Here is a 57,671-nt window from a genome sequence, read left to right on the forward strand (position 1 = left end):
GGTTCCGGAAAGCTTTCAGCTTTGGGCCAGTTATTAAAACCCCTTTTGATTTGTTAAAACACCTTGCGGTCTGGCAACTGCAAGGGTTAAACAAGAAATCAAAAGGGGGTCCCAATGGGGGACGAAAAGAGCTTAGCGCACACCCGATGGAACTGTAAATATCACATAGTTTTTGCGCCCAAATACCGAAGACAAGCATTCTACGGGGAGAAACGTAGGGCGATAGGCAGCATCTTAAGAAAGCTGTGTGAGTGGAAAAACGTGCGGATCCTGGAAGCGGAATGCTGTGCAGATCATATCCATATGCTTGTGGAAATCCCGCCCAAAATGAGCGTATCCGGTTTTATGGGTTATCTGAAAGGTAAAAGCAGTCTGATGTTGTATGAGCAGTTTGGTGATATGAAGTTTAAATACAGGAACAGGGAGTTCTGGTGTCGTGGGTATTACGTAGATACGGTGGGTAAGAACACAGCAAGGATACAGGAATACATAAAGCACCAGCTTGCAGAGGATAAAATGGGCGAGCAGTTATCGATCCCTTATCCGGGTAGCCCGTTTACGGGCCGTAAGTAACGAAGTCTGATGCAAATGTCAGATCGTATGCGCCTGTTAGGGCGCGGCTGGTAACAGAGCCTTATAGGCGCATCAGAAAAACCTCCGGCTATGCCGGAGGATATTTATTTTGTCACAAATCGCGTTCTTCGGCGTGGATTCCTGAAATATTGCAACGGCCTGTAACGCGCTAAATATTCCCCATAGCTCGCCGTAGAAACCGAATTTCCCGCTCGTTATTCATTTTCCTCACGCCATACTGGCGATATGAAAAAACAACAAGGTTACACGCTTCTCGAAACCCTGATTGCGATGCTGATTGTCGCGGCGCTTGGTGCATCTGGGCTGTATGGTTGGCAGCGCTGGCAGCAGCAACAGCGGCTGTGGCAGACCGCCTGCCAGGTGCGGGACTACCTGCTGCAACTGCGTGAAGATGCTAACTGGCGTAACCGCGATCACGTGATAAGCGTGATTCGGGATGGCACATCATGGTGTTTTGTCAGCTCTGCGGCTTCGCAAACCACGTGTCGACCCGCTTCGTCTTTGGTTTTTACACCGCTCTGGGACGACGTCGAAATGGCAGAGATAACACCTTCACTGGCCTTTTTTGGACTGCGCAATACGGCATGGGCCGGACATATACGCCTGAAAAATGCGACTGGGGAATGGCGCGTGGTGGTGTCTGGCTGGGGGCGAATCAGGCTTTGCGAGCGCGATGAGGCCAGATTATGTCAGTAAACGAACGGGGATTTTCACTGCTGGAGATGCTCATTGCCATGGCGATTAGCAGTATTTTATTGCTTAGCTCAGCACGATTTTTACCGGCGCTACAGCGAGAGATTCTGCGTAACACGCGCCAGTTAATACTGGAAGATGAAATATGGCAGCGGGGCTACACCGTGGCGAAGCATCTTCAGCGGGCGGGGTATTGCCGGGGAAACTGTGTCGGAGAGGGGCTGGTGATATCGGCTAAGGGAGACTGTGTCATTGCCCGATGGGATGCCAACAGCAATGGCGTTTGGGAAAGCGGTCCCGTGAAAGAGGCTGATTCTATTGGGTTTCGTTTACAGGACAAGGTGTTGGAAACCGTGCGTGGAGCCACCGGCTGCACTGGCAAAGGATGGGACAAAATGACCGATCCGGCCACGATGCAGATTGAGGCATTCCAGGTTGAAAGGCTGAATTTCAGCGGATATTCCCCGCTTCTTACGCTGCGTTTGCGTGGAGTGAGCAATGACCAACCACAAAAAGTTGTTGAAGCGGTCTACAGCGTTACGGGATTCAACCTGTGAACCGTGAGCGAGGCGTATCTTCTCTGGCAATGGTCCTGTTGCTGCTGGTGCTCGGTAGTCTGCTGCTGCAAGGCGTTAGCAGACAGGAGGCCAGTTTTGCTGCGCGTGTGGCCACACAAAGTCAGGCGCTGCAGCGTCAGGCGGTAGTGCAATCCGCGATGGAATGGGGGCGTACGCAGCCCTGGCGCTTACAACCCCCCGTACAGTGTCGGCGCGATCCCACGCAGGATGCCGCGGTTTGTCTGCGTCGGCTTACCAATAATTTTGTTCTGCTTATTGCCCACTATGAAGGGATATCGTTATGGCGTCAGGGGGCGGTTATTGATGGCAACATAGAATTTTCGGCGCGTGGCTGGAGCGATTTTTGTCCGCTAAAGGAGCAGACGTTATGCCAGATCCCCTGAACAGACAGCGTGGCTTTAGTCTGCCGGAAGTGATGCTGGCAATGGTACTGATGATCATGATTGTGACCGCGTTGTCAGGATACCAGCGGGTACTAATGAACAGCTTTATCATCAGAAACCAATATCAGCAACTCTGGCGCCACGCCTGGCAGCAAACCCAGCTGTACCCGTTTTCATCGCCTGTGAACTGGCAGGTTAACCGAATGCAGACAACGAGAGCGGGATGTGTCAGCATCAACGTTATAATTTCTTCACCCCTCGGCAGGCAGGGTCAGATGACGCGTCTGCATTGCCCGAATCGTCAGTAGTCAGGAGTCGCTATGTTAAGGGTCTACCACTCCAACCGTCTGGATGTTCTGGAAGCGTTAATGGAATTTATCGTTGAGCGCGAGCGGCTGGACGACCCCTTTGAACCTGAGATGATCCTGGTTCAAAGTACCGGTATGGCGCAGTGGCTACAAATGACTCTTGCACAGAAGTTTAGTATTGCCGCCAATATCGACTTTCCGCTGCCCGCGAGTTTTATCTGGGATATGTTTGTGCGCGTGCTGCCGGATATCCCGAAAGAGAGTGCGTTCAGCAAACAGAGCATGAGCTGGAAGTTGATGACGCTGTTGCCACAATTGCTGGATAGCGATGACTTCGCATTGCTACGCCACTATCTGACGGATGACACTGATAAACGTAAGCTTTTTCAGCTTTCCTCGCGCGCGGCTGACCTTTTCGACCAGTATTTAGTCTACCGCCCTGACTGGTTGACCCAGTGGGAAGCGGGGCGTCTGGTTGAGGGACTCGGCGAGTCTCAGGCCTGGCAGGCACCGTTGTGGAAAGCGCTGGTGGAATACACCGCGGAATTGGGTCTGCCGCGCTGGCATCGTGCCAATTTATACCAACGATTTATTCAGACCCTGGAAAATGCGTCTGAATGTCCGCAGGGGCTGCCTTCTCGCGTCTTTATTTGCGGAATTTCGGCGCTACCGCCGGTTTACCTGCAGGCCTTGCAGGCGTTGGGTAAGCACATTGATATTCATCTGCTGTTTACCAACCCTTGTCGCTACTATTGGGGCGACATTAAAGATCCTGCCTGGCTGGCGAAGCTGATGGCTCGTCAGCGTCGGCACAGCTTTGAAGAACGGCATCTGCCGCTGTTTCGTGATAACCAGAAAGCCGAAGGATTATTTAACAGCGATGGCGAACAGGATGTGGGCAACCCGATGCTGGCCTCGTGGGGCAAGCTGGGGCGTGATTACATTTATTTGCTTTCGGAGCTGGAAAACAGTCAGGAACTGGATGCGTTTGTCGATATTACGCCTGACAACCTTTTGCATAATATTCAATCAGATATTCTGGAACTCGAAAGTCATGCCGTGGCGGGCGTTACGCTGGAAGAATACTCCCGTAGCGACAATAAACGCCGGCTTGAGCTGAACGACACCAGCGTGACTTTCCATGTCTGCCATAGCCCACAGCGCGAGGTGGAAATTCTTCATGACCGGCTTTTGGCCATGCTGGAAGCGGACCCAACGCTGACACCGCGCGATATTATCGTGATGGTGGCGGACATCGACAGCTACAGCCCATTCATTCAGTCGGTCTTTGGTAGCGCGCCAGCCGAGCGTTACTTACCTTATGCGATATCTGACCGTCGGGCACGCCAGTCTCATCCCGTCTTACAGGCCTTTATCAGCCTGCTGTCGCTGCCGGATAGCCGTTTTGTCTCAGAGGATGTCCTGGCGTTACTGGATGTTCCCGTGCTGGCGGCGCGTTTCAACATTGATGAAGAAGGGTTGCGCTATCTTCGTTTATGGGTCAATGAATCCGGGATTCGTTGGGGAATTGACGACGATAACGTGCGTGAACTGGAACTTCCACCTACAGGTCAGCATACCTGGCAATTTGGTTTAACGCGTATGCTGCTCGGCTACGCGATGGAAAGCTCGCAGGGCGAGTGGCAATCGGTATTGCCTTACGATGAGTCCAGCGGCCTGATTGCCGAGCTGGTAGGGCATCTGGCCTCGTTGCTGATGCAGCTTAATCTCTGGCGTAGAGGGTTAGCACAGGAACGACCGCTGGAAGAGTGGCTACCCGTTTGTCGGGAAATGCTTAATGATTTCTTCCTACCGGACGCGGACACCGAAGCGGCAATGACGCTGATTGAACAGCAGTGGCAGGCCATTATTACCGAAGGTTTAGGGGCCGAGTACGGCGATGCTATACCGCTCTCTCTGTTGCGTGATGAGCTAGCCCAGCGCCTTGACCAGGAACGCATCAGCCAGCGCTTCCTGGCGGGGCCCGTTAACATTTGTACGCTGATGCCGATGCGCTCCATTCCGTTCAAAGTGGTGTGCCTGCTGGGTATGAACGATGGGGTTTATCCGCGTCAGCTTGCGCCGCTGGGCTTTGATTTAATGAGCCAAAAACCGATGCGGGGTGACCGCAGTCGTCGCGATGATGACCGCTATCTGTTCCTCGAAGCATTAATCTCGGCACAGCAGACGCTCTACATCAGCTACATTGGCCGCTCTATTCAGGATAACAGCGAGCGCTTCCCGTCGGTGCTGGTGCAAGAACTGATGGACTACATTGGACAAAGCCATTATCTGCCGGGCGATGAATCGTTGACCTGTGATCAAAGCGAGGCAAGGGTAAAAGCGCATATAACCCGTTTGCATACCCGTATGCCCTTTGATGCACAAAACTATTTGCCGGGCGAACAGCAAAGCTATGCCCGGGAATGGCTGCCTGCGGCGAGTCTGTCAGGAAAAGCGCACACGGATTTTGTGCAGCCTCTGCCCTTTGAAATGCCAGAAACGCTAACGCTGGAAACGCTGCAGCGATTTTGGGCACATCCGGTACGCGCCTTTTTCCAGATGCGTTTAAGGGTCAACTTCCGCTCTGAAGAGAGTGAGATCCCGGATACGGAACCTTTCACTCTTGAAGGGTTGACCCGCTACCAGCTTAATCAGCAATTGCTTAATACGCTGGTTGAAGAGAACGATGCTGAACGACTGTTCCGCCGTTTTCGTGCGGCGGGCGCGCTACCCTATGGGCCGTTTGGCGAAATTCTGTGGGATACGCAGCGTCAGGAAATGCAGTCGCTGGCTGAACGCATTATCGCCTGTCGTCAGCCCTGTCAGAGCATGGAAATCGATCTTAACTGTCACGGCGTGCAAATCACCGGTTGGCTGCCGCAGGTGCAAGAGGATGGTTTGTTGCGCTGGCGCCCATCTTTGATAAGCATTGCGCAGGGTGTGCAACTTTGGCTGGAACATCTTGTCTATTGTGCCAGTGGCGGTAGGGGAGAGAGCCGATTGTTCCTGCGTAAAGACGGAGAATGGCGTTTTCCGCCGCTGGATGCAGAACAGGCGTTGCTGTACCTGTCGCAACTCATTGAGGGGTATCGGGAAGGCATGTCGTCACCGTTGCTGGTATTGCCCGAAAGCGGTGGTGCATGGATAAAAACCTGTTATGACGCCGCAAATGATGCCATGTTAGATGACGATGCAACGTTGCAAAAAGCGCGCAGTAAGTTTCTGCAAGCCTATGAAGGCAACATGATGGTACGTGGCGAAGGTGATGATATCTGGTATCAGCGTCTTTGGCGTCAACTGGATGCTGATACGCAGGAGGCTATTGTTTTACAGTCTCAGCGCTACCTGTTACCGATTTTTCGCTTTAATCAGTCATGATGATTGTATAAAAATTGCGCAATTCGATGGCTTCCACTATGATGCGCATTCTGTCACGGACTGATTCTTACAAAGAGAAGATGCTGGCTCGTTCAGCACATAGTCTTGCCCTGTTCAGATCACGTATTTATGCGTGGTTTGTAGTGAACAGGTGAATTCGTTAATGATGAGGTTTGTGAATGCCCCGCAGCACCTGGTTCAGCGCATTACTGTTGTTCGTCGCCCTTTGGGTTCCCGTAAGTCAGGCAGATACCGGTTGGCAGCCTTTAGCTGAAACCATCCGTAAAAGCGATAAAGACACCCGTCAGTATCAGGCCGTGCGCCTTGATAACGGCATGGTTGTGCTGCTGGTATCCGATCCTCAGGCCGTGAAATCCCTTTCTGCACTGGTAGTCCCCGTGGGCTCGCTGGAAGATCCGGACGATCATCAGGGGCTGGCGCACTATCTCGAACACATGTGTCTGATGGGCTCGAAAAAATACCCGCAGCCTGACAGCCTGGCTGAGTTCCTGAAAATGCATGGCGGCAGCCACAACGCCAGCACAGCGCCTTACCGGACCGCTTTTTATCTTGAAGTCGAAAACGACGCGCTGGTGGGGGCGGTGGATCGCCTGGCGGATGCTATTGCCGATCCATTGCTGGATAAAAAATATGCCGACCGCGAGCGTAACGCGGTTAACTCCGAGCTGACACTGGCGCGTACCCGAGACGGGATGCGTATGGCGCAGGTGAGCGCTGAGACGATCAACCCGGCGCACCCAGGTTCGCGTTTCTCTGGCGGGAATCTTGAGACATTAAGCGATAAACCGGGCAACCCGGTGCTGCAAGCATTACAAAAATTTCATGAAAAGTACTACTCTGCGAACCTGATGAAGGCGGTGATTTATAGCAATAAACCGCTGCCAGAGCTGGCGCGGATAGCGGCTGACACCTTTGGGCGCGTACCGAACAGGAATATCGCAAAGCCTGAGATTACCGTCCCGGTCGTCACTGATGCGCAAAAGGGCATCATCATCCACTATGTTCCGGCAATGCCGCGTAAAGTATTGCGCGTCGAGTTTCGTATCGATAACAACAGCGCGCAGTTCCGCAGTAAAACCGATGAACTGGTGACCTACCTGATTGGCAATCGTAGCCCGGGCACGTTGTCTGACTGGCTGCAAAAGCAGGGCCTGGTTGAAGGTATTCGCGCAGACTCCGATCCGGTGGTCAACGGGAACAGCGGCGTGTTAGCCATTTCCGCGACGTTAACCGACAAAGGGTTGGCGAACCGCGATGAAGTTGTTGCGGCCATCTTTAGCTATCTCAATCTGTTACGTGAGAAAGGCGTCGATAAACGCTACTTTAACGAACTGGCGCACGTGCTGGATCTCGATTTCCGTTATCCTTCAATCACTCGTGATATGGACTACGTGGAATGGCTGGCTGATACCATGATCCGCGTTCCCGTCGAGCATACGTTGGATGCGGTGAATATTGCCGACCAATATGATGCGCAAGCCGTTGAGCAACGTCTGGCAATGATGACGCCGCAGAATGCGCGTATCTGGTATATCAGCGCGAAAGAACCGCATAATAAAACCGCTTATTTTGTCGATGCGCCTTATCAGGTGGACAAGATCAGCGACACAACCTTTGCTGACTGGCAGCAAAAAGCGCAGGGAATTGCGCTGTCTTTGCCAGAGCTGAACCCCTACATTCCGGATGATTTCACGCTGATTAAGACGGATAAAAAATACGCTCACCCAGAGCTGATCGTTGATGAGCCGGATTTACGTGTGGTGTATGCCCCGAGCCAGTATTTTGCCAGCGAGCCGAAGGCTGACGTCAGCGTGATCCTGCGTAACCCGAAAGCCATGGACAGCGCCCGCAACCAGGTCTTATTCGCACTTAACGATTACCTGGCAGGGATTGCGCTCGATCAGTTAAGTAACCAGGCATCGGTAGGTGGAATTGGTTTCTCTACCAACGCTAACAATGGGTTGATGCTTAACGCCAACGGCTACACCCAACGTTTGCCGCAGCTTTTTCAGGCGCTGCTGAGTGGCTATTTCAGCTATACCTCAACGGACGAACAGCTGGAACAGGCGAAATCCTGGTATGCCCAGATGATGGATTCCGCAGAAAAGGGTAAAGCTTACGATCAGGCTATTATGCCGGTGCAGATGCTTTCTCAGGTGCCATACTTCTCCCGCGACGAGCGCCGTAAGCTGCTGCCTTCCATCACCCTGAAAGAGGTGATGACCTACCGCGACGCCTTAAAAACCGGTGCGCGACCTGAATTCCTGGTCATTGGCAATATGAGCGAAGCTCAGACGACGAGCATGGCGCGGGATATCCAAAAACAGCTTGGTGCGAACGGGTCACAGTGGTGTCGCAACAAAGATGTGGTTGTGGACAAGAAGCAGTCCGTCATCTTCGAAAAAGCAGGCAGCAGCACGGATTCAGCGCTGGCCGCGGTATTTGTGCCAACCGGATACGATGAATACGCCAGTTCAGCCTACAGCGCTATGTTAGGTCAGATTGTTCAGCCGTGGTTCTACAATCAGCTGCGTACTGAAGAACAGTTAGGCTACGCCGTATTTGCTTTCCCGATGAGCGTTGGCCGTCAGTGGGGAATGGGGTTCCTGCTGCAAAGCAGTGATAAGCAGCCGTCTTACCTCTGGGAGCGTTATAAAGCGTTCTTCCCGACGGCGGAAGCGAAGCTGCGGGCGATGAAACCTGAAGAGTTCGCGCAAATTCAGCAGGCGATTATTGCGCAAATGCTGCAGGCGCCGCAAACGCTGGGGGCAGAAGCCTCACAGTTAAGCAAAGATTTTGATCGCGGCAATATGCGCTTCGATTCACGTGATAAAATAGTGGCTCAGATTAAACTGCTGACGCCGCAAAAACTTGCCGACTTCTTCCATCAGGCGGTGGTTGAGCCGCAAGGCATGGCGATATTGTCACAGGTTTCCGGCAGTCAGAATGGGAAAGCAGAATATGTGCACCCGGAAGGCTGGAAAGTGTGGCAGACCGTCAGCGCGTTGCAGCAAACCTTACCCCTGATGAGTGATAAGAATGAATGATGCCGCTGAGTCCCTTGATCCACTGCGCTTGCCCCTGACGGGCGAGCGCCTGATTGAAGCCTCTGCGGGCACCGGTAAAACCTTTACCATCGCCGCCCTGTATTTACGTTTACTGCTTGGACTGGGCGGCTCTGCCGCCTTTCCTCGTCCTCTGACCGTCGAAGAACTACTGGTGGTCACCTTCACCGAGGCGGCTACCGAAGAGTTGCGTGGTCGAATTCGTAGCAATATTCATGAACTGCGAATTGCCTGCCTGCGTGAAACCACCGACAACCCGCTATATGTCCGTTTGTTAGATGAAATTGCCGATAAAAAACAGGCCGCGCAGTGGCTGCTATTGGCTGAAAGACAGATGGATGAAGCGGCGGTGTTTACCATCCACGGCTTTTGTCAGCGTATGCTCAGTCTCAATGCCTTTGAGTCAGGCATGCTGTTCGAACAGCAACTGATAGAAGATGAATCGCTGCTGCGCTATCAGGCCTGCGCGGACTTCTGGCGTCGGCACTGCTACCCGCTGCCCCGCGACATTGCGCAGGTGGTTTTTGAAACGTGGAAAGGACCGCAAGCGCTGCTGAGAGATATCGATCGCTATCTGCAGGGGGAAGCGCCGGTTATCAAGGCGCCACCGTCTGATGACGAAACGCTGGCCTCCCGGCATGAACAAATTCTCGCGCGCATTAACCAGATCAAGCAGCAATGGCGTGATTCTGTTGATGAGCTGGATGGCCTGATGGAAGCCTCCGGAATTGACCGGCGTAAATTTAATCGCGGTAATCAGGGCAAGTGGATCGAAAAGATCAGCGCGTGGGCGCAGGAAGAAACACAAAGTTACCAGCTTCCTGACGCGCTGGAGAAATTCTCACAGCGTTTTCTGGAAGAGCGAACCAAAGCGGGCGGGATAACCCCTCAGCACCCGCTGTTTGTCGCTATTGATGAACTGCTTAGCGAACCGTTAACTCTCCGCGATCTGGTGATCACCCGGGCGCTGGCGGAGATCCGCTCGGCAGTTGCCGAGGAAAAACGTCGCCGCGGCGAGCTGGGTTTTGACGATATGCTCAGCCGTCTGGATGCGGCGTTGCGCAGTGAAAGCGGCGATGCGCTGGCGACGGCTATTCGTACTCGTTTTCCGGTCGCCATGATCGATGAATTCCAGGATACCGATCCGCAGCAGTACCGTATTTTTCGTCGGATCTGGCAGCATCAGCCGGATACCGCACTGCTGCTAATTGGTGATCCGAAACAGGCAATTTACGCGTTTCGCGGCGCGGATATCTTCACCTATATGAAGGCGCGCAGCGAAGTCAGCGCACACTATACGCTTGATACCAACTGGCGTTCGGCCCCCGGCATGGTCAATAGCGTGAATACGCTTTTCAGCCAGATGGACGACGCCTTTATGTTCCGCGAAATCCCTTTCAGCCCGGTAAAATCCGCAGAAAAAAACCAGGCGTTACGGTTTGTTTTGCACGGCGAAACGCAGCCAGCTATGAGTATGTGGCTGATGGAAGGAGAAAGTTGCGGCGTAGGCGATTATCAGAGCTACATGGCCCAGGTGTGCGCCACACAAATTCGCGACTGGCTTAAAGCCGGGCATTCTGGCGCAGCGCAACTGGTCAGTGGCAAAGCATCCAGCCCGGTACGCGCGTCAGATATCAGCGTACTGGTGCGTAGCCGCCAGGAAGCGGCGCTGGTCCGTGATGCGCTGACGCAACTGGCCATTCCCTCTGTCTACCTCTCCAACCGTGACAGTGTATTTGAAACACTGGAAGCGCAGGAGTTGCTATGGGTGCTGCAGGCGGTGATGACGCCGGAACGTGAGAACACGTTGCGTAGCGCGCTGGCGACCTCAATGATGGGGCTGAATGCGCAGGATATTGAAGCGTTAAATACCGACGAGAATGCCTGGGATGCGGTGGTCGAAGAATTCGACGGCTATCGTCAGATCTGGCATAAACGCGGCGTGATGCCGATGCTACGTGCGCTGATGACGGCTCGACAGATTGCAGAGAACCTGCTGGCGACGGCGGGAGGCGAACGTCGACTGACCGACATTTTACATATCAGCGAACTGTTGCAGGAAGCGGGCTCGCAGCTGGAAAGCGAGCATGCGCTGGTGCGCTGGTTGTCCCAGCATATTCTTGAACCCGACAGCAACGCGTCCAGCCAGCAGCTCAGGCTGGAAAGCGACAAGCATCTGGTCAAAATCGTCACCATCCATAAATCGAAAGGGCTGGAGTATCCGCTGGTCTGGCTGCCGTTTATCACCAATTTCCGCGTTCAGGATCAGGCTTTCTACCACGATCGTAGCTCTTTTGAAGCCGTGCTGGATCTCAGCGATGCTGAGGAGAGCGTTGAGCTAGCCGAAGCAGAGCGTCTGGCGGAAGATCTGCGTTTGCTGTATGTCGCGCTAACCCGTTCGGTATGGCATTGCAGCCTTGGCGTTGCGCCGTTGGTACGACGTCGGGGCGATAAAAAAGGGGATACCGATGTGCATCAGAGTGCACTTGGTCGCCTGTTGCAAAAAGGTGAGCCGATGGATGCTGTGGGTCTGCGTAGCGCGATTGAAGCGCTTTGTAGCAACGATATTGCTTGCCAGACTCCCGCGCAGCCTGACGGTGAACCCTGGCAGGTTGCGCAGGCCGTTAGCAGCGAACTGAGTGCTAAAATACTGCAGCGTAAGCCCGGCGATAGCTGGCGCGTGACCAGTTATTCCGGTCTGCAACAGCGTGGACAGGGTATCGCGCAGGATCTGATCCCACGACTGGATATCGATGCCACAGGCGTCGGCGAGGTTATTGAAGAGTCAGGACTTACACCGCATCAGTTCCCGCGCGGCGCTTCGCCGGGTACGTTCTTGCATAGCCTGTTTGAAGACCTCGATTTTACGCAACCGGTGGATCCGCATTGGGTCGAGGAGCAACTGGCGTTGGGCGGTTATGACGCACACTGGACGCCGATTTTGACCGAATGGCTGGACGCCATTTTGCAGGCGCCTCTCAACGAGACGGGTGTGAGTTTGAACCAGCTATCCGCGCGTGAAAAACAGGTGGAGATGGAGTTTTATCTGCCGATTTCGCAGCCGTTGATGGCCAACCAGCTTGATGCGTTAATTCGCCAATACGATCCGCTCTCGGCGGGGTGCCCTGCGTTGGACTTTATGCAGGTTCGCGGCATGCTGAAAGGCTTTATTGACCTGGTATTTCGCCACCAGGGGCGTTATTACCTGCTCGATTACAAATCGAACTGGCTGGGTGAAGACAGCTCCGCCTATACGCAGCAGGCAATGGCCTCTGCCATGCAGGCGCATCGCTACGACCTTCAATACCAACTTTATACCCTCGCGCTGCATCGCTACTTACGCCATCGCATTGCTGATTACGATTATGAACGCCATTTTGGCGGCGTTATCTATCTCTTCCTGCGCGGCGTTGACAGTGAAAATCCGCAGCAGGGAATTTACGCGACCCGACCTGACGGAGAGTTGATTGCGTTGATGGACGAGATGTTTGCCGGTGCGGTGCAGGAGACGATGCTATGACAATCCAGAAACGATTTCTGGAGGCTGTTGAGCAAAAACAGCTCCGGCCTCTGGATGCTCAGTTCGCGCTGGCGGTTGCCGGAAGTGACAACCCTGCCGTTGCGCTGGCTGCGGCGTTGCTCAGTCGTGAAGCGGGAGAAGGGCACGTCTGCTTACCGCTTTCACGGTTATCTCTGAGCGAGGACGCGCATCCTCTGTTAAGCGCCTGGCTCGCTGAAACGGGCGAGCCAGAAGACTGGGCGGAATGTCTGCTGGCTTCCAGTGCGGTAAGCCGTGGCGAGCAACCCACGCCGCTGGTGCTGTACGGCGATCGCTTGTATCTGAACCGGATGTGGCACAACGAACGTACGGTGGCTCGCTTTTTCAGTGAAGTGAACCACGCCATTGAAGTGGATGAACAACGGCTGACCCACACGCTGGCGGCGCTGTTTCCGCCATCGGAGGGGGTTAACTGGCAAAAAGTAGCCGCTGCTGTTGCGCTCACCCGCCGGATATCGGTGATCTCAGGCGGACCGGGGACGGGAAAAACGACAACGGTCGCAAGGCTGCTGGCGGCGTTGATTCAAATGGCGGACGGTGAGCGCTGTCGTATTCGACTGGCGGCGCCAACGGGAAAAGCGGCTGCGCGCCTGACCGCCTCACTGGGAGCGGCGCTACGAGAGCTACCGCTAACCGATGAGCAAAAGAAACGCATCCCCGATGACGCCAGTACGCTGCATCGATTATTAGGCGCTCAGCCTGGCAGTCAGCGCCTGCGTCATCATGCGGGAAACCCGCTGCATTTGGATGTGCTGGTGGTGGATGAAGCCTCGATGATTGATTTACCGATGATGTCGCGCCTTATCGATGCGCTGCCGCCGCACGGACGGGTGATTTTTCTGGGCGATCGCGACCAGCTCGCTTCCGTCGAAGCGGGGGCCGTGCTGGGGGATATCTGTGCTTTCGTCGGTGACGGGTTTACCCCGGAACGCGCCCGCCAGCTCAGTCGCCTGACCGGGAGCGCTATTCCTGCCGGTTCGGGAATTCAGGCAGCAGCGTTGCGCGACAGTCTGTGCCTGCTGCAAAAGAGCTACCGTTTCGGCAGCGATTCCGGAATCGGTCAGTTGGCCGCGGCGATTAATCGCGGCGACAAAACTGCGATAAAAACGGTGTTCCAGCAGGGATTTAGCGACATCGAAAAAAGCACGCTACAAAGCAGCGAGGATTATGCCGCGATGCTGGATGAGGCGCTGTCGGGATATGGGCACTACCTGGATTTGTTGCACGAGGGTGCGGAGCCGGGGGCTGTCATTCAGGCCTTCAATGAGTATCAACTGCTATGCGCCCTGCGGGAAGGTCCGTTTGGCGTTAGTGGTTTGAATGAACGCATTGAGCAGGTGATGGCGCAAAAACGTAAAATTCATCGTTTGACCCATAGCCGCTGGTATGAGGGAAGGCCGGTGATGATCGCGCGCAATGACAGTTCGCTGGGATTATTTAACGGTGATATCGGCATTGCACTCGACCGTGGACAGGGCCTGAGGGTGTGGTTTGCGCTGCCGGATGGTTCTATCAAATCGGTGCAGCCCAGCCGCTTGCCTGAACATGAAACCACCTGGGCGATGACGGTGCACAAATCGCAGGGATCTGAGTTTGACCACGCGGCGTTGATTTTACCCAGCCAGCATTCACCCGTGGTTACCCGCGAGCTGGTCTATACCGCCGTTACCCGCGCGCGCCGCCGCCTGTCGCTGTATGCCGATGAGCGGATATTGAGCCGCGCCATTGCCACCCGCACTGAACGCCGCAGCGGACTGTCAGCATTATTTAATGACGGCATGATGTAGATGTAGGCCGGATAAGCGTCAGCGCCATCCGGCCTAAAAAGATGTGCCAGCGATGTAGGCCGGATAAGGCAGTTATGCCGCATCCGGCAACCACTCCTATGCCAAATCCGCCATCAGCACTTTTGACCGCCGCTGATAGTTGTACATCTCTTTCTTGCTTTCCGGCAGCAGGTCGATATCCACCGGCGTGAAGCCGCGCTCCTGGAACCAGTGGATGCTGCGTGTGGTTAACACAAACAGCTTGCTCAACCCCATTTGCCGGGCCTGCGCGGCGATTCGTTCCAGCAACACTTCCCCGCGTGACGAGCTACGGTAGTCCGGATGCACTGCTACACACGCCATTTCGCCAATTCTCTCTTCCGGGAAAGGGTACAGAGCGGCACAGGCGATGGTCAGGTTATCACGCTGAATAATCGTGAATTTGTCGATCTCCATTTCCAACTGCTCGCGCGAGCGGCGCACCAGAATACCTTGCTGCTCCAGCGGGCGGATAAGCTCCAGAATCCCGCCGATATCGTTAATGGTAGCGCGACGGATCTGCTCGGCGCTTTCCATTACGATCTGCGTACCGATCCCGTCGCGGGAGAACAGTTCCTGCAGCAATGCACCATCTTCCTGATAGCTGATCAGATGGCAACGGCGTACGCCACTGCGACAGGCCTTCACTGCCCCACGCAGGAAGCGCACCGTGCCGGAGCTGTAATCGCCTTTCTCTTCCTGCAACTCAACGCGAGCCTGAGCTTCGTTAGGAAACAGCTCGGAAATAATATCGCCGTCATCGTTGGTGACACCCTGAGAGGAGCAAAAGCCGATCATTTTCTCGGCCTTCAGTTTGATAGCCAACTGCGTGGCGACCTCTTCTGACGTCAGGTTAAAGCTCTCACCGGTGACGGAAACGGCGACCGGGCCCATCAGCACAATTGCGCCGCTGTCTAACTGGCGGTGAATGGCATCTTCATCAATACGACGAATACGCCCGCTATGGCAGTAATCTACGCCGTCATCAACGCCCAGCGGCTGAGAGATAATAAAATTACCGCTAACCACATTGATGTGAGCACCCTGCAATGGCGTATTATTCAGGCTCATCGACAGGCGGGCGGTAATATCAAGCTGAAGTAATCCCGCAGCCTGCTTGACCAGCTCCAGCGTTTTAGCGTCGGTAACGCGCGTATTTTTGTGGTACACCGGCTCATGATGATGCGCCGCAAGGTTGGCATCAATCTGCGGTCGTGCGCCATAGACCACGACCAGGCGGATGCCGAGGCTATGAAGAAGACCAATGTCATTGACGATACTGGAAAAGTTTTCATGCTCGATGGCTTCGCCGCCCAGCATAATGACAAACGTTTTTCCCCGATGGGTATTGATATAGGGAACAGAATGGCGGAATCCCTGTACCAGTTCGGTTCTACGCTCCTTCACCACGGCACACCCTCATTGCATGATTATTCGTAATTTGTGTATTTTTATTCTGTTTTTGCGCTGTGCGCAAGCGTAATTTTTACCCATGCCGAAGATTTTTCTCAGTAATGCCGTGAATATAAAAAGAATGTTTACCCTTTTATAGATGACAGATTATGCGTCATTCGCTAAAGTTTCCGGTCAATTCGGACGTTTTACGTATTACCTCTAAAAAAGATTTCTTTGCTCGGGAGAAGCATGTCGGGATCCAATTCAGCAATCAGTCGCCGCCGTTTATTGAAAGGTGCGGGTGCTATGTGGCTTTTGAGCGTCAGCCAGGTGGGTCTGGCGGCCGTGAGTCAGGTCGTTGCCGTACGTATCTGGCCTGCGTCCAGCTACACTCGCGTTACGGTAGAATCTAACCGTCTGCTGAAATACAAACAGTTTGCCCTGAGTAATCCTGAGCGTGTGGTTGTGGATATTGAAGATGTTAATTTGAACTCGGTGCTCAAGGGCATTGGGACGCAGATTCGTCCTGACGATCCGTATATTAAGTCGGCGCGCGTTGGCCAGTTTGATCCTAAGACCGTGCGGATGGTGTTCGAGCTGAAACAGAATGTGAAGCCGCAACTTTTTGCGCTGGCTCCGGTGGCAGGCTTTAAAGAACGTCTGGTAATGGATCTCTATCCCGCGAATGCCCAGGACGTTCAGGATCCGCTGCTGGCATTGCTGGAAGATTACAACAAGGGCGATCTGGATAAACAGGTGCCACCTGCACAAAGTGGCCCGCAGCCGGGTAAAGCGGGGCGCGATCGTCCCATTGTCATTATGCTGGATCCAGGCCACGGCGGAGAAGACTCCGGTGCGGTGGGGAAATACAAGACGCGTGAAAAGGATGTGGTGCTGCAGATTGCCCGCCGCCTGCGAGCCCTCATAGAGAAAGAGGGCAACATGAAGGTCTTTATGACACGAAATGAAGATATCTTCATTCCGCTTAAAGTCCGCGTGGCGAAAGCGCAGAAGCAGCGTGCTGACCTGTTTGTCTCTATTCACGCCGATGCCTTTACCAGTCGACAACCCAGCGGTTCGTCGGTGTTTGCGCTCTCGACCAAAGGTGCGACCAGTACCGCCGCGAAATATCTGGCGCAGACCCAGAACGCCTCGGATCTCATTGGTGGTGTCAGTAAGAGCGGTGACCGCTACGTCGACCACACCATGTTCGACATGGTGCAGTCGCTGACCATCGCCGACAGCCTGAAGTTTGGTAAAGCGGTATTGAGTAAGCTTGGCAAAATCAACAATCTGCACAAGAACCAGGTTGAACAGGCCGGGTTTGCGGTACTAAAAGCGCCGGATATCCCGTCTATTCTGGTCGAAACGGCATTTATCAGTAACGTTGAGGAAGAGCGCAAACTCAAAACGGCGACCTTCCAGCAGGAAGTTGCAGAGTCTATTCTGGCAGGGATTAAAGCCTACTTCGCCGATGGGGCGACGCTGGCGAGAAGGGGATAACAAAAAAGCGCTGAAAAGCGCTTTTTTATGGGCGGCAGAAACAAAAAAACACCCGTTAAGGTGTTTAATGTGTTGGTTGCGGGGGCCGGATTTGAACCGACGACCTTCGGGTTATGAGCCCGACGAGCTACCAGGCTGCTCCACCCCGCGTCACCGTACTGCTTATATTTTATCAAATTTGATTGGTTGCGGGGGCCGGATTTGAACCGACGACCTTCGGGTTATGAGCCCGACGAGCTACCAGGCTGCTCCACCCCGCGTCCGTCTTTTTGCTTCGTATTTCAAACCACATCAGCGTTGGCTTTCCTCGTTCACCTCAGTCACTTACTGGAGTAAGCTCCTAAGGATTCACTGCGTCGCCGCCTTGCTGTGATCCGAACTACTTTGCAAAAATCTTATATCAAATTTTAATTGGTTGCGGGGGCCAGATTTGAACTGACGACCTTCGGGTTATGAGCCCGACGAGCTACCAGGCTGCTCCACCCCGCGTCCGTGGATGCGCACTATACTCTGCTCGCATTTTCATGCAACCCTTTTTTCACCTTGATCACGTTTTTAGGGTGAAAATGAACAAAAACAACGCATTCTGGATTATTTTTTGCTCAAAATTTGCGTTCGGGTATGTATACGCATTTCATTAGGTTCGGGGGTTTGTTATCTTCGTCTCGCATTCAGGCAACATAAGACGAGAACAATGAAAGGACGTTGGGCAAAATATCTTCTGGCGGGAGCTGTAGTCGCGATGCTCGCCGCGTGTTCCTCAAAACCTACCGATCGTGGGCAGCAGTATAAAGACGGGAAATTTACCCAGCCTTTCTCACTGGTGAACCAGCCTGATGCGGTTGGCGCGCCAATCAATGCCGGTGATTTCGCCGAGCAGGTTAATCAAATTCGCAGCGCTTCGCCACGTTTGTACGGCAACCAGAGCGACGTCTACAACGCTATCCAGCAATGGTTACGTGCGGGCGGTGATACGCGCAGTATGCGCCAGTTTGGTATTGATGCCTGGCAAATGGAAGGGGCGGACAACTACGGTAACGTCCAGTTTACCGGTTACTACACACCGGTTATCCAGGCGCGCCATACGCGCCAGGGCGAGTTTCAGTATCCTATCTATCGCATGCCACCAAAACGTGGGCGCTTACCCTCTCGTGCCGAGATCTACGCGGGCGCGCTAAGCGACAATTATATTCTGGCATACAGCAACTCCCTGATGGATAACTTCATTATGGATGTTCAGGGCAGTGGTTACATCGATTTTGGCGATGGCAGCCCGCTCAACTTCTTTAGCTATGCCGGGAAAAACGGCCACGCCTATCGCAGTATCGGTAAAGTGCTTATCGACCGTGGCGAAGTGAAAAAAGAAGATATGTCGATGCAGGCTATTCGCCACTGGGGTGAAACGCACAGCGAAGCCGAAGTGCGTGAGCTGCTGGAGCAGAACCCATCGTTTGTCTTCTTTAAACCGCAATCTTTTGCTCCGGTAAAAGGGGCCAGCGCGGTGCCGCTGATTGGCCGCGCGTCCGTAGCTTCTGACCGTAGTATCATTCCTGCGGGCACAACGTTACTGGCGGAAGTCCCGTTACTGGACAATAACGGCAAGTTTACTGGCCAGTACGAACTGCGCCTGATGGTGGCGTTAGATGTGGGTGGGGCTATTAAAGGGCAACACTTCGATATCTATCAGGGTATTGGCGCTGACGCCGGACACCGTGCCGGGTGGTATAATCACTACGGTCGCGTATGGGTACTAAAAACGGCGCCGGGTGCGGGTAACGTGTTCAGCGGTTAATTGCCGGATGGCGCTTCGCTTATCAAGCCTACATTATTGAGTAGGCCTGATAAGGCGTAGCCGACATCAGGCAGTCAGACTGCTCGGTATTAATGAATTTGAGGTTCTATGTCTGTGGTTATTAGCGATGCCTGGCGCCAACGTTTTGGCGGTACGGCACGTCTGTATGGCGAAAATGCGTTGCAGCTGTTTGCCCAATCGCACGTTTGCGTGGTTGGGATTGGCGGAGTAGGGTCATGGGCGGCGGAAGCGCTGGCGCGAACCGGTATTGGCGCTATCACACTCATTGATATGGATGATGTGTGCGTCACCAATACAAACCGCCAGATCCATGCGCTGCGTGATAACGTCGGTCTGGCAAAAGCTGAAGTGATGGCGGAGCGTATCCGACAGATTAACCCGGATTGCCGGGTGAACGTGGTCGATGATTTTGTTACGCCAGATAACGTTGCTGAATATATGAATGCGGGATTTTCGTACGTCATCGATGCGATTGATAGCGTGCGCCCAAAAGCGGCACTGATCGCGTACTGTCGACGTAATAAAATTCCGCTGGTGACCACCGGTGGTGCGGGCGGACAGATCGATCCTACCCAGATTCAGGTCGTTGATTTGGCAAAAACCATCCAGGATCCGCTGGCGGCCAAGCTACGTGAGCGGCTGAAAAGCGATTTTGGCGTGGTGAAAAACAGCAAAGGCAAGCTGGGCGTGGACTGTGTGTTCTCGACCGAAGCGCTGGTTTACCCGCAGGCGGATGGCTCGGTATGTGCGATGAAAGCGACGGCGGAAGGGCCGAAGCGTATGGATTGCGCGTCCGGGTTTGGCGCGGCCACCATGGTGACAGCCACCTTTGGCTTTGTTGCTGTCTCCCATGCGCTGAAGAAGATGATGGCGAAGGCCGCGCGTCAGGCCTGATTGTGTCGGATGTCGCTACGCTTATCCGACCTACGGTTCGTGCAGTGTTGTAGGCCGGATAAGACGTATCTGCGTCGTCATCCGGCTTTCTGGGCCGCCTCGAGAATCGCTTCGTTCAGAGCATGTAGTCCCTGGCTACGCGAGGCGCTGAGCTGCGCGCGTAAACCCAGTTCGTCAAATAACGCCATCGGCGAACGCGCCAGTAACTCGGCTGCCGTTTTACCTTCGACCGCGGTGAGTAATACCGCCAACAGCCCACGTACTATTCGACCTTCGCTGTCGCCGAAGAAATGCAGAGTGCCATTCTCATGAAGAGTATGCCCCAGCCAGACGCGGTTTTCGCAGCCCGCAATTTCTTTGGCCTGCGCCTTTAGCGCATCCGGGAGCGCCGGCAACTGCTTACCCAGCAGAATCAGCTGGCGATATTTATCTTCCCACTGAGTAAGCGGGATAAAGGTATTGCGTAACGTCTCTTCGGTTACGGTTGTGCCAAACGGGTGTCCGGCGAACAGAGGGCTTGTCATTAATCCACCAATATTTCCAGCGCGCGGTCGACGGCTGCGACCAACGCTTCCACATCGCTTTGGGTATTATAAGGGGCAAATGAGGCGCGTAGTGTTCCGGATACGCCAAGTTCCGCCAGCAGCGGCTGTGCGCAGTGTTGCCCCGCGCGCAGCGCAATGCCATATTCGGCCAGCAGAGTGACCATATCGCTGTGATGAACACCCGCGAAATCAAAGGCTAACAGACTGGAGTCCTGGCAGCGGAAGGAACGAAAGCCAGGGCGTTTCGCAAGGGCATCTTCTGCCAGCGTCGCCAGACCCCGGCTCCAGTTTTCGGCCTGCGCAACGTCGACGTCCGCCAGCCATTCGAGCGCCGCGCTTAGCCCGATAACGCCTGCAACGTTAGGCGTACCGGCTTCCAGCTTCCATGGTGCGGGCTGAGTGGTGAAACCGTCAAAACTGACTTCGCTAATCATCTTACCGCCCCCAAGCCAGGGAGACATGGCTTCCAACAGTTCCGGCTTACCGTACAGCACGCCAATACCGGTGGGGCCATATAGCTTGTGGCCTGAAAACGCATAGAAATCAATATCCAACTGCTGTACATCGGCAGGGTAATGCACAATCCCCTGGGCACCATCAACCATCACCACCATGCCAGCCGCATGGGCGAGCGTAATGGCGCGGGCCAGATCCGGGCAGCCACCGGTGACGTTCGACATTTGCCCGAGCGCCAGAATGCGGCTGTGCGGGGTAATGAGCTGCGTGAGGCGCTCAACGTCTGGCAATAAATGGGGGGTGAGTGGGAGTTTGACGACCTTAGCCCCCGTTTGCTCCGCGACCATCAGCCAGGGAACGAGGTTGGCGTGATGTTCCGCTGCGCTAACGATAATCTCATCACCCGGTTGAAGGCGTGGACGCGCATAGCTTTGGGCAACCATGTTGATCGCTTCCGTTGTGCCGCGGGTCCAGACGATGGTTTTGTCATCCGACGCATTAATCAGGTGTGCGACTTTTTCCCGCGCGGCTTCATAGCGTGCGGTCAGGCGCTGGGCTTCAGCAAACTGGCTGCGATGGACGTTCCCGGCACTCAGGCTATAAAACTGATGGGTAGCCTCAATGACCGCCTGCGGCTTTAGCGCCGTAGCAGCGCTGTCGAGATAGACGCCAGCATCGTTGAGTGCGGGAAATTGTGCGCGAAAGTGCGCGGGGTTAAAAGCGTTCATGGTATTCCTCAGTTCAGTAAACCGATCGTGGCGCAAAAAGGGCATTGATACAAGGGTTGTGCTAACCATCGGAATACTCTGGATATCCTGGCAAAGCCCGTTCAGTGTCTTATGCTAAATAGCGTTAGGCGAACAATTTTGCCTGTTACGGAGTATGTTTTTAATAGCATAAATCGCTTTAAGGAGAAGAAGATGAAAAAGACTGCCGCCATTATTTCTGCCTGTATGCTGACTTTTGCCCTGAGCGCCTGTTCTGGTTCGAATTACGTGATGCACACCAATGATGGCCGCTCAATCGTAGCTGATGGTAAACCACAGACCGATAATGAGACGGGGATGATTTCGTATAAAGACGCTAACGGCAACAAACAGCAGATTAACCGCACTGACGTGAAAGAGATGGTAGAACTGGAGCAATAACAGCCGGTCGGCCATCGACGAAATGTGGACAAAAAAAAGCACCGCAATTTGGCGGTGCTACATTAATCACTATGGACAGACAGGGTAAATGTACAGGAAGTGAAAAAGGGTAGCTTTGCTACCATGGTCTGAATCGCAGACCAATTGCAAACACAACAACACAACATCACAACCGTAAGCCAAAAGCCCACCAGAACACGCATTCCGATAAAACTTTTCGTTCCGGCTTCAGGAAGTGCCGCCACTATAGGTATTTGCTGGTAGAACCTCAACGGACAATTTATAATGGCTCAGATAAAAAAAACTAATAGGTTACAGCCTGTTAGCTAATTGTTAAATTCATTTAACATCAAAGCCTAAAAGTCATGTCAAAACGATTACCACCCTTAAATGCGTTACGTGTTTTTGATGCTGCAGCGCGTCATTTAAGCTTTACTCGCGCAGCAGAAGAGCTTTTTGTGACGCAGGCCGCAGTAAGTCACCAAATCAAGTCACTTGAGGATTTTTTGGGGCTAAAACTGTTTCGTCGACGCAATCGATCTTTGCTGTTAACGGAAGAAGGTCAAAGCTACTTTCTCGACATTAAAGAGATTTTTTCGCAATTAACCGACGCGACGCGTAAACTTCAGGCACGCAGTGCAAAAGGTGCGCTTACCGTTAGTTTATTGCCCAGTTTTGCGATCCAATGGCTGGTGCCCAGACTCTCTAGCTTTAACTCAGCTTATCCGGGAATCGATGTCAGGATCCAGGCGGTGGACCGTCAGGAAGACAAACTGGCTGATGATGTTGATGTGGCGATTTTCTACGGACGCGGCAACTGGCCGGGTCTGCGCGTTGAAAAATTGTACGCAGAATATTTATTGCCGGTCTGCTCTCCGCTGTTGCTTACCGGTGATAAACCGCTAAAGACACCGGACGACCTGGCAAAACACACGTTATTGCATGATGCGTCGCGACGAGACTGGCAAGCCTATACGCGCCAGCTTGGCCTGAATCATATCAACGTACAGCAGGGACCTATCTTCAGCCATAGCGCCATGGTGCTACAGGCTGCAATCCATGGACAGGGGATCGCGCTGGCTAACAACGTCATGGCGCAGTCCGAAATTGAAGCCGGACGTCTGGTCTGTCCGTTTAACGATGTTCTGGTCAGCAAAAACGCATTTTATCTGGTTTGTCATGACAGTCAGGCAGAACTGGGTAAAATAGCCGCCTTCCGTCAGTGGATTCTGGCGAAAGCGGCCACGGAACAAGAAAAATTCCGCTTTCGTTATGAACAATAATTTACGTAGGGTATTCAAATGACCAGCCGTTTTATGCTGATTTTTGCCGCCGTAAGTGGCTTTATTTTTGTGGCGTTGGGCGCCTTTGGGGCACATGTTCTGAGCAAAACCCTCGGTGTTGTTGAAATGGGGTGGATTCAGACCGGCCTTGAGTATCAGGCGTTTCATACGCTGGCTATCTTTGGCCTGGCCGTCGCCATGCAACGGCGCATTAGTATTTGGTTTTACTGGAGTAGCGTGTTTCTGGCATTAGGTACAGTGCTGTTTAGCGGCAGCCTGTATTGTCTCGCGCTCTCTCATTTACGCCTGTGGGCGTTTGTTACCCCTGTCGGCGGCTTCAGCTTCCTCGTAGGCTGGGCGCTGATGTTAGTGGGCGCTATTCGATTGAAACGTAAGGGCGTTAGCCATGAATAAGGTTGTATTGTTGTGTCGCCCAGGTTTTGAAAAAGAGTGCGCCGCAGAAATTACGGATAAAGCAGGACGCCGGGAAATCTTCGGTTTTGCCCGCGTGAAAGACAATGCGGGTTACGTCATCTTCGAATGCTATCAGCAGGACGATGCTGAAAAGTTAGTGAAAGAGCTGCCGTTTAGTTCGCTGATTTTTGCTCGTCAAATGTTTGTGGTGGGCGAGCTTCTGCAATACTTACCGCCGGAAGATCGTATTACACCGATCGTTGGCATGTTGCAGGGTGTGGTGGAAAAGGGTGGCGATCTGCGAGTAGAAGTTGCCGACACCAATGAAAGCAAAGAGCTGGTTAAATTTTGCCGTAAATTTACCGTACCGTTGCGTGCAGCGCTGCGCGAAGCAGGCGTACTGGCAAAGTATGAAACGCCAAAACGTCCGGTGGTTCACGTCTTCTTTATCGCCCCTGGCTGTTGTTATACAGGCTATTCCTGGCCTGACAATAACTCACCGTTTTACATGGGGATTCCGCGTCTGAAGTTTCCAGCCGATGCGCCGAGCCGTTCAACGCTCAAGCTGGAAGAAGCGCTGCACGTGTTTATCCCTGCCGATGAATGGGATGAGCGTCTGGCGAACGGAATGTATGCGGTGGATTTAGGCGCCTGCCCGGGCGGATGGACCTATCAGCTGGTTAAACGCAATATGTGGGTTTACTCCGTGGATAACGGTCCGATGGCGCAAAGCCTGATGGATACCGGACAGGTCACCTGGCTACGTGAAGACGGATTTAAGTACCGTCCGAATCGCAATAACATTTCGTGGATGGTCTGTGACATGGTGGAGAAGCCGGCGAAGGTTGCCGCGCTGATGGCACAATGGCTGGTCAACGGCTGGTGTCGTGAGACGATCTTCAACCTCAAGCTGCCGATGAAAAAACGCTACGAAGAGGTATCACAGAACCTGGCTTACATTCAGGCCCAGCTTGATGAACATGGTGTAAATGCCCAGATTCAGGCGCGTCAGCTGTATCATGACCGTGAAGAAGTAACCGTTCACGTACGTCGTCTGTGGGCTGCCGTTGGCGGTCGTCGCGACGAGCGATAAGGCTACAATCCTGGCCGGATGGCGGCGTAATCGCCCTATTCGGCCTGGATTGCTTCAATCAGCTGTGTATCTGAAACAATATGCGTCACATCATCCAGATGCCCAATTCTGGCCTCTCCCGAACGATTAAATTTACTTTTATCGATCAGTAATAAAGACTGCGATGCACGCTTAAGCAGAATGGATTTGAAGTCTGCGTTGGTTGCATTTGAGTCCCAGAGCGCACCGTCGCTGTCGATCCCTTCGCAGGAAAAAATAAACAGGTCAATCTCGAGTGGTTTTAGCTGCGAGATAAGCGAGGGATTAACGTAGCAACCGTATTTGCGCTCAAGGCGACCGCCGGAGCTGATAAGCTGAATGTGTTCACGTTTAGCCAATTCCTGGCAGATGGGCTGACTGTTGGTAAAAACGTGAATGTTGATGTCCGGTAACTGTCGCGCCAGATACCAGCAGGTAGAGCTGGCGTCTAAGGCAATCACCATACCTTCTTCGATCCATGCCAACGCTTCACGGGCGATATCCGCTTTGTGCGCATAGTGGCTTTTGAGTCGAATATGAAATGGGTCACCGCTGTCCTGATTTTCCCGGTGAATAACTTTGGCCCGACCGTGGTTGCGTAACACTTTTCCCTGGGTCTGTAACTCGCTGAGATCGCGGCGGATGGTCTCTTTGCTGACGTTAAGCTGCAAAGCCAGGGCTTCGGTTGTCAGGCTTTTGTGGTTAGTAAGCAGATCTACGATTGCCTGCTGGCGCGCCGCTTTCATGTTCTGATCCTCATCTTATGATGAATGCCCGTACCTGACGGGCATTCTGACCAGAGATTACGGCGTTACCCCTTTTTTTAAAAGAATATTCCCGTACTTTGCCCGCTCTCCTGTGATAACGATCGCAAACGCCTTTTGTGCTCGTTCGTAAAAGGCATAGCGGTCAATACGCGTGATGTCCGGGCAGGGGGTCTGTAATGAAAGTGCCTGACGATAGCGAGTCTCAACGTCAGGATCGAGAGTGTCGCCTTCAACCGCAGCCATCATCACCAGCGGTGGGGCGTAGCTGTCCAGTTCAAATAGTGGAATAAGCGCCCGCAGCAGATCGCTGACCAGCAGACCGTCAGCGCGGATGACCTGTGGCCCCATGCTGTTGGCCGGGAAGTGGGCATCGGAAAAGATAATCTCATCGCCGTGTCCCATTTCGGCCAGCACTTTCAGTAAGTCGGGGGAAATTAAGGGAGATATCGTTTTAAGCATGTTACTCGACTCCTGTGAGTTCGGATTCGGTTTGCGGATAGAAGTAACGGTACTGATAGCGCACCTGTTCGCGCGCCTGCTCCGGGGAGGTAAATTCCCCGATGCCTGACCAGGAAAACATTGCGGCGCCTGCCACGGTGGTTTCGGCATCATCCAGCACTTTGACAGGGATCCCGAGAACGTTCGCTTTGATTTGGTTCCACAAGATGTTGCGGCTGCCCCCGCCAACTAATAGCAGTTCAGTGGCCTGGAAATGGCCGATTTTTTCCAGCGTTTGCAGATTCCGCTGCAGCTGTTCTGTCAGTCCTTCCAGCGCGGCGCGATAAAAGTGTCCACGGGTAGTATTGAGGGTAACCCCTTGCCAGCCCGCATTCTGACAGGCCAGCAGGTCGCAGTGCATCTTCACCCCTTCGGCACCAGCGGGAATATCCCGAGCTTCATCAATCAACGTTTGCCAGGGCGTGTCCGCGGTCCATAACAGCTTACGAACCCATTCAAGCACACCGGAGGCCAGCCACTGCATACCGGGATTGTTAAGCCCAGCCTGACTATCCAGCTCACAGGTGGAGCCCGCATAATGACTGAGCAGGGAGGTATTTACCTGCGCACTGCGTACCATCAGAATTTCCCATGTGCCGGAAGAGAGTACCGGTTCATCCTGTTGGGCTCCTGCGCCAAATAGCGCAAACTGTGTGTCGTGTCCGGCAGAGATGACTGGAATACCCTCTGGAAGTCCGAGCTGGCTGGCGGCCTCGCGTTGCAGTACCCCAATTTGTTCGCCTGCTTCAACCAGGCGCGGAAACAGGCGACGCGGTATGCCTGTTGCCTGCAAAATGTCCTGGCTGAAATCACGTTGCTGGATATCCAGCATCTGGCTGGTTCCCGCCATGGTGATGTCAGTTGTGAACTCGCCGGTTAAACGTTGGTTGATAAGCGACGAGATAAACAGCCAGGCGTGCGCCTGTTCCAGTAATTGCGGGTGGTTCTCTTTCAGCCACACCAGTTTGTACAGCGTATTGAAGCTAAACGCCCCAACGCCGGAGATTTCCTGCAGTTGCTGCGGTGACATGTAGCGATGGATATTCTCCATTACCGCTGCGGTACGTGGGCATTTCCAGCTGATCACCGGGTACAGTTGTTTGCCGTTCTTATCCACCAGCGCGCCATCCACGCCGAAGGTGGTGACGGCGATCCCGCGAATTTGGCAGGCGGCCAATTGTGAGGAAAGCCGCTGACAGCAGTCGGCAAAGCGCTGCAGAATGGCCTCCAGCGACCATTGGTGCCAGGCACTGTTTTCTGCGGCGATGTCACTGGCGTTCGGGGTCGCTGCGCGGGCGACAATCTTTCCCTGTCGGTCAACGGCAATGGCCCGTACGTTGGTCGCGCCACAGTCGAGAACCAGAATAACCTCTTGTTTCATAATTGCTCCTGGGAGATTACCTATTGCCGGATGGCGGCTTCGCCTTATCCGGCCTACAAAACCGTGTGCTTCGTAGGCCGCGCCGCCATCAGGCAATCGCTCGATGTTTAACGCTTATACAGCGGACCGTAGTTCTGACAAGCGCGGTAATCCTGACCTTCCGTATCCATACCGTGGGCGGCCCAGGAGGAAGGACGATAAATTTTCTCGTCTTCCACGTTGTGCATGCACACCGGGATACGCAGCATGGCAGCCAGAGTGATAAAGTCCGCACCTACGTGACCAATCGTCAGCACCCCGTGGTTAGCGCCCCAGTTAGCCATGACGGAATAGACGTCGCTGAACGGGCCCTTGCCGGTTAAGCGCGGAGCAAACCAGGTGGTTGGCCATGTGGAGTTGGTACGCGCATCAAGCTGGTCGTGCATATCTTTCGGCAACTCCACGCTCCAGCCTTCCGCGATTTGTAGCACCGGCCCCAACCCTTTGATGATGTTGATACGGCTCATGGTGAACGGCACACCGCCTTCAGTCAGGAAGCGAGATGAGTAACCGCCCCCGCGGAAGTATTCGTGAATAGCCGGGCACCATTCGGTTGCCGCCAGGCATTCATCCGCCTCTTTCTGCGAGATTTCCCAGTGTGGTTTCATGGTCGGTTTACCTTCGCTGTCGCGCTGTTTGCAGGAACCGTCCAGTGCCGCAGAACCGGAGTTAATCAAGTGAATGATGCCGTGCTCAGCAAGGCCGGTCAGCGGTTTACCCGTCACGCGTTCAACCGCCTCTGGCGACCAGTAGGTGCGCACATCGGCAAAGACCTGGGCCGTGCCGGTGAGTTGATGGCCGAACAGCATCGCTACGCCGTTCAGGCTGTCGTTTTCGGTTGCGACAACGAACGGTTCACGAACGCCATTCCAGTCAAAGGAGCTGTTGAGCAACGCTTCGGCGGTATCGCCATTTGGGTATTGATCGGTCCAGTGACGTTGCCCCTGGAAGCCCGCGGCGATCGCGTTATAGCCCAGGGATTCTTCGACCAGACCTTTGTCTGCCAGCTTTTTGTTACCCTGCATCATGTCGCGAATGCACATAGCCATCAGCAGGCTTTCTTTCAGCACTGCGCGGCTTTGTTCAGCGTTACGCTTATATTGCTGCGCGTTCTGATCTTCGCCGTAGCGGAAGTTTTTGTCCGCCCACGCCAGCGCCATTTCCAGCTCGGTTTCATCATAGATTTTCTGGTCAATGCGACGACGCAGCTCGGTCATATCAACCGCCTGCACTTTCATACCCAGCCAGGATTCAAAGAAGTTATGGTCGACGATAGAACCGGCGATGCCCATTGATACACCACCGACAGACAGGTAGCTTTTCCCTTTCATACTGGCGACCGCTAAGCCGGCACGGGCAAAGCGCAGCAGTTTTTCTTCAACATCGGCAGGGATAGATGTGTCGTCTGCATCCTGTACGTCATGACCATAGATGGAGAAGGCAGGAAGTCCTTTTTGGCTGTGAGCTGCCAGTGCGGCGGCCAGGTAAACCGCCCCCGGACGTTCCGTGCCGTTGAAGCCCCAGATCGCTTTCGGGCGCATCGGATCCATGTCGATGGTTTCACTGCCGTAGCACCAACATGGGGTAACGGTAATCGTCACGCCAACATTCTGGCTGCTGAATTTTTCTTCACAGGCTGCGGATTCCGCCATGCCGGCGATACAGGTATCGGCAATCACACATTCAATTTGTGCGCCGCAGGCATGACGAAGTTTTTCAGTGATAAGCGCTGCGGTAGCTTTAGCCATATTCATGGTTTGCTCTTCGAGCGACTCACGTACACCCATACGACGTCCGTCAATAACCGGGCGAATACCAATTTTTGGTAAGCTGATTTTTTTCATCACAGATTCCTCACGTTATTCGGATAAATATTCAGTTGGCTGCCGTTTGTGAACGGAAGCGGGCAAAAATAAAGATGATGGCGAAGCAAAGCGCCGGGACCAGTTCAGCGGTCGGGATATTGCCAGCGGCATCGCTGACAAAGCCCATCACCGGGGTCACAATGCCGCCGCCAATGATGGTCATGACGATAAAAGACGAGCCGTATTTGGTGTCTTGTCCCAGATTTTTGATCCCCAGAGAAAAAATGGTTGGGTACTGAATCGACATAAATGCGCTGCACAACGTCAGGGCCAGCAGGCCGATCTGGCCACCGGTGAAGGCGGAAATCAGGCACAGAATCATGGCAAGAAGGGCATATGCGGCCAGCACTTTATGCGGCGCAAAGCGACTGATAAGCCAGGTGCCGGAGAAACGACCGATAAAGAAGCACACCATGGTGCCGGTCAGGTAGTTGGCGGCGAAACCTGGCGTCATGCCTGGGATCTCTTCGATTGCGTAGCGAATCAGGTAGCTCCAGCAGGCAGTTTGTGCACCGACGTAGCAGAACTGCGCCAGTACCGCCCAACGCCAGTGGCGAATGCGCACCAGGCGGGAAAGGGACGCGGAGAATGAACTCTGAGCGTTGTCACTGTGATCGTCACTTTGCAGGGTCGGAAACTTGGTAAACATGATCAGCAGGGCGACCAGCAAAACGACCGCAACGATGATCATATAAGGGGTTTGAACCGATAACACCAGGCTGTGCTTGTAGGCGCTTAGCTGTTCTGGCGCCATCTTATCGAGTACGTCTTGAGATTGATGTGGCACATTAGACAAAATAAGACTTTGCCCAAAAACAACCGCAATAATGGCACCAAATGAGTTAAAAGTTTGCGCGAGATTTAATCGGAAGTGACCGCCGCTTTCCGGGCCCAGTACGGTTACAAAGGGGTTGGCAGCCGTTTCCAGACAACCTAAGCCCGCTGCAATAATAAATAGGCCAATCAGGAATAAGGTGTAATTCATTACCTCAGCCGCTGGCCAGAATAATGCTGCACCGATGGCATATAAGAATAATCCGGTAATGATGCCTGCTTTATAACTTAGTTTTTTCATCAGGATCCCGGCTGGGATTGGAATGACGAAATAACCAAAATAAAAAGCAGATTGAATCAGACCAGCCTGAAAGTTTGTTAATGTAAAAGCTTGCTGAAATTGTGGTAATAAAATGTCATTAAGATTATTGGCAACCGCCCAAAGAAAAAACAGTGAACAGAGTAACGCGAAGGGAATGACATAATTTTTTGTCTGCCCCCGCTCTACCGCATGAAAACTTTGTGTTTGTATTGATGTGTTTCCCATAGCATCCTCATCAGTTCATAAGCATGTTCAACAGCTTAAGAGTACGATTGGTGATTTTTACCAACCTGCTAATCCAGGTGAGTTCCGGTAACCTGCCAGATAAAATTGGCCTTCATGAATGAACTCATGAATTCATTTTCAAATAAAAACCGGCTATTAATATGATGGTGGTCACATTTATGCTCAGGGTGTGGGTTTATGTGATTATCATCACTTTAATTTCTTTAAAACAATGACCGTTTGAGAAAAATAAATTAAAAAGCCACAGGGATAATGCCCGAATTAATTAGTTAAGTGGAAAACGGGCAATGGTAACAATTTATTCGCAAATGACCGTTTTACAATGGTTTTATTAAGAACGGACATTTTGTAATTGTAATATTATGCCTGCATGTTTTTATTCAGCGTTATTAGTTGATGAACATCACAAAATCCAGTGCTAAAAATTCCCTTCTCTTTATTCAGCATGATGATAGTTAGCAAATACCCGCTTAAATCAACAGAGCGTCGAGGTATTAGCAATGTTCTGTTGTCGCATTTTGACTCACTGAGAGAGGTAAGTAATGGAACGAAATACGCTGGCACGGCAGATTATCAATACCTGCCTGGAAATGACCCGTCTGGGGTTGAATCAGGGGACTGCGGGTAATGTAAGTGTGCGTTACCAGGACGGGATGTTAATTACCCCGACGGGTATTCCGTATGACAAACTCACCGAATCCCACATTGTGTACATCAACGCTGAGGGGCAGCACGAAGAAGGGAAATTACCTTCCAGCGAGTGGCGGTTCCATATGGCCGCTTATCAGACGCGTCCCGATGCTCAGGCGGTGGTCCATAATCATGCCGTGCATTGTACTGCTGTTTCTATTCTCAATCGGCCAATCCCGGCAATCCATTACATGATTGCGGCGGCTGGCGGTAACTCAATTCCCTGTGCGCCATATGCGACGTTTGGTACGCGTGAGCTTTCCGAGCACGTTGCGGTAGCGCTGAAAAACCGAAAAGCAACGCTGTTGCAGCATCATGGGCTGATCGCCTGCGAGGAAAATCTGGAAAAAGCCCTGTGGTTAGCGCATGAAGTGGAAGTGCTGGCGCAGCTTTATCTCAGCACGCTGGCGATTACCGATCCGGTTCCGGTACTGGACGATGAGGCTATCGCTATTGTGCTGGAAAAATTCAAAACATATGGATTGCGTATTGAGGAATAGGAGATAAAACGATGGCGAACAGAATGATTCTGAACGAAACGGCATGGTTTGGCCGGGGAGCTGTTGGCGCATTAACCGATGAAGTTATTCGTCGTGGTTATCGCAAAGCGTTGATTGTGACTGATAAAAATCTGGTGCAGTGCGGCATTGTTGAAAAGGTGACTTCCCGAATGGATGCTGCAGGTCTGGCATGGGAAATCTATTCAGGCGTTATTCCTAATCCAACCATTGCGGTAGTGCAGGAAGGATTGAGTGTCTTTCAGCAAAGCAGCGCAGACTATCTGGTCGCCATTGGCGGTGGCTCCCCGCAGGATACCTGTAAAGCGATTGGCATTATTAACAATAACCCGGAGTTTGCGGATGTACGCAGCCTTGAAGGGTTATCGCCGACACGCTTCCCGAGCGTGCCAGTTATGGCTATACCAACCACTGCGGGAACGGCGGCGGAAGTGACCATTAACTACGTGATCACTGACGAAGAGAATCGGCGTAAGTTTGTTTGTGTCGATCCACATGACATCCCGCAGGTGGCGTTCATTGATGCTGACATGATGGACGGCATGCCTGCTGCATTAAAAGCGGCTACTGGCGTAGATGCACTGACTCATGCCATTGAAGGCTACATCACGCGGGCTGCGTGGGCGCTTACCGATGCGCTGCACATTAAAGCCATCGAAATTATTGCCGGGTCATTACGCGGTTCCGTTGTGGGCGACAGCCAGGCGGGGGAAGCGATGGCTCTGGGCCAGTACGTTGCCGGGATGGGTTTCTCCAACGTAGGTCTGGGATTAGTGCATGGCATGGCACACCCGTTAGGCGCGTTCTACAACACGCCGCACGGCGTCGCGAATGCCATTTTGCTGCCACACGTGATGCACTATAACGCCGAATTCACCGGGGAAAAATTCCGCGATATCGCCCGGGTAATGGGGGTTAAGGTTGAAGGACTGACGCTGGCAGAGGCACGCAAAGCGGCGGTGGATGCCGTCTTCGCCCTTAATCGCGATGTAGGTATCCCACTGCATCTACGCGATGTTGGCGTCCGTAAAGAGGATATTCCTGCGCTGGCGCAAGCCGCATTTGACGATGTTTGTACCGGGGGAAATCCGCGTGAAGCGAGCCTTGGGGATATCGTTGAGCTGTACCATACCGCCTGGTAATCACCTGGCGCTTATCCGGCCTACAGGGTTGTACAATAAGTAGGCCGGATAAGCGCAGTGCCATCAGGAAATAAGGCTACCGCGCCAGTCGTAGCTGCTGTAGGTTTCCGTCGATATGTAAGTCTGTTTGCAGCCGCGCGATATCGCGGCACAAAAATGCCATCTCCCGATGTTCTTCGAGTTTCTTGCGCCATTTCTCCGGTACGTCATCCAGGTGTTCATACAGCGCTTCCAGCGTTGGAAACTGTGCCAGCAGTTGTGTGGCACTTTTAGGACCAATACCGGCAACCCCCGGTATTTTAGAACTGCTGATCCCGGCCAGTCCCCAGTAATCTGGCAGCTGTTGCGGCAGCACGCCAAACTCTTTCTCGATAAACGGCGCATCCAGCCAGCGTTTCTGGAAATAATCGCGAATCCGCAGCGTTGGGGAGAGTAGCTGACAGTAGCCTTTATCGGTTGAGACGATAGTCGCCTGGTGTCCCGCCTGGCTAACTTTCACCGCCAGAGTGGCGGCTAAATCATCGGCTTCATTCCCGCTGGATACCCAGCAGCAGACGCCGCGCTGTTCAAAAGCGGCGCGTAAGGCGGGCATTTCCTGGTGTAAATCGTCAGGCATCGGCGGGCGACCGGCTTTGTAGTCAGGTAACCGTTGGTGACGCCAGCCGCTGTTACGCGCTTCGTCATCAAATACCGCCACGGCGTGCGTGGGCTGACTGTGCACAATCAGCTGATCGAGCGCGTGCTGGCATGTCTCCACGCAGGGGGAGCCCTGTACGGCGTGAATACGGCGGATGAGATTCAGTGCATCAACAATGAGCAGGTGGACGGCCACGGTGTTCTCCCTAACAAATTAGTCTGTAGGGTAACATTCACGACGAGTGGAGACGAGCATTGCGAAAGAGCGCTATCCGTAAGCCTGACAAGCGAAGCGCCATCAGGCAATAAAAGCCGGATGCGGCGAGCGCCTTATCCGGCCTACAGATACGAAAATGTGCTGAGAATTAATCGCAGGTGACAATCTTCATCGCCAGACCACCACGAGAGGTTTCGCGGTATTTGGCGTTCATGTCTTTACCGGTTTCGTACATGGTCTCGATAACTTTATCGAGGCACACGCGTGGTTCACTGGTACGGCGCAGCGCCATACGTGCAGCGTTCACCGCTTTAACCGAAGCAATGGCATTACGCTCAATGCACGGTACCTGAACCTGGCCGGCAACCGGGTCGCAGGTCAGACCCAGGTTGTGTTCCATACCGATTTCTGCCGCGATGCACACCTGCATTGGGCTACCACCCAGCAGTTCAGCCAGACCAGCCGCTGCCATGGAGCAGGCGACGCCAACTTCACCCTGACAGCCGACTTCGGCACCAGAGATAGAGGCGTTCATCTTGTACAGTGAACCAATGGCGCTCGCGACCAGCATGTAGCGTGCCAGCGAGTTAGCGTTCACTTCACGGATAAACTTGTCGTAATACGCCAGTACGGCAGGAACAATCCCGCATGCACCGTTGGTTGGTGCAGTCACCACGCGTCCACCGGCTGCGTTTTCTTCGTTCACGGCCAGCGCAAACATGTTAATCCAGTCAACAACCGCCATCGGGTCGGTGGTGGTTTTGTCGCTGCTGACCAGCATGCGACGCAGCGCAGCAGCACGACGCGGAACGCGCAGTTTGCCCGGCAATACACCTTCGGTGGTGATGCCGCGTTCAATCCCGCTACGCATCACTTCCCAGACGTTAGCAAAGTGCTGTTCCAGCTCTTCTTTGCTGTGCAGCGCCAGTTCGTTTTGCATCATCAGACCGGAAAGTGACAGGCCGGTTTCCTGGCAATGACGTTGCAAATCAGCTGCGGATTTATACGGATATGGCACGTTTACCGGAGAGTTGTTCGGTAAACCAAAATGTTCTTCATCAACGATGAACCCACCGCCAATGGAATAGTAAGTCTGGCTGTAAATAGCCTTTTCGCCCGCCAGTGCGGTAATGCGCATCCCGTTTTCGTGCAGGGACAGATTGTCCGCATGGAAATTCATGCACTTGTCGACCGGGAACTCGACCTCATGTTGACCATCTGCCAGCAGCAAACGCCCATGAGTATTCACATCCTGGATAAAGGACGGAATGGCATCAATGTCTACGGTATCCGGCAGATTACCCGCCAGGCCCATAATAATCGCGATGTCGGTATGGTGACCTTTCCCCGTCAGAGATAAAGAGCCATAGACATCAACCACTACGCGGGTTACGTCAGTGAGAATTCCGCGTGCAATCAGGTCATCCGTGAATTGTTTGCCTGCTTTCATCGGGCCAACAGTGTGGGAGCTGGAAGGGCCAATGCCGATTTTGAAAATATCGAATACGCTAATCATGAGGCGTCCATTGTGTATCGAGGTGCGCCGCCCCGAGGAGCGGCGCAGGGGAATTAACTGAACAGAGAGTAGAAAATAGCGGAGATAGCGATCAGGCCCATAATCACAACGAAGACGTTGCTGATATGGCCGCTGTACTTACGCATTGCCGGTACTTTCTGAATGGCATACATCGGCATCAGGAACAGAATCATCGCGATGATTGGGCCACCCAGGGTCTCAATCATGCCGAGGATGCTTGGGTTCAGCGTCGCCACAATCCAGGTGGTTACCAGCATGAACAGCGCAGTGATTTTGTTCAGTTTGTTGATTTCGATGGATTTGCCTTTGCCACGCAGAGACTTAATCACCATACCATTGAAGCCTTCACGTGCGCCCAGGTAGTGGCCCAGGAAGGATTTGGTGATAGCGATAATCGCGATGATCGGTGCCATCCAGGCAATAATCGGCGCGTTAAAGTGGTTCGCCAGGTAAGACAGAATCGAGATGTTCTGCTCTTTCGCTGCTGCCAGGTCTGCCGGAGTCAGGCTGAACACGCAGCTGAAGACGAAGAACATAACGGTCAGTACCATCATGATGTGAGCGAATGCCAGAATCTTGGAGCATTTTTTCTCTGCTTCATCACCGTACTCTTCACGCTTCGCCACGGCGAAGGAGGAGATGATCGGGGAGTGGTTGAAGGAGAACACCATTACCGGAATTGCCAGCCACAGGGTCAACAGCAGGCCGTTGCCGGTGGTTGCCGCAGAGTCAAAAGACATGGTTTCCAGAATCGCACCGCTCCACTGAGGGATCAGGTACAGCGCCAGTAGCATCAGAGCCGCAACGAACGGGAATACCAGGATGCTCATCGCCTTAACGATCATCTGCTCACCGAAGCGCACGATGGTCATCATGCCGACAATCAGGATCAGTGACAGGATTGCGCGCGGCGGCGGCGTAATCGCCAGCTGGTGGGTCAGGAAGCTTTCAACCGTGTTGGTGATTGCTACGCTGTAAACCAACAGAATCGGGTAGATAGCGAAGAAGTAGAGCAGGGTAATCAGTTTACCTGCACCAACACCAAAGTGTTCTTCTACAACTTCGGTGATGTCTTCACCCGGATTTTTACCGGACAGCACAAAGCGAGTCAGGCCGCGGTGTGCAAAGAAGGTCATTGGGAAGGCAAGGATCGCCATGATGATCAGCGGGATCATACCGCCTACGCCTGCGTTAATCGGCAGGAACAATACACCCGCCCCAATCGCCGTGCCGTAAAGGCCCAGCATCCACATGGTGTCTGTTTTGCGCCATGCGCTGCGGGTCTGGCCCGTAACGATAGTGCTGGTTTGAGTGTTTTCCATCTATTTCTCCTGGAGGAAGCTTAAAAAGTCGGGTTTGGGGTCAATCCAATGAGAAAGTACCCGACTGTAAATCGAAATTCGTTGAGCGATTTTTATATAATTTTTCGCCGTAATAATTTTCGGGCGGAAAGATACATTTTAGTAATGAATGTATCAGTGATCGGGATCCCAAATGCAATAATCCACCTTTTATGTGGATAAATTTGGGCCATTAATCTGTTAAAAAATAGTCAAAGCGAATTTACGGGCGCGAAGGCTAACATTAACGACATATCTCATGAAAGCGAAGGCGCGAAGATAGGCGTGTTCAGCTGTAAAAACTGTTGTTTTTAGATGATTTCGGCGACTAATAATAATTTTCTAAGATAAATCACGGTTGGTTTTTCAAGGTAATCGTTTGCGTAGCGCGCTGTTTTTTATGAATCATCACTGGTATTTATATGATTGTCGGAGCTATGTGACTGGTATCACTAAAAAAAGCCGGGAGGCAAGTGCGCCAAACCCGGCTTTGATATGGACAAAACTGTCACCGCTATAGCGCTGCTAGCGGGTGTTGAAGGTTAGGCGCAGATCTCGTAACAAGGGATATACGCAGTGCCCGGTAACTTCATACGATGTTGTGCAACAAAGCCCTGCAGGAGATCGTCCATGCGGCGCATCATTTCGCGGTCACCGTGGATTTTGTACGGGCCAAACTCTTCAATAGCGCGGATCCCGACTTCCTTCACGTTACCTGCCACAATACCGGAGAATGCACGCCGTAAATCGGCGGCCAATACTTCAACGGGTTGATCCGGGTACAGCTTCAGGTTGGCCATGTTTTCATGGGACGGCTCGAACGGCATCTGCAGATCGGGCGCGATACGAATCGACCAGTTAAAACTGTAAGCATCTCCTGTGTCGCGACGGTTTTCTTTCACCAGCGGCATCGCTTTTTTCATCAGACGCGCCACTTCGGCCGCATCGTCAATGATAATGCGATAGTGGCGACGCGCATCTTCCCCTAGCGTGTGCACGATAAATTCGTCCAGCACGCGGAAGTAATCCGCACTCTCTTTTGGTCCGGTCAGGATCAGCGGTAGAACCTGATCTTTGTTGGCCGGATTCATCAGGATCCCCAGCAGATACAGCAGCTCTTCTGCTGTCCCTACGCCACCCGGGAAGATGATAATACCGTGGGCGATACGCACGAACGCTTCCAGACGTTTTTCAATGTCCGGCATGATGATCAGTTCGTTTACCAGCGGGTTAGGCGGTTCAGCGGCGATGATTGACGGTTCGGTCATGCCAATAAAGCGGCTGTCTTTGTATCGCTGCTGGGCGTGGCCGACCGCAGCGCCTTTCATTGGCGCTTCCATCGCCCCCGGACCGCAGCCGGTACAGATGTTCAGTTCGCGCAGGCCCAGTTGGGTGCCGACGCGACGGGCATACAGGTACTCATTTTCGTTGATTGAGTGACCGCCCCAGCAGACGACCATGTTCGGCGCTTCACCGACGTGCAGCGCCCGGGCATTACGCAGGATCGAGAATACGAGGTTGGTAATATGCACCGAGCTTTCGAGATCCAGATGCTGAAAACGACCGGCGTTATGGATCTGGCCATTGACGAACAGAATGTCGCGCAGTACGGCAAACAGGTTAGCCTGTAGCGCACGAATAATGCGTCCATCAACAAACGCATCTTCAGGTGGATTGATCAGTTCCAGCTTCACGCCCCGTTCGCGGCGCAGTACGTTAATATCGAAACTTTCAAAGCGGGACAGCAGTTCTTTACTGTTGTCGGTCAAACTGCCGGAGTTCAGAACGGCAAGCGAACAGTTACGAAACAGTTGATACAGGTCGCTGCTGGCCGTGCGTTTAAGCATATCGACTTCCAGCTGCGACAACATGTCCATTGAGCCAAGCGGGCTAATATGTGTAATCAAGTAAACTCCTTATGGGACGCAACACGTCATTCCCTATTGATTACAATAGCCCTGGCTTATGACCTTTCACAACCTTGTGCGCGGAATCCGGCACGCAAAATTGAGAAAAAAGATTACTGACGTACCAGACGACCGGTTGCCGGAGTGAAATCGGTGTTGGTGCGCCATGGGTTAATGTCCAGGCCGCCACGTCGCGTGTAGCGTGCATAGACGCTCAGTTTCTCTGGCTGGCAGAAGCGCAGAATGTCATTGAAAATACGTTCCACGCACTGCTCATGAAATTCATTATGGTGGCGGAAGGAGACCAGATAACGCAGCAGCTTCTCTCTGTCGATTTTGCGTCCGCGATACTGAATTTGTATGGAGCCCCAGTCGGGCTGGTGGGTGATCAGACAGTTGGATTTCAGTAGATGGCTGACCAGCGTCTCTTCGACTGCCTTTTCACCGCTCACGGCATTTTCCAGATACGCAGTGCTGAACTGATAGTTGTCGATGACGATATCCTGATTGTCGATACAGGTCCCATTAAAGTGGGCTATCGGCTGCCCTTCCAGTTCGTCAAGGCGGTACAGCGCCACGCTGACATCGCCCTGAGCGCAGGCGCGCAGATCGTTTTCCAGCGTCTGGCGTACCGCGTCCCAGGAATCAAAACGCGTCTGGTTAAAACTGTTCAGGTACAGCTTAAAGCTTTTCGATTCAATCAGATTTACGCTGGTGTAATCCAGCTCCACATGACCGACCGCAACCTGCGGTAAGCCGTTGGCATTCAGCCACGACAGTTCATATAGCGTCCAGATATCCGCACCGTGAAAAGGCAAGTTATCGGCCTTTAAATCCAGCGGGTCGCGATTCAGGCTGCGCGGAACGCCCTGCAACAGACTTGCATCGTAATTGTCTCGGTAATCCGTTGATTTACCGAGTGTCAGGCCGTTAAGCGCCTGATGATTTTCATAAGAGGACATGTTTCACCGTCATAAACCAGATACACTATGCGACAAGTGTATCCTGGCTTTTGTGAAGAGAGAAATCAGTGGACGAATTGACAGCGCAGGCGTTGATAGCCTTTACGACGCGTTATTGCGACGCATGGCATGAAAAAAACAACAGTTGGCCGCTCAGCGAAGAGCTGTATGGCGTACCTTCTCCGTGTATCATTTCTTCCACAGACGATGCAGTATTTTGGCAGCCTCAACCTTTTGTCGGCGAAAATAACCTCAATGCGGTTGAACGGGCCTTTGATATTGTGGTACAACCTGCCGTTCACGCTTTTTACACCACCCAGTTTGCTGGTGATATGCACGCGCAGTTTGCGGATGAAAAGCTCACGCTGCTGCAAACCTGGAGTGAAGATGACTTCAGGCGCGTTCAGGAAAACCTGATTGGTCATCTGGTAACGCAAAAGCGCCTCAAGCTATCACCTACGCTTTTTATTGCCACACAAGATAATGAGCTTGACGTCATTTCGGTGTGCAATCTGTCCGGTGAAGTGTGCAAAGAAACGCTGGGAACCCGTAAACGAACGGTGCTGGCGGCCTCACTTGCGGAATTCCTCACTCAACTTAAGCCAGTTCTGTAATCCAGTTTGCCCTGAATCTTGTGAGAGATCTCTTACAAACCCTGTAGGACATTGCCAGGTGATAAGTAAAGACTTAATGAATTGATAAAATAATAATTTATTATTATTCAATTGGTTAGTGTTTTATTGTCAACTTTCATACGAAAATAATCGTAAGGGTAAGCCTGTAAGCATCTTGTAAGACAAAGCGAAACAGGCGATTCTATATCTGTCGACAAGGAGTCGCGCAACGAAGAGAACATCAGGATGATGGCTCTTCGCCAGGACACACCAGGACGGTGTTGCAAGGACAGGCTTCAGGACGAAGCAAAGAGGAAGACGCTGGATGCGTTAAAGGACACCTCCAGGATGGAGAATGAGAGCCGGTCAGGATGTTCGGCGGGTCTGGATGGCCAGGATACTTCAGGATGAAGTTTTCACATCGGGGTGATGTGAGCAGGATGCAAAAGTTCAGGATGAACACGGTCGCAAGACCACAGGAAAAGTTGTCAAGGATGAGCAGGGAGCACTAAAAGTAGCTGGAATGCTGCGAAACGAACCGGGAGCACTGTTTTTACAGTGCTCCCTTTTTTTATTTCCCTTCACTAGTGCTATTCTTCGCGCCAGATTTTTTCATCATTGAGGTTAATTTCATGACGACTCATGACCGTGTGCGCCAGCAGTTACACGCACTTGAAGCGCTACTGCGTGAACATCATCACTGGCGGATGGATGAGCCAGCAGAGCATCTGTTTACCAGTACGCAGCCTTTTTGTATGGATACCATGGAACCGGTCGAGTGGCTGCAGTGGGTGTTGATTCCCCGTATGCATACGTTGATTGATAACGCGCAGCCGCTTCCGCAGGCTTTTGCCGTCGCACCGTATTACGAAATGGCGCTGGCAGCCGATCACCCGCAACGCGACATTCTTCTGGCGGCATTGCAGGAGCTGGATGCGCTGTTTACAAGTGATAACGCCTGATGCTGGAAATTCTTTATCAGGACGAATGGCTGGTCGCCGTCAATAAACCTTCGGGCTGGTTGGTTCACCGCAGTTGGCTCGACCGGGATGAGAAAGTGGTGGTGATGCAAACGGTGCGCGACCAAATTGGTCAGCACGTATTTACCGCCCATCGACTCGACAGACCAACCTCCGGCGTGCTGCTGATGGGACTGTCCAGCGAAGCCGGACGTTTGCTGTCCCAGCAGTTTGAACATCATCAAATTCAGAAACGCTATCATGCGATTGTGCGTGGCTGGCTGATGGATGATGCCGTGCTGGATTACCCGCTGGTCGAAGAGCTGGATAAGATTGCCGATAAGTTTGCCCGCGATGATAAAGGCCCGCAGCCTGCTGTCACTCATTATCGTGGCCTGGCAACGGTAGAAATGCCGGTAGCGACCGGGCGTTATCCGACTACCCGTTACGGGCTGGTGGAGCTGGACCCTAAAACCGGTCGCAAGCACCAGCTCAGACGCCATCTGGCGCACTTGCGCCATCCGATTATCGGCGACAGCAAGCACGGTGATTTGCGGCAAAATCGCAGCGCCGCAGAGCATTTCGGTTGCCAGCGATTGATGCTGCATGCCAGCCAGCTTGCGCTGACCCATCCTTTCACCGGTGAACCGTTGGTTATTCGCGCCGGACTGGATGACGTCTGGATGCAGGCGTTATCACAGTTTGGCTGGCGTGGACTTCTCCCTGAGAATGAAAGGGTTGAGTTCAGCGGGCTGTCAGGTCAGGATGAGCAGATAGATTCTTAAGTCCCAGGAGATTACGGTTATGGCGGAAATTGGAATTTTTGTCGGCACGATGTACGGAAACGCGCTGCTGGTTGCCGAAGAGGCCGAAGCTATTTTGACGGCGCAGGGTCATAAAGCCACGGTGTTCGAAGATCCGGAGCTTAGCGACTGGCAGGCATATCAGGATAAATATGTGCTGGTAGTGACCTCAACGACCGGGCAGGGCGATCTGCCGGATAGCATCGTACCGCTGTTTCAAGGGATCAAAGATAATCTCGGTTTCCAGCCAAATCTGCATTACGGAGTCATTGCGCTGGGCGACAGTAGCTACGTTAATTTCTGCAATGGCGGCAAACAGTTCGATGCTTTGTTGCAGGAACAAAGCGCCCACCGCGTAGGGGAAATGCTGCTGATTGATGCCAGCGAGCATCCTGAACCGGAAAGCGAATCCAATCCCTGGGTAGAAAACTGGGGAACCTTGCTTAAATAACTCCCTCGCTCGTACGGGCATGCAACCCTCCTTTGAACCGCAAGCCGGGCCAGGCAAAGCCGCCACCCGGCAATAAAACCCCAATTACGTGAACTAACTTCCACTACTTTGGGCTTATGCCCCAAACAACTTCTCACTGTCTCCCTAATGTTGTGTTCATGCACGGTGAGGGCAAGTGGCACTCCTTCATATACTTTTCCCGTCAGTTCCCGGAATGGCAGCGAGTCAGAATAAAACGGCCCTGAGCTGTACCAACACTGCCACACACTAACCTCTCATTCTGATCACCCTACAGGTGCTGTACAGAATGAACTGGCGAAAGCCAGGATTCAGGAGTGCAACAATGAGTTCATTAAGTCAGGCGGCGAGCAGCGCGGAAAAACGCACTAACGCTCGCTACTGGATAGTGGTGATGCTGTTTATCGTCACATCCTTCAACTACGGTGATCGCGCCACCTTATCCATTGCCGGTTCGGAGATGGCCAAAGACATTGGTCTGGATGCGGTAGGGATGGGGTATGTATTCTCCGCTTTCTCATGGGCCTATGTTATCGGCCAGATCCCCGGCGGCTGGTTGCTTGACCGCTTTGGTTCAAAACGCGTTTATTTCTGGTCCATCTTTATTTGGTCCATGTTTACCCTGCTGCAGGGTTTTGTCGATATCTTCAGTGGTTTCGGCATTATCGTTGCGCTGTTTACCCTGCGTTTCCTCGTCGGTTTAGCTGAAGCGCCCTCCTTCCCCGGCAACAGTCGTATTGTGGCGGCGTGGTTCCCGGCACAGGAAAGGGGCACGGCGGTCGCTATCTTTAACTCTGCGCAATACTTTGCCACCGTTATCTTCGCGCCAATCATGGGTTGGCTGACCCACGAAGTGGGTTGGTCGCACGTGTTCTTCTTTATGGGCGGTCTTGGGATTGTTATCAGCTTCGTCTGGCTGAAGGTGATTCATGAACCGAACCAGCACCCGGGCGTAAACCAAAAAGAGCTGGATTACATTGCCGAAGGTGGGGCGCTGATCAACATGGATCAGGCGGCAGCCAAAACCAAAGTGCCGTTTAGCGTGAAGTGGGGGCAAATCAAACAGCTGCTGGGTTCACGGATGATGATCGGGATTTACATCGGCCAATACTGCATTAACGCGCTGACCTACTTCTTTATCACCTGGTTCCCGGTTTATCTGGTGCAGGCTCGCGGTATGTCGATTTTGAAAGCTGGCTTTGTTGCTTCGGTTCCGGCCATTTGCGGATTCGCCGGCGGCGTGCTCGGCGGCATTATTTCCGACTGGCTGATGCGCCGTACCGGTTCGCTGAATATCGCCCGTAAAACGCCAATCGTACTCGGTATGCTGCTGTCGATGGTGATGGTGTTCTGTAACTACGTCAATGTGGAGTGGATGATCATCGGCTTTATGGCGCTGGCCTTCTTCGGCAAAGGTATCGGTGCGCTGGGATGGGCAGTGATGGCTGATACCGCACCTAAAGAGATCAGCGGTCTGAGCGGCGGTTTGTTCAACATGTTTGGCAACATCTCCGGCATCGTCACGCCAATTGCTATCGGCTACATCGTCGGGACTACCGGCTCGTTTAACGGCGCGTTGATTTACGTCGGGGTACATGCGCTGATTGCGGTGGTGAGCTATCTGGTGCTGGTGGGCGATATTAAACGTATCGAACTGAAACCTGTCGCAGGACAATGATGATGACAACACAATCGAGTCCCGTTATTACCGATATGAAGGTCATCCCGGTGGCCGGTCATGACAGCATGCTGCTCAATATTGGCGGCGCGCATAACGCATACTTTACTCGTAATATCGTGGTGCTCACCGATAATGCCGGAAACACCGGTATCGGTGAAGCGCCAGGTGGCGAAGTGATTTATCAGACGCTGGTGGATGCGATTCCGCAGGTGCTGGGCCAGGAAGTGGCGCGCCTGAATAAGGTGGTGCAGCAGGTGCATAAGGGCAACCAGGCCGCTGATTTTGACACCTTTGGCAAAGGCGCCTGGACCTTTGAACTACGGGTCAATGCGGTAGCGGCGCTGGAAGCCGCATTGCTCGACCTGCTGGGTAAGGCGCTGAACGTGCCGGTTTGTGAACTGTTAGGGCCGGGCAAGCAGCGCGATGCGGTCACCGTACTCGGTTATCTGTTCTACGTGGGCGATCGCACAAAGACCGATTTACCGTATCTGGAAAGTACGTCGGGAAACCATGAGTGGTATCACCTGCGTCATCAGCAAGCGATGAACAGTGAGGCAGTGGTACGTCTGGCTCAGGCTTCGCAGGATCGCTACGGCTTTAAAGATTTCAAACTCAAAGGCGGTGTACTGCCTGGCGAGCAGGAAATCGACACCGCTCGTGCGCTGAAAAAATGCTTCCCGGATGCGCGTATTACGGTTGATCCCAACGGTGCCTGGCTGCTGGATGAAGCCATCTCCCTGTGTAAAGGGCTGAACGATGTTCTGACCTACGCCGAAGATCCATGCGGCGCTGAACAGGGTTTTTCTGGCCGTGAAGTGATGGCCGAGTTCCGCCGTGCAACCGGTCTGCCGGTAGCAACGAACATGATAGCTACCAACTGGCGTGAAATGGGCCATGCGGTGATGCTGAATTCAGTAGATATTCCGCTGGCCGATCCGCACTTCTGGACCCTTTCTGGCGCGGTACGCGTGGCACAGTTATGCGACGACTGGGGCCTGACCTGGGGCTGCCATTCTAACAATCATTTTGATATTTCCCTGGCGATGTTCACCCACGTTGGTGCGGCAGCACCGGGTAATCCAACGGCTATTGATACCCACTGGATCTGGCAGGAGGGCGATTGCCGCCTGACCAAAAATCCGCTGGAGATTAAAAACGGAAAAATTGCGGTACCCGATGCGCCCGGTCTGGGCGTGGAACTGGACTGGGATCAGGTACAGAAAGCACATGAAGCCTATAAGGCGCTGCCCGGTGGCGCGCGTAATGACGCAGGCCCAATGCAGTATCTGATCCCCGGATGGACTTTTGACCGTAAACGTCCCGTTTTCGGCCGCCACTAATTTTGAATAAGGACTTAATTATGAGCGCACAATTTTCTACCCCATTGGTTACCTCTATGCAGGTTATTCCGGTTGCGGGTCATGACAGCATGTTGATGAACCTGAGCGGCGCACATGCTCCGTTCTTCACGCGCAATATTGTGATTATTAAAGATAACTCCGGTCATACCGGCGTGGGTGAAATTCCCGGCGGCGAAAAAATCCGCAAAACGCTGGAAGATGCGATCCCACTGGTGGTAGGCAAAACGTTAGGTGAATACAAAAATGTGCTGAATGCAGTACGCAATACTTTTGCCGATCGTGATGCGGGCGGTCGCGGTTTGCAGACCTTCGATTTACGTACCACTATTCATGTGGTTACAGGGATCGAAGCGGCCATGTTGGATCTGTTAGGTCAGCATCTGGGCGTAAACGTCGCCTCTTTGCTGGGGGATGGCCAGCAGCGTAGCGAAGTTGAAATGTTGGGTTATCTGTTCTTCGTGGGTAACCGTAAGGCAACGCCGCTGCCGTACCAGAGTCAGCCGGATGATAAATGCGACTGGTATCGTCTGCGTCATGAAGAAGCGATGACCCCGGATGCGGTAGTGCGCCTGGCGGAAGCCGCGTATGAGAAGTATGGTTTCAACGACTTTAAACTGAAAGGCGGCGTACTGGCCGGGGAAGAAGAAGCGGAATCTATTGTCGCGCTAGCGAAACGCTTTCCGCAGGCCCGCGTCACGCTGGATCCGAACGGCGCGTGGTCGCTAAATGAAGCGATTAAGATCGGCAAATATCTGAAGGGTTCTCTGGCCTATGCGGAAGATCCGTGCGGTGCCGAGCAGGGCTTCTCTGGTCGTGAAGTGATGGCGGAGTTCCGCCGCGCCACCGGTCTGCCGACCGCCACCAACATGATCGCCACCGACTGGCGTCAGATGGGGCATACACTGTCGTTGCAGTCTGTGGATATCCCACTGGCGGACCCGCACTTCTGGACTATGCAGGGTTCTGTCCGTGTGGCGCAGATGTGCCATGAGTTCGGGCTGACCTGGGGATCGCACTCTAACAACCACTTTGATATTTCGCTGGCGATGTTTACGCATGTTGCGGCGGCGGCTCCAGGAAAAATTACCGCTATCGACACCCACTGGATCTGGCAGGAAGGCAACCAGCGCTTGACCAAAGAGCCGTTTGAAATCAAAGGCGGCATGGTGCAGGTTCCGGCAAAACCGGGTCTGGGCGTGGAGCTGGATATGGATCAGGTCATGAAAGCGCATGAGCTGTACCAGCAACATGGACTGGGTGCGCGTGATGATGCGATGGGTATGCAGTATCTTATCCCGAACTGGACGTTTGATAATAAGCGTCCGTGCATGGTTCGCTAAGTGATCCAGGACCGCTCCTATAGAGTGAGCGGTTTTGCTCCTGGTGTATGCTTAACATAATCAACATGCGTAAGGATGCTTTATGAAAATAGTAATCGCACCCGATTCCTATAAGGAAAGTTTGAGTGCGCTTGAGGTGGCAACGGCTATAGAGCTGGGGTTTCGTGAGATCTGGCCCGATGCGGATTACGTGAAGATTCCGGTTGCAGATGGCGGTGAAGGAACGGTCGAAGCGATGGTTGCCGCAACGCAAGGTCACCTTGTGCATGTTGATGTTACCGGCCCTTTGGGCAACACAATTCAGGCATTTTATGGTTTATCTGGTGATGAGCGCTCGGCGTTTATCGAAATGGCGGCCGCCAGCGGACTGGAACAGGTTCCTGTGGGTTTACGCGATCCGCTGAAAACGACATCCTGGGGAACCGGGGAGTTAATCCGTCATGCGCTGGACGCTGGCGTTGAGCATATCATTATTGGGATTGGCGGTAGCGCCACCAATGATGGCGGTGCCGGGATGGTGCAAGCGCTGGGAGCAAAACTGCTGGATGCGCAAAATAACGAAATTGCGCAAGGCGGAATCGGTCTGGAATCTCTGTCCCGGATTGATATTTCTCAGTTAGACAGCCGTCTTACCGGGTGCCGTATAGAAGTTGCTTGCGATGTGACCAACCCGTTGACAGGAAAAGAGGGCGCATCTGCGGTTTTTGGTCCGCAAAAAGGGGCTACGCCGGAGATGATTACCCGCCTGGATCGGGCGCTCACGCACTATGCGCGACTTATTGCCCGCGATCTGGACGTCAACGTGCTGGATCTGGCCGGTGGTGGTGCGGCGGGTGGTATGGGGGCGGCGCTGTATGCGTTTTGCGGCGCACAGTTACGCTGCGGTATTGAGATAGTGACCGATGCGTTACACCTTGATGCCTGCGTTGCGGATGCGGATTTAGTGGTCACAGGTGAAGGGCGCATTGATAGTCAGACCATTCACGGTAAGGTTCCGGTTGGCGTGGCGAAGGTCGCAAAGCGTTACAACAAGCCGGTTATCGGTATCGCAGGTAGCCTGACGGCGGATGTCGGTGTGGTCCATGAGCATGGGCTGGATGCGGTTTTCAGCGTCATCTACTCCATTTGTACCCTGGATGAGGCGCTGAAGAACGCGAGCGACAACGTACGAATGACGGCGCGAAACGTAGCCGCAACGCTCAAAGCAGGGCAGCAATTACGCTGAATTGTTAGCCGCATTCGTCGATGTGCCCGATGCGCGACGCTTATCGGGCCTACGGCAAACAGCGAAACCTGTAGGCCGGATAAGGCGTTTACTGCCCGATGCGCGACGCTTATCGGGCCTACGGCAAACAGCGAAGCCTGTAGGCTGGATAAGGCGTTTACGCCGCATCCGGCGATGTGCCCGATGCACGACGCTTATCGGCTCTACGGTAAACAGCGAAACCTGTAGGCCGGATAAGGCGTTTACGCCGCATCCGGCGATGTGCCCGATGCGCGACGCTTATCGGCTCTACGGTAAACAGTGAAACCTGTAGGCCGGATAAGGCGTTTACGCCGCATCCGGCGAATATCACCCCAATATCCGTTTCGCTTCGCGCGCAACGTTGTCCATTTCATCCAGAAGCTCTAAAAATTCAGGTTCCAGCTCTTCTTCTTTGGTTCCACTGCGTAGCTGTTGTTCAATGAGCTGACACAGGTTTTTCATGCGGGGGACACCACTATAGCCGCAACTGCCGTGCAGCTTGTGAATCATATCCACCAGCCCTTCGGGGTTCTCTCCGACCAGTTGCTCTTCGATTTTGTTACGCACCTCAGGCAGAAAATCGATCAGCATTTGCAGCATATCCCGTGCCAAATCGTTCTTACCCGCGGCTTGCCTTAATGCCAGTTGCCAGTCGAGCGTCGTGTTCGGATTGACGACCGGCTCAAGAGGTTCTGCGGTGAGCGCCCGCATCGATGTGCTTGCGCCCGGTTTGTAACGTAACAGCAGATTATGCAGCTTATCTTCCTCGATAGGCTTCGCCAGGTAATCGTTCATCCCGGCGCTGAGCAGCTTCTCTTTCTGCCCGGCCATGGCGTGTGCGGTGACCGCAATGACCGGTGTCTGCTGTTGATGAGGAAGCTGGTGGATCAGTTCGCAGGCACGAATGCCGTCCATGTCTGGCATCTGAATATCCATCAGGATCAGGTCAAACGGCATTTGTCTGGCGCGATCCACCGCCTGATGCCCGCTGTCACAGAGCACGACGTGCTGGACCTTGTCTTCCAGCAGTGCGCCAATCAGCTTGAGGTTCGCCGGGTTGTCGTCTACCGCCATGACGGTCATTGCGATTTTGCTCTCGTCTAACAGCAGCGGATCCGCGCTGTGGTTTAGCTGACAATACTCTGTCAGCGCAGGCAGTAAGCGGGTTGAGGTGAGAGGTTTCAACAGACACGCCGCCGCGCCGCCCTGTTTCAATTTCTCAGCGTTAATTTGTGCATGACAAGGCAAGGCTAGCAACAGGAAGTCGGTCATCGCTGCTGCGCTTGCCAGCCGCTCATGCTGCATGGTGAGTGGTTCGCGCAAAGTGACCGGAATGCCCAGCAACAGAATGTCGTAGTGCTCCGCTGGCAACCCGGAGAACGAAGGGCTGTAAATCACCTCCAGCGGTGTTTCACTCAAGATATCTAACGTGCATTGCGCGGCGGTGGCGTTAGGTTCGACGTAGGCCAGTCGTTTACCGGCAAGGCATCGGGTTGTCGAACGATCAATAAGCACGTTAGGGTTGAGATCGAGGCTGATATGGAACCAGAACGTGGAACCCCGATTAGGTTGGCTGTGGAAGGAGATATCCCCACCCATTTCGTTGACCAGTTTTTGCGTAATGACCAGACCTAGCCCGGTTCCGCCATGACGCCGGGAAATACTGGCATCCGCCTGACGGAAAGCCTGGAACAGACGGGATTGATCGCGCTCAGGAATACCGATCCCGGTATCGCGGATTTGTACTTCAATTTGCACTTTCGTGTTACTAAGGGCTCGCTTCTCGACCAGAATGTCGATGTTACCGCCTTCGGTAAATTTGATGGCATTGCCGACCAGATTGGTGATCACCTGCTGTAAACGCAGCGGGTCACCGATGACGTTGTCCGGTACGTCATTCTTAATATTCAGCGTCAGCTCAAGCCCTTTATCATGGGATGAATGCGCTAACAGCGTAACAACGTCATCCAGCGTGCTGCGCAGCGGGAACGGAATGCTTTCCAGAATCAGCTTGCCCGCCTCAAGTTTGGAGAAGTCGAGTACATCATTGATGATGGCCAGCAGATTGTTAGCCGAGCGTTCAATGGTATTCAGGTGATCGCGCTGTGTGGTGTTGAGCTCGGTTTTTAGCGTCAGACGGGTGAAGCCAATCACGCCATTCAGCGGTGTTCGCAGCTCGTGGGACATGTTTGCCAGAAACTCAGACTTAATACGTGCCGCTTCCTGGGCGCGTTTCTTCGCCAGATCCAGCTCGACGTTCTGGATTTCCATCTGCTCCAGCGTTTCGCGCAGGTCAGAGGTGGCCTGATCGATGTTGTGCTGCATCTCTTCATGGTAGGCCGCGAGAGACATCGCCATCGAGTTGATACCATTTTTGAGCATATCCAGCTCGCCCAGCATGAAACCTTCCACGCGGCTGTCGAGCTGTCCCCTACGTATTCGGTCAACGGTATTCACCATATTGCGAATCGGGCCGGTCACGTCGCGCATCAGACGCCAGCCGAAAATTAACGCAATACCAATACAAAACAGCATCATTACGCTGGAGATAAAGATCTCTTTGTACTGCTGCAATCGTACGGACTTAAGGTCCAGCTCAAGCGCCACATACCCCAGCATATTTTTGGTGTTTTTGGCGTCGCTTACGGCGGATTCATCCGGTGAATAGCTTTCCGATATAATAGGGGTTCGTAGGATCATGATATCCCCGTGCCGGGTGACGCTCAGCTTCCGGGGAAACGGTGAACCTGTCGCCAACTGCATTTCAGACGGATCGAGATGAAAATTAGAGGTGACGAATAGTCGGTTATTTTCGTCATAAACAGAAATTGCCCGCACGATATCGGAATGGCGACGATGCAGTACGCTGATAAGCTGGCCGATGGATTCCCTGTTTTGCAGGTTCATGCCATATTCGCTGGAGACCGCGAGTGGTTCAATGATGCTGGCACCAGCATCTTCCAGTTGACGCTGCAAGTCGTTATAGCGATGCACAACAAAAAAGATACTGAGCAACAAACCTATCAGGACGGTCGGGGCCAGGATCAGAATCATCATGCGTGCGCGCAGGCTGTAGTTGGTCATGGAGTTCCGTTATGGGACAATTAAGGTCACACTGTTAAATAGAGAAATATCTCGTCGATGGCGCAATTCTACTCTGCAAAACGACGCGTGACGACGCGTCAGATCATAACCGTTACCGTCAATGACCTTGATCCTTTTGGTCAGGGCGTCGCTCGCCATAACGGAAAGGCGTTGTTTATACCGGAATTGCTACCCCAGGAAAGCGCCGAGGTGGTGATTACCGAAGATAAAAAACAGTTTGCCCGCGCGCAAGTAAAACGACGTTTAAACGACAGCCCACAGCGTGAAGTGCCACGTTGCCCGCATTTTGGCGTGTGCGGCGGTTGCCAGCAGCAGCATGCCAGCATCTCATTGCAGCAGCGTAGCAAAAGCGCGGCGTTGTCGCGTTTAATGAAATGTGAGGTGTCGGATGTTATAGCTGATGCCCCGTGGGGCTATCGTCGTCGCGCACGTTTGAGTCTGAACTATCGGCCAAAAGAACAAAAATTGCAGATGGGGTTTCGCAAATCCGGTTCCAGCGACATTATCGATGTCAAACAATGCCCTATTTTGGTGCCCCAGATTGAGGCGTTATTGCCCCATCTCAGAGCGTGTCTGGAAAGTCTGCAAGGGTTACGCCATCTTGGCCATGTCGAACTGGTGCAGGCGGGAAGCGGAACCCTGATGATTTTGCGCCACACGGCGCCATTGAGTGCTGCGGAAAAAGAAAAACTGGAATGCTTTTCGCATTCTCAGGGGCTGTCTTTGTTTCTGGCCCCGCAAAGCGAGATACTGGAATCAATATCAGAAGAATCGCCTTGGTATGATTCAAATGGACTACGGTTAACCTTCAGCCCGCGCGATTTTATTCAGGTCAATGAAGGGGTAAACCAACAAATGGTCGCCCGTGCGCTGGAATGGCTCGATGTGCAACCTGAAGATCGTGTACTCGATCTGTTCTGTGGAATGGGAAATTTTACCCTACCGCTGGCAACTCGGGCAGCAAGCGTGGTTGGCGTGGAAGGTGTTCCTGCGTTGGTGGAAAAAGGCCGAGAAAACGCGCTGAATAACGGATTACACAATGTGACATTCTTTCATGAAAACCTTGAGGAAGATGTTACCCGACAGCCGTGGGCGAAAAACGGATTCGACAAAGTATTGCTTGATCCTGCGCGTGCGGGGGCTGCAGGTGTGATGCAACATATTATAAAATTAGAACCTATACGCGTTGTTTATGTATCCTGTAACCCAGCAACGCTGGCTCGTGACAGCGATGCTTTGCTCAACGCTGGATACGCCATACGGCGACTGGCGATGCTCGATATGTTTCCGCACACTGGACACCTGGAATCAATGGTCCTGTTTGAGCGTTTGTGATGAATTTTGTACCCATTGGATTTCGGGTTGTAATGCAGCATGAAAGACAATGGGTAGGGCTTGTCGACTTCGACAGGCCTGGCCCCTTAAGGAGAGGACAATGGTTGCGGTAAGAAGTGCACATATAAATAAAGCTGGTGAGTTTGATCCAAAGAAATGGATCGCGAGTCTGGGGATCTCCAGCCAGCAGTCGTGTGAACGCTTAGCCGAAACCTGGGCGTACTGCCTCCAGCAGACACAGGGGCATCCGGATGCGGATCTGCTGCTGTGGCGTGGCGTGGAGATGGTAGAAATTCTCTCTATGTTGAGCATGGATATCGACACGCTGCGTGCAGCAATGCTGTTCCCTCTGGCTGATGCCAACGTGGTCAGTGAAGACATCCTGCGCGAGAGCGTGGGCAAATCCATTGTTCATCTTATCCACGGTGTGCGTGATATGGCGGCGATACGCCAGCTTAAAGCCACGCATACCGATTCAGTTTCTTCCGAGCAGGTCGATAACGTCCGTCGCATGCTGCTGGCAATGGTGGATGACTTCCGCTGTGTGGTCATCAAGCTGGCAGAGCGGATTGCCCATCTGCGTGAAGTGAAAGATGCGCCGGAAGATGAACGTGTTCTGGCGGCGAAAGAGTGCACCAATATCTATGCACCGCTGGCCAACCGTTTGGGAATCGGGCAATTAAAATGGGAGCTGGAAGATTATTGCTTCCGTTATCTGCACCCGGCTGAATACAAACGCATTGCCAAGCTGCTGCATGAACGTCGTATCGACAGGGAACATTACATTGATGAGTTCGTCGGTCATTTGCGCTCAGAGATGAAAACGGAAGGCGTCAAAGCCGAAGTGTATGGACGTCCGAAGCATATCTACAGCATCTGGCGCAAAATGCAGAAAAAGCAGTTGGCCTTCGATGAACTGTTCGATGTACGCGCAGTGCGTATCGTGGCAGAGCGTTTACAGGACTGCTATGCCGCACTCGGGATAGTACATACTCACTATCGCCATCTGCCGGATGAGTTCGATGATTACGTTGCTAATCCGAAACCCAATGGCTACCAGTCAATCCATACGGTTGTACTGGGGCCGGGCGGGAAAACCATCGAAATTCAGATCCGTACAAAACAGATGCACGAAGATGCCGAACTGGGCGTCGCGGCGCACTGGAAGTACAAAGAGGGCACCGCTTCAGGCGCGGCGCGTTCTGGTCATGAAGATCGCATTGCGTGGCTGCGTAAGCTGATCGCCTGGCAGGAAGAGATGGCGGATTCCGGTGAAATGCTGGATGAAGTCCGTAGCCAGGTCTTTGATGACCGCGTGTACGTCTTTACGCCAAAAGGCGACGTTGTGGACTTACCTGCGGGCTCCACGCCGCTCGATTTTGCTTACCACATTCATAGCGATGTGGGGCATCGATGCATTGGCGCGAAAATTGGCGGGCGCATCGTACCGTTTACCTACCAGCTGCAGATGGGCGATCAAATTGAAATTATCACCCAGAAACAGCCAAACCCAAGCCGCGACTGGCTGAATCCTAACCTTGGCTACGTAACCACCAGTCGTGGGCGTTCGAAGATCCACGCCTGGTTCCGTAAACAGGACCGCGACAAAAACATCCTTGCTGGTCGCCAGATCCTCGACGATGAGCTGGCGCATTTAGGTATCAGCCTGAAAGAGGCGGAAAAACACCTGCTGCCGCGCTACAGCTTCAATGAGCTGGACGAGTTGCTGGCGGCGATTGGTGGGGGAGACATCCGCCTCAACCAAATGGTGAACTTCCTGCAGGCACAGTTTAATAAGCCCAGTGCTGCCGAACAGGATGCCGCCGCGCTGAAACAGCTTCAGCAGAAAACGCAGGCACCGCAGAGTCGTCGTAAAGACGACGGTCGTGTGGTGGTGGAAGGGGTAGGTAACCTGATGCACCACATCGCCCGCTGCTGCCAGCCGATTCCAGGCGATGAGATTGTCGGATTTATTACCCAGGGACGCGGTATTTCCGTGCACCGGGCGGATTGTGAACAGCTGGCTGAGCTGCGCTCCCATGCGCCGGAACGTATTGTTGATGCGGTCTGGGGCGAAAGCTACTCGGCAGGATATTCGCTGGTGGTTCGCGTCCAGGCCAACGATCGCAGCGGCTTGTTACGTGATATCACCACGATTCTCGCCAACGAGAAGGTGAACGTGCTGGGAGTTGCCAGCCGAAGTGATACCAAACAACAGCTGGCCACCATCGATATGACCATCGAAATTTATAACCTGCAGGTGCTCGGGCGCGTGCTCGGCAAGCTGAACCAGGTACCGGATGTGATCGACGCACGTCGCTTGCACGGTAATTAATGATTTTGTAGGCCGGATAACCTTGTAGGCCTGATAAGACGCGTTAGCGTTGCCATCAGGCATTGCTATGTTGCCGGATGTCGGCTATCGCCTTATCCGGTCTACTGTATTGAAATTTCAGGATATCCCAATGAATCAAATCGACCGACTGCTCGGTATTATGCAGCGCCTGCGCGACCCGGAAAACGGCTGTCCGTGGGACAAAGAGCAGACATTCTCCACTATTGCCCCATACACCCTCGAAGAAACCTATGAAGTGCTGGACGCGATTGCGCGTGAAGATTTTGACGACCTGCGCGGAGAGCTGGGCGACCTGCTGTTCCAGGTGGTGTTTTACGCCCAGATGGCGCAGGAAGAAGGGCGCTTCAACTTCGATGATATTTGTGCTGCGATAAGCGATAAACTTGAACGCCGTCATCCACATGTTTTTGCTGATGTTTCTGCCAGTAACAGTACTGAGGTTTTGACCCGTTGGGAAAAAATCAAAAGTGAAGAACGCGCCCAGAAGGCACAGCATTCCGCACTCGACGATATTCCCCGCAGTTTACCGGCATTAATGCGCGCCCAAAAAATCCAGAAACGCTGCTCAAATGTTGGCTTCGACTGGAAAACGTTAGGACCGGTTGTCGACAAGGTTTACGAAGAGATCGACGAAGTCATGTTTGAGGCTAAGCAGGCTGTTGTTGACCAGGCTAAACTGGAGGAGGAAATGGGCGATCTGCTATTTGCTACGGTTAATATGGCCCGGCATTTAGGCACCAAAGCAGAGACCGCATTGCAGAAAGCGAACGAGAAGTTTGAGCGGCGTTTTCGTGAAGTTGAGCGAATTGTGGCTTCGCGCGGTCTGGAAATGACTGGTGTTGATCTGGAAACTATGGAAGAAGTCTGGCAACAGGTAAAACGGCAGGAAATTGATCTCTAAGGGATTTCATCGGTCAAGGGCGATTTGTGTGATTTTTTAAATAACAAGCGCTTGATTTACGTCAAAAACATTTACCCAAAAGAGGCTATTTTCTCTTCCCGTTATGTTGATGAAACACCTTGTATACTGCCTCTTCGAGTTATTCGAGTCGCAACAAGGCGGCGACTGAAAGAATCCCCAGGAACATAGAAATGCTATGTGACTGGGGTGAGTGAAGGAAGCCAACACCGGTGCGGCTTGAAGAACGAAGGAGAGGGGATAATGAAAGTTTGTGGCGCTCGTCATGTTCGGGTATACTACTTTCCCGTCTTGGTAATTCCATCGTTTCACCCTAACTTCTCAGGTCCAGCATGACAACGAACTATATTTTTGTGACCGGCGGGGTCGTATCCTCTCTGGGAAAAGGCATTGCCGCAGCCTCCCTGGCAGCCATTCTTGAAGCCCGTGGCCTCAATGTAACCATGATGAAACTGGATCCGTACATCAACGTCGATCCAGGTACTATGAGCCCAATCCAACACGGGGAAGTGTTCGTTACCGAAGACGGCGCTGAAACCGACCTGGACCTGGGTCACTATGAGCGTTTCATTCGTACCAAAATGAGCCGCCGCAACAACTTCACTACGGGTCGTATCTACTCCGACGTTCTGCGTAAAGAGCGCCGTGGCGACTACCTGGGCGCAACAGTTCAGGTTATCCCGCACATCACGAATGCCATTAAAGAGCGCGTTCTGGAAGGCGGTGAAGGTCATGATGTTGTTCTGGTCGAAATCGGCGGAACCGTTGGGGATATCGAATCTCTGCCGTTCCTTGAAGCGATTCGCCAGATGGCCGTAGAAATTGGCCGTGAGCACACGCTGTTTATGCATCTGACGCTGGTTCCGTACATGGCGGCGGCTGGTGAAGTCAAAACTAAACCGACTCAGCACTCTGTAAAAGAGCTGCTTTCTATCGGTATTCAGCCAGATATCCTGATTTGCCGCTCCGATCGCGCAGTTCCGGCTAATGAACGTGCAAAAATTGCATTGTTCTGTAACGTTCCGGAAAAAGCGGTGATTTCTCTGAAAGATGTCGATTCCATCTATAAAATCCCGGGCCTGTTGAAATCTCAGGGCCTTGACGATTATATTTGTAAACGATTCAGCTTGAACTGTCCGGAAGCTAATCTGTCAGAATGGGAACAGGTTATTTACGAAGAAGCGAATCCGGCAGGCGAAGTGACTATCGGTATGGTCGGCAAGTACATTGAACTGCCGGATGCCTATAAGTCAGTTATCGAAGCGCTGAAGCACGGTGGTCTGAAGAATCGTGTCACCGTCAACATCAAGCTGATCGATTCGCAAGATGTCGAAACGCGTGGCGTTGAGATCCTGAAAGGTCTTGATGCAATCCTGATCCCAGGCGGCTTCGGCTACCGTGGTGTTGAAGGTAAAATCGCGACGGCGCGCTTTGCGCGTGAGAACAATATTCCTTATCTGGGCATTTGCCTGGGTATGCAGGTTGCGTTGATTGAGTTTGCACGTAACGTAGTGGGTATGGATAACGCCAACTCCACGGAATTTGTGCCAGACTGTAAGTACCCGGTGGTGGCCCTGATTACCGAATGGCGCGATGAAGACGGCAACGTCGAAATCCGTACCGAGAAGAGCGATCTGGGCGGCACAATGCGCCTTGGCGCGCAGCAGTGTCAGTTGAGCGACGATAGCCTGGT

Annotated in this window: 44 protein-coding genes and 3 tRNA genes (1 of these 47 running past the window's edge); 30 read left to right on the forward strand and 17 right to left on the reverse strand. The window is 53.1% G+C overall.

Going from position 1 to position 57,671, the window contains the following annotated elements:
• Positions 1-114: 114 nt before the first annotated feature.
• The 9 genes from tnpA to recD all read left to right on the forward strand — a co-directional run bounded on the left by tnpA (position 115) and on the right by recD (position 14,369).
• The gene (gene tnpA / locus OGY08_RS20390; RefSeq protein WP_057069660.1) at positions 115-573 is read left to right on the forward strand and encodes an IS200/IS605 family transposase; all 459 of its coding nucleotides are present in this window, start codon (positions 115-117) and stop codon (positions 571-573) included.
• A 246-nt stretch (positions 574-819) separates the two neighbouring features.
• On the forward strand, positions 820-1,290 hold the full coding sequence (locus OGY08_RS20395) for a prepilin peptidase-dependent protein (protein ID WP_128611732.1): 471 nt from the start codon (positions 820-822) through the stop codon (positions 1,288-1,290).
• Entirely contained in the window at positions 1,281-1,844 is a 564-nt protein-coding gene (locus tag OGY08_RS20400; protein WP_125363221.1) for a prepilin peptidase-dependent protein, read from the forward strand. The genes OGY08_RS20395 and OGY08_RS20400 overlap by 10 nt, the downstream gene beginning before the upstream one ends.
• Complete coding sequence (locus OGY08_RS20405; RefSeq protein ID WP_125363220.1) at positions 1,841-2,248, forward strand: DUF2509 family protein; 408 nt, start codon at positions 1,841-1,843, stop codon at positions 2,246-2,248. The genes OGY08_RS20400 and OGY08_RS20405 overlap by 4 nt, the downstream gene beginning before the upstream one ends.
• A complete protein-coding gene (locus tag OGY08_RS20410) occupies positions 2,233-2,556 on the forward strand; it encodes a prepilin-type N-terminal cleavage/methylation domain-containing protein (RefSeq protein WP_008785708.1) in 324 nt (107 codons plus the stop codon). The genes OGY08_RS20405 and OGY08_RS20410 overlap by 16 nt, the downstream gene beginning before the upstream one ends.
• A gap of 12 nt (positions 2,557-2,568) precedes the next feature.
• Positions 2,569-5,937 (forward strand): exodeoxyribonuclease V subunit gamma, encoded by a 3,369-nt coding sequence (gene recC / locus OGY08_RS20415; protein WP_125363219.1) that lies wholly within the window; start codon positions 2,569-2,571, stop codon positions 5,935-5,937.
• A 179-nt stretch (positions 5,938-6,116) separates the two neighbouring features.
• A complete protein-coding gene (gene ptrA / locus OGY08_RS20420; protein ID WP_241176771.1) occupies positions 6,117-9,005 on the forward strand; it encodes a pitrilysin in 2,889 nt (962 codons plus the stop codon).
• Positions 8,998-12,543: an exodeoxyribonuclease V subunit beta gene (gene recB / locus OGY08_RS20425; RefSeq protein ID WP_125363217.1), complete on the forward strand. Its 3,546-nt coding sequence runs from the start codon at positions 8,998-9,000 to the stop codon at positions 12,541-12,543. The genes ptrA and recB overlap by 8 nt, the downstream gene beginning before the upstream one ends.
• Positions 12,540-14,369, forward strand: a complete 1,830-nt coding sequence (recD, locus tag OGY08_RS20430) for an exodeoxyribonuclease V subunit alpha (protein ID WP_241176772.1) — start codon at positions 12,540-12,542, stop codon at positions 14,367-14,369. The genes recB and recD overlap by 4 nt, the downstream gene beginning before the upstream one ends.
• A gap of 96 nt (positions 14,370-14,465) precedes the next feature.
• Here recD and argA read toward each other — a convergent pair whose 3' ends face one another.
• Positions 14,466-15,797 (reverse strand): amino-acid N-acetyltransferase, encoded by a 1,332-nt coding sequence (gene argA, locus OGY08_RS20435; RefSeq protein WP_003034012.1) that lies wholly within the window; start codon positions 15,795-15,797, stop codon positions 14,466-14,468.
• 234 nt (positions 15,798-16,031) lie between these two features.
• On the opposite strand from argA, the gene amiC reads away from it, so the two are divergent.
• Positions 16,032-17,285 carry an N-acetylmuramoyl-L-alanine amidase AmiC gene (amiC, locus tag OGY08_RS20440; protein WP_048215635.1) on the forward strand — a complete coding sequence of 418 codons (1,254 nt, stop codon included), beginning with the start codon at positions 16,032-16,034 and terminating at the stop codon, positions 17,283-17,285.
• A gap of 73 nt (positions 17,286-17,358) precedes the next feature.
• Here amiC and OGY08_RS20445 read toward each other — a convergent pair.
• From OGY08_RS20445 to OGY08_RS20455, 3 genes are all read right to left on the reverse strand, one after another.
• Positions 17,359-17,435, reverse strand: a tRNA-Met gene (locus OGY08_RS20445).
• A 33-nt stretch (positions 17,436-17,468) separates the two neighbouring features.
• Positions 17,469-17,545, reverse strand: a tRNA-Met gene (locus OGY08_RS20450).
• 152 nt (positions 17,546-17,697) lie between these two features.
• Positions 17,698-17,774 (reverse strand) — tRNA-Met (locus OGY08_RS20455).
• A 205-nt stretch (positions 17,775-17,979) separates the two neighbouring features.
• On the opposite strand from OGY08_RS20455, the gene mltA reads away from it, so the two are divergent.
• Together mltA and tcdA are read left to right on the forward strand one after the other, a co-directional pair.
• On the forward strand, positions 17,980-19,077 hold the full coding sequence (mltA, locus tag OGY08_RS20460) for a murein transglycosylase A (RefSeq protein ID WP_008785702.1): 1,098 nt from the start codon (positions 17,980-17,982) through the stop codon (positions 19,075-19,077).
• A 108-nt stretch (positions 19,078-19,185) separates the two neighbouring features.
• Positions 19,186-19,992: a tRNA cyclic N6-threonylcarbamoyladenosine(37) synthase TcdA gene (gene tcdA / locus OGY08_RS20465; protein ID WP_057067297.1), complete on the forward strand. Its 807-nt coding sequence runs from the start codon at positions 19,186-19,188 to the stop codon at positions 19,990-19,992.
• A gap of 77 nt (positions 19,993-20,069) precedes the next feature.
• Here tcdA and csdE read toward each other — a convergent pair whose 3' ends face one another.
• Together csdE and csdA are read right to left on the reverse strand one after the other, a co-directional pair.
• Positions 20,070-20,516, reverse strand: coding sequence for a cysteine desulfurase sulfur acceptor subunit CsdE (gene csdE, locus OGY08_RS20470; protein ID WP_103014855.1), 447 nt, complete (start codon positions 20,514-20,516; stop codon positions 20,070-20,072).
• Positions 20,516-21,721 carry a cysteine desulfurase CsdA gene (gene csdA / locus OGY08_RS20475; RefSeq protein ID WP_125363215.1) on the reverse strand — a complete coding sequence of 402 codons (1,206 nt, stop codon included), beginning with the start codon at positions 21,719-21,721 and terminating at the stop codon, positions 20,516-20,518. Before csdA ends, csdE begins: the two co-directional genes overlap by 1 nt.
• Before the next feature lie 192 nt (positions 21,722-21,913).
• Here csdA and OGY08_RS20480 point away from each other — a divergent pair, with 192 nt between their 5' ends.
• From OGY08_RS20480 to rlmM, 4 genes are all read left to right on the forward strand, one after another.
• On the forward strand, positions 21,914-22,141 hold the full coding sequence (locus OGY08_RS20480; protein ID WP_003825635.1) for a YgdI/YgdR family lipoprotein: 228 nt from the start codon (positions 21,914-21,916) through the stop codon (positions 22,139-22,141).
• A 365-nt stretch (positions 22,142-22,506) separates the two neighbouring features.
• The gene (gcvA, locus tag OGY08_RS20485; protein WP_003034035.1) at positions 22,507-23,424 is read left to right on the forward strand and encodes a glycine cleavage system transcriptional regulator GcvA; all 918 of its coding nucleotides are present in this window, start codon (positions 22,507-22,509) and stop codon (positions 23,422-23,424) included.
• Positions 23,425-23,442: 18 nt separating this feature from the next.
• Positions 23,443-23,838, forward strand: coding sequence for a DUF423 domain-containing protein (locus OGY08_RS20490; RefSeq protein ID WP_003034037.1), 396 nt, complete (start codon positions 23,443-23,445; stop codon positions 23,836-23,838).
• A complete protein-coding gene (gene rlmM / locus OGY08_RS20495) occupies positions 23,831-24,931 on the forward strand; it encodes a 23S rRNA (cytidine(2498)-2'-O)-methyltransferase RlmM (protein ID WP_003034040.1) in 1,101 nt (366 codons plus the stop codon). Before OGY08_RS20490 ends, rlmM begins: the two co-directional genes overlap by 8 nt.
• A gap of 35 nt (positions 24,932-24,966) precedes the next feature.
• On the opposite strand, the gene fucR is transcribed toward rlmM, so the two are convergent.
• The 5 genes from fucR to fucP all read right to left on the reverse strand — a co-directional run bounded on the left by fucR (position 24,967) and on the right by fucP (position 30,820).
• On the reverse strand, positions 24,967-25,695 hold the full coding sequence (gene fucR / locus OGY08_RS20500) for an L-fucose operon activator (RefSeq protein ID WP_003825642.1): 729 nt from the start codon (positions 25,693-25,695) through the stop codon (positions 24,967-24,969).
• 57 nt (positions 25,696-25,752) lie between these two features.
• Positions 25,753-26,175, reverse strand: coding sequence for an L-fucose mutarotase (gene fucU / locus OGY08_RS20505; RefSeq protein ID WP_008785698.1), 423 nt, complete (start codon positions 26,173-26,175; stop codon positions 25,753-25,755).
• Position 26,176: 1 nt separating this feature from the next.
• On the reverse strand, positions 26,177-27,595 hold the full coding sequence (fucK, locus tag OGY08_RS20510; RefSeq protein WP_100271956.1) for an L-fuculokinase: 1,419 nt from the start codon (positions 27,593-27,595) through the stop codon (positions 26,177-26,179).
• Positions 27,596-27,702: 107 nt separating this feature from the next.
• Positions 27,703-29,478, reverse strand: coding sequence for an L-fucose isomerase (fucI, locus tag OGY08_RS20515; RefSeq protein ID WP_003825648.1), 1,776 nt, complete (start codon positions 29,476-29,478; stop codon positions 27,703-27,705).
• Between the two features lie 31 nt (positions 29,479-29,509).
• The gene (gene fucP / locus OGY08_RS20520) at positions 29,510-30,820 is read right to left on the reverse strand and encodes an L-fucose:H+ symporter permease (RefSeq protein WP_008785696.1); all 1,311 of its coding nucleotides are present in this window, start codon (positions 30,818-30,820) and stop codon (positions 29,510-29,512) included.
• 563 nt (positions 30,821-31,383) lie between these two features.
• On the opposite strand from fucP, the gene fucA reads away from it, so the two are divergent.
• Both fucA and fucO read left to right on the forward strand, forming a co-directional pair.
• Positions 31,384-32,031 carry an L-fuculose-phosphate aldolase gene (fucA, locus tag OGY08_RS20525; protein ID WP_003825656.1) on the forward strand — a complete coding sequence of 216 codons (648 nt, stop codon included), beginning with the start codon at positions 31,384-31,386 and terminating at the stop codon, positions 32,029-32,031.
• Between the two features lie 11 nt (positions 32,032-32,042).
• Entirely contained in the window at positions 32,043-33,191 is a 1,149-nt protein-coding gene (gene fucO / locus OGY08_RS20530; RefSeq protein WP_241176773.1) for a lactaldehyde reductase, read from the forward strand.
• A 76-nt stretch (positions 33,192-33,267) separates the two neighbouring features.
• On the opposite strand, the gene xni is transcribed toward fucO, so the two are convergent.
• The 5 genes from xni to queF all read right to left on the reverse strand — a co-directional run bounded on the left by xni (position 33,268) and on the right by queF (position 39,790).
• A complete protein-coding gene (gene xni / locus OGY08_RS20535) occupies positions 33,268-34,023 on the reverse strand; it encodes a flap endonuclease Xni (protein WP_003825659.1) in 756 nt (251 codons plus the stop codon).
• Between the two features lie 169 nt (positions 34,024-34,192).
• Entirely contained in the window at positions 34,193-35,560 is a 1,368-nt protein-coding gene (locus OGY08_RS20540; RefSeq protein ID WP_003034070.1) for an L-serine ammonia-lyase, read from the reverse strand.
• A gap of 53 nt (positions 35,561-35,613) precedes the next feature.
• Positions 35,614-36,903, reverse strand: a complete 1,290-nt coding sequence (locus OGY08_RS20545; RefSeq protein WP_003034073.1) for an HAAAP family serine/threonine permease — start codon at positions 36,901-36,903, stop codon at positions 35,614-35,616.
• Between the two features lie 560 nt (positions 36,904-37,463).
• Positions 37,464-38,828, reverse strand: coding sequence for a nucleotide 5'-monophosphate nucleosidase PpnN (ppnN, locus tag OGY08_RS20550; RefSeq protein ID WP_003034076.1), 1,365 nt, complete (start codon positions 38,826-38,828; stop codon positions 37,464-37,466).
• 113 nt (positions 38,829-38,941) lie between these two features.
• Positions 38,942-39,790, reverse strand: coding sequence for an NADPH-dependent 7-cyano-7-deazaguanine reductase QueF (gene queF, locus OGY08_RS20555; protein ID WP_003825665.1), 849 nt, complete (start codon positions 39,788-39,790; stop codon positions 38,942-38,944).
• A 68-nt stretch (positions 39,791-39,858) separates the two neighbouring features.
• On the opposite strand from queF, the gene syd reads away from it, so the two are divergent.
• From syd to OGY08_RS20595, 8 genes are all read left to right on the forward strand, one after another.
• Entirely contained in the window at positions 39,859-40,404 is a 546-nt protein-coding gene (syd, locus tag OGY08_RS20560) for a SecY-interacting protein (protein ID WP_032944836.1), read from the forward strand.
• 632 nt (positions 40,405-41,036) lie between these two features.
• The gene (locus tag OGY08_RS20565) at positions 41,037-41,366 is read left to right on the forward strand and encodes a YqcC family protein (protein ID WP_003825670.1); all 330 of its coding nucleotides are present in this window, start codon (positions 41,037-41,039) and stop codon (positions 41,364-41,366) included.
• Positions 41,366-42,148, forward strand: coding sequence for a tRNA pseudouridine(65) synthase TruC (truC, locus tag OGY08_RS20570; RefSeq protein WP_003825671.1), 783 nt, complete (start codon positions 41,366-41,368; stop codon positions 42,146-42,148). Before OGY08_RS20565 ends, truC begins: the two co-directional genes overlap by 1 nt.
• A 19-nt stretch (positions 42,149-42,167) precedes the next feature.
• Entirely contained in the window at positions 42,168-42,617 is a 450-nt protein-coding gene (locus OGY08_RS20575) for a flavodoxin (protein ID WP_008785690.1), read from the forward strand.
• Between the two features lie 343 nt (positions 42,618-42,960).
• The gene (gene gudP / locus OGY08_RS20580) at positions 42,961-44,313 is read left to right on the forward strand and encodes a galactarate/glucarate/glycerate transporter GudP (RefSeq protein WP_048225345.1); all 1,353 of its coding nucleotides are present in this window, start codon (positions 42,961-42,963) and stop codon (positions 44,311-44,313) included.
• 2 nt (positions 44,314-44,315) lie between these two features.
• A complete protein-coding gene (locus OGY08_RS20585; protein WP_057068331.1) occupies positions 44,316-45,656 on the forward strand; it encodes an enolase C-terminal domain-like protein in 1,341 nt (446 codons plus the stop codon).
• A gap of 20 nt (positions 45,657-45,676) precedes the next feature.
• Positions 45,677-47,017, forward strand: coding sequence for a glucarate dehydratase (gene gudD, locus OGY08_RS20590; RefSeq protein WP_008785687.1), 1,341 nt, complete (start codon positions 45,677-45,679; stop codon positions 47,015-47,017).
• Positions 47,018-47,099: 82 nt separating this feature from the next.
• The gene (locus OGY08_RS20595) at positions 47,100-48,242 is read left to right on the forward strand and encodes a glycerate kinase (protein WP_125363212.1); all 1,143 of its coding nucleotides are present in this window, start codon (positions 47,100-47,102) and stop codon (positions 48,240-48,242) included.
• A 348-nt stretch (positions 48,243-48,590) separates the two neighbouring features.
• Here OGY08_RS20595 and barA read toward each other — a convergent pair whose 3' ends face one another.
• Positions 48,591-51,347, reverse strand: a complete 2,757-nt coding sequence (barA, locus tag OGY08_RS20600; protein WP_241176774.1) for a two-component sensor histidine kinase BarA — start codon at positions 51,345-51,347, stop codon at positions 48,591-48,593.
• Positions 51,348-51,404: 57 nt separating this feature from the next.
• Between barA and rlmD the strand changes: the two genes are divergently transcribed.
• From rlmD to pyrG, 4 genes are all read left to right on the forward strand, one after another.
• Positions 51,405-52,703: a 23S rRNA (uracil(1939)-C(5))-methyltransferase RlmD gene (rlmD, locus tag OGY08_RS20605; protein WP_286566453.1), complete on the forward strand. Its 1,299-nt coding sequence runs from the start codon at positions 51,405-51,407 to the stop codon at positions 52,701-52,703.
• 100 nt (positions 52,704-52,803) lie between these two features.
• Entirely contained in the window at positions 52,804-55,038 is a 2,235-nt protein-coding gene (gene relA, locus OGY08_RS20610) for a GTP diphosphokinase (RefSeq protein ID WP_003825690.1), read from the forward strand.
• A 130-nt stretch (positions 55,039-55,168) separates the two neighbouring features.
• On the forward strand, positions 55,169-55,960 hold the full coding sequence (gene mazG, locus OGY08_RS20615; RefSeq protein ID WP_003825693.1) for a nucleoside triphosphate pyrophosphohydrolase: 792 nt from the start codon (positions 55,169-55,171) through the stop codon (positions 55,958-55,960).
• 350 nt (positions 55,961-56,310) lie between these two features.
• On the forward strand, positions 56,311-57,671 hold the 5' portion of the coding sequence (gene pyrG, locus OGY08_RS20620) for a glutamine hydrolyzing CTP synthase (protein WP_008785683.1). Its footprint extends 277 nt past the window's final position; the window shows 1,361 of its 1,638 coding nt (coding positions 1-1,361); it begins with the start codon at positions 56,311-56,313; its stop codon lies off the right edge, out of view.

Origin of the sequence: Citrobacter sp. Cpo069, assembly GCF_030332785.1 — a bacterium.
In the GTDB taxonomy this organism is placed as follows: Bacteria; Pseudomonadota; Gammaproteobacteria; order Enterobacterales; family Enterobacteriaceae; genus Citrobacter; species Citrobacter portucalensis.

Coding starts and splice junctions, on each gene's coding strand:
- tnpA (WP_057069660.1), top strand. CDS start 115: ATGGGGGACGAAAAGAGCTTAGCGCACACCCGATGGAACTGTAAATAT.
- OGY08_RS20395 (WP_128611732.1), top strand. CDS start 820: ATGAAAAAACAACAAGGTTACACGCTTCTCGAAACCCTGATTGCGATG.
- OGY08_RS20400 (WP_125363221.1), top strand. CDS start 1,281: ATGTCAGTAAACGAACGGGGATTTTCACTGCTGGAGATGCTCATTGCC.
- OGY08_RS20410 (WP_008785708.1), top strand. CDS start 2,233: ATGCCAGATCCCCTGAACAGACAGCGTGGCTTTAGTCTGCCGGAAGTG.
- recC (WP_125363219.1), top strand. CDS start 2,569: ATGTTAAGGGTCTACCACTCCAACCGTCTGGATGTTCTGGAAGCGTTA.
- ptrA (WP_241176771.1), top strand. CDS start 6,117: ATGCCCCGCAGCACCTGGTTCAGCGCATTACTGTTGTTCGTCGCCCTT.
- recB (WP_125363217.1), top strand. CDS start 8,998: ATGAATGATGCCGCTGAGTCCCTTGATCCACTGCGCTTGCCCCTGACG.
- recD (WP_241176772.1), top strand. CDS start 12,540: ATGACAATCCAGAAACGATTTCTGGAGGCTGTTGAGCAAAAACAGCTC.
- amiC (WP_048215635.1), top strand. CDS start 16,032: ATGTCGGGATCCAATTCAGCAATCAGTCGCCGCCGTTTATTGAAAGGT.
- mltA (WP_008785702.1), top strand. CDS start 17,980: ATGAAAGGACGTTGGGCAAAATATCTTCTGGCGGGAGCTGTAGTCGCG.
- tcdA (WP_057067297.1), top strand. CDS start 19,186: ATGTCTGTGGTTATTAGCGATGCCTGGCGCCAACGTTTTGGCGGTACG.
- csdE (WP_103014855.1), bottom strand. CDS start 20,516: ATGACAAGCCCTCTGTTCGCCGGACACCCGTTTGGCACAACCGTAACC.
- csdA (WP_125363215.1), bottom strand. CDS start 21,721: ATGAACGCTTTTAACCCCGCGCACTTTCGCGCACAATTTCCCGCACTC.
- OGY08_RS20480 (WP_003825635.1), top strand. CDS start 21,914: ATGAAAAAGACTGCCGCCATTATTTCTGCCTGTATGCTGACTTTTGCC.
- gcvA (WP_003034035.1), top strand. CDS start 22,507: ATGTCAAAACGATTACCACCCTTAAATGCGTTACGTGTTTTTGATGCT.
- OGY08_RS20490 (WP_003034037.1), top strand. CDS start 23,443: ATGACCAGCCGTTTTATGCTGATTTTTGCCGCCGTAAGTGGCTTTATT.
- rlmM (WP_003034040.1), top strand. CDS start 23,831: ATGAATAAGGTTGTATTGTTGTGTCGCCCAGGTTTTGAAAAAGAGTGC.
- fucR (WP_003825642.1), bottom strand. CDS start 25,695: ATGAAAGCGGCGCGCCAGCAGGCAATCGTAGATCTGCTTACTAACCAC.
- fucU (WP_008785698.1), bottom strand. CDS start 26,175: ATGCTTAAAACGATATCTCCCTTAATTTCCCCCGACTTACTGAAAGTG.
- fucK (WP_100271956.1), bottom strand. CDS start 27,595: ATGAAACAAGAGGTTATTCTGGTTCTCGACTGTGGCGCGACCAACGTA.
- fucI (WP_003825648.1), bottom strand. CDS start 29,478: ATGAAAAAAATCAGCTTACCAAAAATTGGTATTCGCCCGGTTATTGAC.
- fucP (WP_008785696.1), bottom strand. CDS start 30,820: ATGGGAAACACATCAATACAAACACAAAGTTTTCATGCGGTAGAGCGG.
- fucA (WP_003825656.1), top strand. CDS start 31,384: ATGGAACGAAATACGCTGGCACGGCAGATTATCAATACCTGCCTGGAA.
- fucO (WP_241176773.1), top strand. CDS start 32,043: ATGGCGAACAGAATGATTCTGAACGAAACGGCATGGTTTGGCCGGGGA.
- OGY08_RS20540 (WP_003034070.1), bottom strand. CDS start 35,560: ATGATTAGCGTATTCGATATTTTCAAAATCGGCATTGGCCCTTCCAGC.
- OGY08_RS20545 (WP_003034073.1), bottom strand. CDS start 36,903: ATGGAAAACACTCAAACCAGCACTATCGTTACGGGCCAGACCCGCAGC.
- queF (WP_003825665.1), bottom strand. CDS start 39,790: ATGTCCTCTTATGAAAATCATCAGGCGCTTAACGGCCTGACACTCGGT.
- OGY08_RS20565 (WP_003825670.1), top strand. CDS start 41,037: ATGACGACTCATGACCGTGTGCGCCAGCAGTTACACGCACTTGAAGCG.
- truC (WP_003825671.1), top strand. CDS start 41,366: ATGCTGGAAATTCTTTATCAGGACGAATGGCTGGTCGCCGTCAATAAA.
- OGY08_RS20575 (WP_008785690.1), top strand. CDS start 42,168: ATGGCGGAAATTGGAATTTTTGTCGGCACGATGTACGGAAACGCGCTG.
- gudP (WP_048225345.1), top strand. CDS start 42,961: ATGAGTTCATTAAGTCAGGCGGCGAGCAGCGCGGAAAAACGCACTAAC.
- OGY08_RS20585 (WP_057068331.1), top strand. CDS start 44,316: ATGACAACACAATCGAGTCCCGTTATTACCGATATGAAGGTCATCCCG.
- gudD (WP_008785687.1), top strand. CDS start 45,677: ATGAGCGCACAATTTTCTACCCCATTGGTTACCTCTATGCAGGTTATT.
- OGY08_RS20595 (WP_125363212.1), top strand. CDS start 47,100: ATGAAAATAGTAATCGCACCCGATTCCTATAAGGAAAGTTTGAGTGCG.
- barA (WP_241176774.1), bottom strand. CDS start 51,347: ATGACCAACTACAGCCTGCGCGCACGCATGATGATTCTGATCCTGGCC.
- rlmD (WP_286566453.1), top strand. CDS start 51,405: ATGGCGCAATTCTACTCTGCAAAACGACGCGTGACGACGCGTCAGATC.
- relA (WP_003825690.1), top strand. CDS start 52,804: ATGGTTGCGGTAAGAAGTGCACATATAAATAAAGCTGGTGAGTTTGAT.
- mazG (WP_003825693.1), top strand. CDS start 55,169: ATGAATCAAATCGACCGACTGCTCGGTATTATGCAGCGCCTGCGCGAC.